The organism is Coleofasciculus sp. G1-WW12-02, from assembly GCF_040219735.1.
GTDB lineage: Bacteria > Cyanobacteriota > Cyanobacteriia > Cyanobacteriales > Coleofasciculaceae > Coleofasciculus.
The window spans coordinates 1-57,671 of record NZ_JAVJRX010000050.1 but is presented as its reverse complement, the minus strand read 5'-3'; the positions used below and the strand labels follow the sequence as shown (position 1 = coordinate 57,671).

Below are 57,671 nucleotides of genomic sequence, written 5' to 3'. Positions count from 1 at the left end.
TCCTCAAGTTCAACGGATGTGCGAAAATAGCCCTGCTCATCTTTCTCCATGGGAATTTCTTGCCAATTAGAGAAAGAGCCAATCAATGAGGCTCCTTGGTTGTAAGGAGCAAACAAAGAAAATTCAATGGGAGCAGCCATTTAATTGACCCCCTTGGGGTGAAGTAAAGATTATTTAAAGATGATGCTTATCGTAAGCGGTATTTTTCAGAGATAGCTATCTAGCGGAAGATAGATCTTGCAATCTCTTGGTCATTGTTATTGCCTCTTATCGTTTTCAATTTAACGTTGATGGGTTCTAGTGCAAGAAGGCAGAAATAACGCCAAAAGCTACTATCTCCCCCAGCTAGGAGACGTTCCATGCAACGTCTCTACAACCCTAGCTCCCCGATCGCTGCACTAGGAGTCCCCCACCTCGATACACCCGACTGGAGGATATATTTTGTTCAAGTCTTAAGTAATATAAACAAGTGAGGACAGGTTTACCCTCTTGGCTGGCGGCATCTACCTGACAGTTCTCACGATCTGAACCAGCAAGTCAACGATGGACTGTCGCGTCAAATCAGAATTTCCATCATCAAAACACAATTATGGCATCCTCCGACTCCCAAACATCTATCCCTGACCCTTCCAACCAAGCGTGGGAATCCTCGGATTCCATTATCTCTGAAGCCGACCAACCCAAGGGAAAATCGTCACCCACGCCAAAATTATGGCTGGGATTGTTATTCACCGTTTTAGTGTTTGGTGGTGGTGGTTGGGCGGCGTGGCATTTTTTACGGCAAAACAACTCACCCCCAACCGCCCAGCAACCTCAGGATGTCCCCGTGAAACTGGAACAGGTGCAACCGAGTACGCTGGAAGAAAGTTCTCAGTTTGTGGGTACTTTAGAGGCAAAACAAAAGGTTGAATTACGACCCGAAGCCGCTGGTAGAATTACCCGAATTGTGGCTGCATCAGGCGATCGCGTAGAAGCTGGCGCTTTAATTTTACAACTGAAGCCGGAACGGAGTGAAGCCGAACTCAGAAGTGCGATCGCAGATGTGAATGCCCAAACCGCTACCCTGAATAATGCACAAGCCGAAGTCAGAGCCGCCCAAGCCGACATTGCCCGTCTCAAAGCCGAAGTGGGGCGCCAAGCCGCCGAAGTGCAAAGCCGAGAAGCAGACTTAGAACTAGCGCGGGTGAACTATCAACGGGCTGAACAGTTGGTAGATCAAGGGGTTCAACCCAGACAAGAACTCGATGATAAAAAACGCGATCGCAATCAAGCCATCGCCGCCCGTGACGCCGCCGCCCAAGCCTTAGCCGCCTCTAAGGAAGCCCTGAATGTGGCACAACAACGAGTCCAAGCCGCCCAAGCCACTGAAGCCAGAGTCGCCGCTAACCTCTCCAGTGCTAGGGCGGATGTGGAAGTTAGGCAAGAGGAGTTGCAATTTAATCGCGTCGTCGCCCCGATTGATGGAGTGGTTGGGGATATTCTCGTCAAAGTGGGAGACTACGTGAATGTGGGTGATACCCTAACCACCATTACTCAAAACCAAACCTTAGACGTAGAAATCCCCATTGACGAACAGCAAAGCCAGAGGGTGCGCCAGGGACTCCCCGTTGAACTGCGAAACCAAGGTACTCCGGCAACCGAACCCCCCATTGCTACCGGGCGGATTAGCTTTATTTCACCGCAAGTGAATAGAGATTCCCAAACCCTCTTGACAAAAGCCACCTTTTCTAATCCAAATGGTCGCCTGTACGATCAGCAGAAAGTGGATGCACGAGTCATCTGGGAAAAACGTCCCGGTGTGTTAATTCCCGTCAATGCTGTATCTCGTCTAGCTGGGAAACCTTTTGTCTTTGTCGCCCAACCGCCAGAGGAAGCCAAACCGGGCGATCCTGAACTCATTGCCCAGCAAAGACCCGTGACATTGGGTAATATTCAAGGGAATCGATACCAAGTCCTTGAAGGTATTGAACCCGGAGATAGAATCGTTGTCTCAGGTATCCTCAATTTATCCGATGGCGCTCCGATTATTCCAGATTCCTAGTCATTTGTCCTTTGTCATTCGTCCTTTGTGTTTCGTAACTATTCCTTATTTTTGGGTTCTCGGGTTTGGGTGAATATATGGGAAGAAGCATTGATGTGACAGTGACAACAGATAGTCCCCCATATATTCACCCCTACAAACCTAACCACAAATGACCAATGACCAATGACACTCCCCACCGTTAACTTTAATTGTTTCTAACCATTTAAATGTTTGTCGAATTTTTTATTAAACGACCTGTCTTTACCACTGTTTGCTCCCTGATCATCTTGTTAATCGGAGCAATTAGTATTCCCACGCTACCTGTTGCCCAATATCCCGATATTAGTCCCAAACAAGTCAGTGTCCAAGCCAACTATAACGGTGCCGATGCTCAAACCGTGGAAAATGCGGTGACGACTATCTTGGAACGGGCAATTAACGGTGTCGATGGGATGCGCTACATGACATCAAGCAGTAGCAATGATGGCACGAGTTCAATCAATATCACCTTTGAAGCGAATAAGGATCAGGATATCGCGGCAGTTGATGTCCAAAATCGCGTGTCTTTAGCGGAACCCCAATTGCCAGAATCCGTACTCCAAACCGGGGTCACGGTAAATAAGGAATCTAATAACTTCCTGATGGGATTTGGTCTGTACTCAGAAAATGGCGAGTACGATAACCTCTTTTTAAGTAACTACGCTGACCTTTATCTCGTAGACGCCCTAAAACGGGTTAATGGGGTGGGTAATGTGCGAATTTTTGGCGAACGTACTTATGCAATGCGCCTTTGGCTAGACCCGCAACGCCTTGCGAGTCGTAACCTGACGGCTCAAGATGTCGTCGATGCACTGCGGGAACAGAATCTCCAGATAGGTGCAGGGCGCATCGGTCAACCCCCAGCGCCAGAGGGACAGCAATATCAAATTGACCTGCGGGCAATTAGCCGCTTGGAAACGGTGTCGGATTTTGAAGAACTGATTGTAGCCACAGATGAAGATGGCACCCTGATTAAACTTAACGACGTGGGGCGTGTGGAATTGGGGGCGCAAAATTATGGCACATTTCTGAGATTTCGAGCAAATGAAGCCGTCGGGTTAGGAATTATTACCGTTCCCGGAAGTAACGCCCTGGATGTGGCGAAAGCCGTTAAAGCAGAAATGGTGAAACTGGCGGCGGATTTCCCACCAGGAATGACCTATGATATTGGCTTTGACACCACAGATTTTGTTAACCAATCGCTCTCGGAAGTGGTGTTTACCCTGCTACAAGCGGTGGGATTGGTGGTTTTGGTTATCTTTGTTTTCTTACAGGATTGGCGCACCACTATCATTCCGGCGATTACGATTCCTGTGTCTCTCATTGGCACGTTTGCCTTTGTCAAGATTTTTGATTTTTCGATTAACAGTTTGACCCTATTTGGTTTGACCCTAGCCACGGGGATGGTGGTGGATGATGCGATTGTGGTGGTTGAAGATATCACCACAAAGATTCAACGGGGGGGGATAAAATCTCGGCAAGCGGCGATTATTTCCATGCGGGAATTGGTGGGGGCGGTCATTGCCACGTCATTGGTGTTAATGGCGGTATTTATTCCGGTGGCATTCTTTCCGGGGACAACGGGGGCATTATATCAGCAATTTGCCTTAACGATCGCGTTTTCAATTGCCGTTTCCACCTTTATGGCGCTGACGTTGACGCCAACCCTTTCTGGCTTAATCTTGCGGCAAAAGCCAGAGGCGACGGGGTTTTGGGGTCACTTTTTTGATGGATTTAATTGGTTCCTGGAGGGAATGCAGCAGCGATATCGGAGACTTCTGATTATCCTGACTCGCGTGAAAACTCTGGTGATTGTGGCGTTTATTGGCTTGTTGGCACTAACGGTGTGGGTTTACGAAAGTGTCCCGTCGGCGTTTCTCCCGGATGAAGACCAAGGCTATTTTATGACCATTGTCCAAGGACCAGAGGGTTCGTCTCTCAACTACACCCATGATGTGATTGAGCAGATTGAAGATATTATTTTACCCTTGGATGAAGTGCGAGCCACGTTTGCGGTGGGGGGTTTTGGCTTTAGTGGCAATACGGCGAATAGCGCGATCGTTTTTACCACGTTGAAACCTTGGTCAGAACGGACTGATCCGTCTCAGTCAGCAGAAGCAATTATTAATAAAGTCCGTGGTGCTTTGTTTGGGATTAAAGAAGCCAGGGTATTTGCTGTGAATCCACCCTCTATTCGGGGATTGGGTAGTTTCGGCGGGTTCCAATTTCAACTCCAAGACCGCCGAGGTAATTTTAGCTTAGATAGGTTGATTGAAAATATGGGGAAATTACTGGGTGCTGGCAATCAGAATCCCCAGTTGCAGGCGGTGTTTAGTACTTATGCAGCCAATACCCCCCAGTTACAGATTGAGGTAAACCGCAATCGGGCGAAGGCGTTGGAGGTGGATATTGATGATATCTTCGAGACGTTGCAGACCTATATGGGTTCGCGCTATGTGAATGACTTTACTCTGGAACGGCGCACCTATCGGGTTTATGTCCAAGCTGACGCCCAGTTCCGCTCGAATCCTGAGGATATTAATCAACTCTATGTGCGTTCAGAACGAGATGAGATGATTCCTTTGGGGAATTTGGTTACCGTTACCCCAACGACAGGGGCGCAAACCATTAATCACTATAACTTGTTCCGGTCAATTGAAATTAATGGTTCAGCCGCGCCGGGAGTCAGTTCTGGAGACGCGATTCAAGCTATGGAACAAGTCGCCGCTGAGGTATTACCGCCGGGATTAGGCTATGAATGGTCAGGTTTATCTCTGGAAGAAATCCAGTCGGGGGGTCAAGCGACGATTATTTTTGGCTTTGGCTTGGTCTTTGTTTTCTTAGTGTTGGCGGCTCAATACGAAAGCTATATCGACCCGATTATTATTCTATTAGCAGTTCCTTTGGCTATTCTGGGGGCGCTCATGGCTCAATCTTTGCGGGGTTTGCCTAATGATGTGTACTGTCAGATTGGGTTGGTGATGCTGATTGGTTTAGCTAGTAAGAACTCGATTCTGATTGTGGAATTTGCCAACCAGCTTCGAGAGCAAGGGATGACGCTGAGAAAAGCCGCGATTGAGGCGGCGCAGCAGCGTTTGCGACCGATTTTAATGACGGCGATTTCTACGTTGTTTGGGATTTTTCCGCTTGTGATCGCGACAGGCGCAGGATCAGGAAGCCGCCGATCTCTAGGGACGGCTGTTTTCGGTGGAATGTTTGTCGCCACGTTCCTGAGTCTGTTTGTGGTTCCTATTCTCTATATTGTGATCAAGTCGGGGAGCGATCGCTTGTTTAATTCCAATGGGAAGAACCAGAAGACGTCACAGACGAAGGAGCTTGAGCCGAAACCTGAAGTAACAATTCGGTAGTATTCATTAACGTGATGAATCAGAATTCATCAAAAAATATGAACAAATGTGAGGCAATGTTAACAAAGCCATAATTTTGTTGCAAAATTTGACTTGATAACCCCAGTTTCCCTAAGCTTTGATAAACGTAAAAGTAGAAGACACTGGGTTCCCTGGAAGACTGAAACTTAATTTTCTCATAATCTAGATCGACTGTAAAATTACTCAATTTTGGTGTTTCAGTATTTTATATCGAACCCAGATGACTACAGTTTTTGAGGTTAGGGGAAATCTATGAATATTAAGCGAATTATTTTTTCTAGCGTTATCACTGGCGTTGCTGGTGTCATATTAGGCATCGGGGTGGCTGAAATTAATCATGCAGATCAGCGACCCAATGCCATGTATCAATATGCCACTATTGGCGGTGTGATGGGATTAGCCGTTGGTGCGGGTCAACAGGCGCTGCGAGAATTAGAGCAGTTGTCAGAAGAGTCATAGAGCATCGGTTCAGTCAAATTAACCGTTACAAAAATTGCCAATTCAAGCCAGGGATTATTGAATCAAATAAATTACCATTTTTCGGCAATTTAAGTATATGAGTCGATGACTGAATGGGTGTTCTCGATAATAATTTCATTCGATAAAAAAAAGAGCGATCGCGTAATAAAAAGCGCACGTCTAATAGAGGGCGCACGTCGGTCATCCGTGTCAACTTAAGCCATAACCCTTACCCATTCTAATTTTCAGCTATGGGGTTTCTGCTCCTCCGGTTATGGGAGAAGGGCGGGTTTAGTCAAGTTATCAGTTGGGTGCTCTCATGTTATCTGTAAAACCCGCCCCTACACCCCCCGCTCTAAGAGTTCTTTACCTTAAGTTGACACCAATGCACGTCGGTGCGCTTTTCTCTACTTTGACATAGAATGAAGACCTATGCACAGAAACCAAATTCAGGTTAGCCACCCCCGTTATAACTCAGTCCGCGTAGGCGGACTTTGTTTGTGTAGAAGCGATTTTAATCGCCGTGGCAAAAGCGAAGGATCAAGTCGGGGCGGGCGCGAGTCACATCTCTTGTGCAAAGGACATGATAGTAGTGAAAAGAGCCCCGACATTCAGAAAGAATGGGTTTGAGGTAACGTTATCATAAATAGCTGGCACTTGCATCACATAAACCCGCCCCTACAAACCAGGTTTCCTGGAGCGAAGTGAAGGGTCAAGACTACTCGTGATTGGCATGAATGGTTAAAGTCAAGGGATGCATTTGGGGAAAGTCTCGCTGAATAATTCGGATAACTTTTTGTTGATTCGTTTTATCTTTAACAATAAATTGGGCAGTGCCATCGCCTTGAGAACCTACACCCTTGCCCCCTAAAATATAAGGTTGAATCGGCTCATAATTGAGCAGTTGATGCAAAACGGGAGCCGTCAATTGTTGGGAACAAGCGGGGATGAGATAGCGGTCAAATTCAGCTTGTGCCTTGGTCATCAACTGACCCAGCTTTAGCGCATCGCCGACTTGTAATGCTTCAACGGCTTCTTGAGTAATTTGATAACTAATAGTGCCAAGATAGTGCTGGACATTTTTCTGCACGTTATCAGTACCAAAGGGATAACACTGATTCAGACGACTGAGAATTTCCTGGGTATTTTTACTCGCACCGAGATCAACAATGACAAAAAACAAATCCTTGGGAACGTTTAGCTCGATAATATCTGTCGATGCACCATCGAAAATCATGGCGATTGGTTGATTTCCATAAGCGCAGGCTTGATCCATACGTCCGCAGCGAGAGGGTGTGCTTGTCTCACCCAGATAAGCGTATTCCATTTCGCCTCGCCGAGTCATCTTCAAGTCATACAAGTAATTAAAAGCGCGTGCGACTAAAACGCAAACGGCTGCACTGGAGGATAACCCTTTCTGAATGGGTAAATCGGTTTGATAGTTATCGATTTCTATGCCACCAACTTGGAAGTAGGTGAGAAAATGATAAGCAACGCCCGCCGCATAACTCCAAAACTCTCCCTTTTGTGCTTCAGCCAGGAGAACACGGCGTTCCATGGGCAACTGAATCGCGTCTGGACGAGTACCATCACTCAGGGAAGCGTGAAGAATGAAGTGGGTAGGGTGGGGCTTGACTTTGGCATAGAGTCCTTGATTGGTTCCTGTGATGATGGTGTAGCCTTTTCCAAGCTGAGGATTCAGGCGACGATACCCTCCCGCCCAATCGCTATGCTCACCAAACAGACAAAGGCGACCTGGCACAAACAGTTTCATTCATGTCCCCTATATTTATCGCGATCGCTACTAACTAGAGTACTCTGGAGGTTAACACATTGGCGCGATCGCTCTGGATCTCATGTCATTTAGAATCTCAAACTGATATGACTACCTTAGAATACCAGCCAAAAAAGCGTGGTCAATATTTTTTATTAATTAATAACTTATTGTAGAGACTTAAATTATCAGGTTTCATTCAAGTCTTAATTATCGTCAAATCAACAAGATTAGGCAAAATCAAAACGACGGTTAGCTCTCTAAGCAAAAAAAGGTCAACTCAGGATGCCAAACCTCTGACGGGTTGACCAAAGTCTTGATGGCAAAAACTCCTGGCTAGGGAGCTACCGCCATAATTTTTAAAGACCCACCGTCGAAAAAAGTATATTTTGTTACAGAACTATGGAGCCAAAAAATAGAAGATTTGAAAATTTACTAAAGATAATGAACCTAGTTATTGAGAAGAATTGAGGCTCTTGACTATCTTGCAACTTATTTGTAGGGTTTTGTCTGAAGTAGACAAGCCAACTTGCTAAACTCCCGATTCCTTAATCAGGCAGCAAACAAAAAAAAGGTACAGAGTTCTGTCATACTCAGATACTTACCCCATCTCTAAGTCGTACTTCCAATGACTTTATTTACCGCTTCTTAGCTCAATGTTAGGATGTGTTCCACTAGAAAAACAGGAAAGAGAGCGAAATGATGTCTAGACAAACGTTCGAGAAAAGTTTCGACAGAAAAAAGTCTCCCCCCAAAACTAGACAAGTTGATTTACAACGGTTTTCTCCAGGCTTTGGGGATTCTCCCTATTTTGACCCCTTGAAAACCATCGCTAAATCCTTTTCTCCCTACTGGCTAGCTTGTATTCCCCTCACAGCCATTATTGTCGTGGTTTGGAATACGGCAGCCGTTGCTCAAACTGAAGCGGTTGACGCCGATGCCATTGCCCAACTCCAGGGAACGTTAAACGCCATCTGGGTGTTGATTGCTGCCATTCTGGTGATCTTCATGAATGCCGGATTCGGTATGCTAGAAACCGGATTCTGTCGTCAGAAAAATGCGGTTAACATTCTCGCCAAAAACCTGATTGTCTTTGCCTTAGCCACCATTGCATTTTGGGCAATTGGGTTTTCATTCATGTTCGGTGCCGGAAATGGATTGATTGGTGTGGGTGGATTTTTCTTAACGAGTACCGATCCGGGTACTTATGGACTCGATCCATTTCCTGAAGGCTTACCCATCTCCTTGTTTTTCCTATTCCAAGCTGCCTTCGCTGGAACCGCCGCCACCATTGTTTCGGGTGCGGTTGCTGAACGGATTAGGTTTGTTGACTTTCTCGTTTTCAGTCTTCTGATCACCGGGATATCCTATCCCATCACCGGACACTGGGTTTGGGGTGGTGGCTGGCTATCAGAAATGGGCTTTTCCGACTTTGCTGGCTCAACCGTGGTTCACTCGGTTGGTGGTTGGGCGGCGTTGATGGGAGCTGCCTTTCTCGGACCGCGTGAAGGAAAATATAGAGATGGTCAAATCAATGCGATTCCCGGTCACAATATGAGTATTGCCACACTGGGATGCTTGATTCTGTGGATCGGCTGGTTTGGTTTCAACCCCGGCTCAGAACTGGCTGCTACTGAAAATGTGCCGTATATTGCTGTAACCACAAACCTCGCGGCTGCGGCTGGCGGTATTTCTGCCACGATTACCTCTTGGACAAAAGATGGTAAACCTGACCTTTCGATGATTATCAACGGTATCTTAGCCGGCTTAGTTGCGATTACCGCCCCCTGTAATGCTGTTTCCTATCTCTCAGCGATCATAATTGGTCTGATTGGGGGCATTATTGTGGTTTTTGCGGTTTCCTTCTTTGACAATATCCATATCGATGACCCCGTGGGTGCGACCTCTGTCCACTTAGTTAACGGGATCTGGGGTACCATTGCTGTTGGTATCTTTACCTTCGCTGAAAATGATGCGGGTCAACCACTTGGCTTGATTTATGGGGGAGGAGTCGGTCAACTGGGTATTCAACTGTTGGGTATCCTCTGTGTAGGTGGTTTCACTGTCGTATTTAGCTCCCTTGTGTGGCTAGCTCTGAAAGCGACTTTGGGACTACGAGTACATCCGGAAGAAGAAATCCATGGTTTGGATATTAGCGAACACGGGATGGAAGCCTACAGTGGATTTGTTAAGGAATCAGACGTGTTGACCAGTAGCTCTTTTGGTAGTGTCAGTGGTAGTACGGCTGACATTCCTCGCGGATCGGAAGTTTAACGGAAGTGCTTCTAGTTAGGAAAGCTGGTTAATTGCCAATAACATCCTATAGGGGCAATTCAGGAATTGCCCCTTTGTCATGGTTTTGATGATCGGCAAAAGTGGAATAGGACTACAATCTGATGAGAGAGCCGATGCTGAATCTAGACAAGTGTCCACAACCTCGAAAAGCTTTCCAATTTGGGCGGTTTTCTCCCTCGCTGTCAATGGCTTACTGGTGCTAGCGATCGCGGGGGTATTGCTGCGCCAATACCAAGGAGCGATCCCTTCTGCGGTTAGCCAATCTCTAGCCACTGATGCGACAAAAGAAGCAACCCCTACCCCTGTCCCCGAACTCGGACCGCGCCACCAGTTTAACTACCAGCAGTGGGTGGCGCTGCTGGAGCAAGAAGCTGAGGTGATGGTGGAGCAGAAGCCGGAGGATTTAGCCATACTGCTGGGGGATTCCATCAGTCTCTGGTTTCCCAATGAGATGCTACCCACTCAACGAACTTGGCTGAACCAGGGAATTTCTGGCGAAACGACAGCCGGATTGCTGAATCGCTTAGATGTGTTGGATCAAACCCAGCCAGATATCATCTTTTTGATGATTGGCATCAACGACATCATTCGAGGTGTCACAGATGAGACCATCTTAGCCAACCAACGGCTGATTATTCGCTACCTGCGGCGCACTCATCCCCAAGCCAAAATCATCGTTCAGTCGATTTTGCCCCATAGCGGGGATAAAGCCACCTGGGAAGGACGCGATCGCCTCCTGGAAATCCCCAACAGTCGTATTGTCGAGATTAACCAGCGATTGAAAGCGATCGCGGAGTCGGAAGATGTCATTTACCTGGATCTCTATCCCCTATTTGCCGATACTGAGGGCAATCTAAACATGGAATTGAGTACCGACGGCTTGCACCTAAATCCTCAAGGCTATTTAATTTGGCACTATGCCCTACAAGTCACAGATCAACTCGCGAGCGATGGCGGATTGTGACTGGGGATGGGAAGATGGGGAGATGGAGAAGATGGGCAGATGGGGAAGCTGGGGAAGCTGGGGAAGCTAACTCAAAACGCTTCCTGTTAACTGTTAACTGTTAACTGTTCACTGACCCAACCGGATTCATTTTATGATCGAAAGGAGTAAACAATTGTATACACTCATCTGCTAAACAAGCTTCATGGATACAAAAGCCTTCAAACGTTCACTCCATAGTTCAGAAAACTATCACCGTAAGGGATTTGGTCACGAGGCTGAAGTGGCGACTCAGCTTCAATCCGAATATCAAAGCAGCTTGATTCAAGAAATCCGTGATAATAACTATCAACTCAAACGGGGTGATGTGACCATTCACCTGGCAGAGGCTTATGGCTTTTGCTGGGGTGTGGAACGCGCTGTGGCTATGGCGTATGAAACTCGCCAACATTTTCCCACCGAGCGCATCTGGATGACGAATGAAATTATCCATAATCCCTCCGTCAATCAGCGCCTACAGAATATGAACGTCAACTTTGTCCCCGTTGAGGAAGGGACAAAAGACTTTTCTATCGTTGGTGCGGGTGATGTGGTAATTTTACCTGCCTTTGGTGCCAGCGTTCAGGAAATGCAACTACTCAATGATAAAAACTGTAAGATTGTCGATACTACCTGTCCTTGGGTATCCAAGGTATGGCATACGGTGGAGAAGCATAAGAAGAAAGAGTACACCTCCATCATTCACGGCAAGTATAAGCACGAAGAAACCATAGCTACCAGTTCCTTTGCTGGTAAATACCTCGTGGTGCTGAATCTACAAGAAGCCGAGTATGTCACCAACTATATTCTCAATGGTGGGAATCGGGACGAATTTATGGCAAAATTCAGCCGCGCCACTTCAGAGGGATTTGACCCGGAGCGGGATTTGGAGCATATTGGCATAGCTAACCAAACCACCATGCTCAAAAGCGAAACCGAGCAAATTGGGAAGCTGTTTGAGCGCACGATGATGAAAAAGTATGGTCCTGACCAACTGAATCAGCATTTTCAGAGTTTTAACACCATCTGCGATGCAACTCAAGAGCGACAGGATGCGATGTTGGAGTTGGTTGAGCAAAGGTTAGATTTAATAGTCGTGATTGGTGGCTTTAACTCATCCAATACGACGCAACTGCAACAAATTGCCATTGAACGGAAGATTCCCTCCTATCACATCGACAGCGCCGAGCGAATTGGTCCGGGGAATCGGATTGATCACAAGGTACTGCATCAAGATATGACGGTGACGGACAATTGGCTCCCAGACGGTGAAATTGTTGTCGGTGTAACCTCTGGAGCATCTACACCCGATAAGGTGGTTGAAGATGTGATTGAGAAGATTTTTGAGTTGAAAGCAACTCCGGTAGCTGTTTAACTTGGGTTCGGCTAGTGTGTCGATTTCGTAACCCCAGTTAGCGGTCAAAAGCAGTAAGATAGCCTGTCTTTTGTAGGTTGGGTGGAGGAACGAAACCCAACAGAATAACGATGGCGTTGAGTTTCGCTTGCGCTCTACCCAACCTACAAGAACGTTTTGTGTTTTCACGCTCCATGCTCCTACATCCATCAATATGGGTACACCACTGTTGTTTTTTTCAACTTTTATCTGCCGAGACTCTAAAACAACATGCTGTCAAGGAGCGAAAAGCACTAATTTTAGAACAAGCCTCTTTATCTGCCCTCTGCCCTCTGAATTTTGCCTTTTGCTAGATTTTGACCAAATGACTTAACTTCTATAACGACAAAAGCGAAAGCTGTTCGACTATTTGCTTTCCTCGTGGTTTGTTTCCTTGAATCAAACTGTAAAGATAATCACCAATTTCTTTTGCCAGTAAAACAGGTACAGCATTGCCAATTTGTTTGTACTTGGACGTTATTGAACCATAAAAAATCCAGTCGTCAGGAAAAGTTTGGATTCTCGCACATTCTCGTACACTTAAGGGGCGCAGTTCTACCGGGTGACACATATCTGTCGCTTTTTGCTGTGGGCTTGTAGTTACAGTTGGCGAGGGTTTATCCCAAGATAATCGCCTGTAAAAACCAACTTTACCACCCCCGGATTTATAAGCACCTCCCATTGCCTCTTCTTTCAAGTTGTCGGGTAAATATCTCCAGTTTTGTCCGGCTTTGAGCAATCTCAAATACTTTAAGCGCTTTTCAGAGTACGGTGTAAACTCTGGCTGTTGTTCAACTAAGTCTGTTAATGCATCTTTTAAAGTACGCCACTTGGGTAAATCTCTACCACCTTTACAATGGGTAGCCAAGGGAAATGTAACAGATTCACCATCTCTAGAACCAATAAACACGACACGCTCTCTATTTTGGGGAATACCATAGTTTGCAGCTTCTAAAAGATTGTAAACGAGATGATATCCAAGTTCATGCATTTCTGCCAATACCACCTTAAGGGCTGCACCCCGCATTTCCTCCGGTTCTAAAGGGGGATAATATGTTCCTCGTTGGTTAATTGGTCTGTGACGGATAGCAGCGGAAAGTAACCCTTTCACATTCTCCATAAGGAAAAATCGAGGTTGAATGTCTCGAACAACACGGACAAACTCCATAAATAAACTACCACGAGGATCTAAGACTGAAGCTCTTTTTCCTGCTGTACTAAAAGGCTGACAAGGTGGACCACCAACCACCAAATCCACCTCATTAGGACGTAAAGCTCTACCTAAATCTAAAACTCGACCACCTTCTAAGAGTAAATCTTGGGTACTGATTGTATCGATTGACCTTGGGATAGCACTTTCATGAAGATGAGGTCGGTTAAGCGCTATAGTTTTTGCCGCATCCCGCTCTTTCTCAACCACACTTACGGTATGAAATCCGGCTAGCTCTAAACCTAAATCTAAACCAAAAGCCCCTGAAAACAGAGAAATAGAAATAGTCTTGCCATCTATCACGGCTATCAGTCCCCAGCTAAATTACCCTTATTTTTGCACTCTTTTTGCTCGTTCTGGCGGCGCGGCGATTGCCGTAACTTTTGCTGGAGCGTTTTTTAACTGGGTGGGTGTGGCTGGAACCGGGGCGGTTGCTGTGGCAATTACTCGTGCTGATACTGGGGTATTGGCTGGGGTACTGGCTGGTATTTCATCAGTCGTTGTTTGTGAGGGATTGGTCAGGTTATTTCAAGGTGACATCGGGCGGGGATTGGCTCTGGGTATTGGTTCTGTGGTGGGCTTGGGGTTTGCCGCGATCGCGTTTTTTGAGGTGGTTAAAGGGATTGAAACCTCTGGGGAAAACTAATCAACTGAATGATGAATGATCAGGGAGTATTAGAAATCAGGATGCCACTCGAAGACCAGGAAGTCCCAAAAGGGATGCTCGAAAGCTTTATTGAAGCTATCGCCGACGAGCTAGAAATAGAAGTTAAGAAAGTCGGTGCATTGAGCTTGAAGCGCGAAGACTTAACCCGTTTTATCGAGCCAGATACCTGTTTCTATATTCAAAACGAATCACGAGTCCGAGGTAGACGAATCAACCTGGAAATTGACCCACCGCCCGACTTGGCTATTGAGTCAGATTATACCAGTTCCTCTATCAATAAACAATCCATTTATGCGGCGTTAGGTGTTCCTGAATTGTGGAGATATACCCGTCAAACCCTCCAGATTTATCAATTAGTTGAAGGAGAATATGAACTGAGAGAACAAAGCCTCGCATTTCCCTTTTTACCTGTAACAGAGGTTCCCAACTTTATTGAACAAAGTAATATTCAGGGACAGCGGACAGCAGTGCGGTTATTTCGCCAACGAATTCGAGAACGTTTACAAACTCAATAAGCTGATTAAATTGGGCGCACGTCAGTTTAAATTGGGTGCACGGAGCGTGCGCCCCTACGATGTCTACCCCATTCCCGCCGCCTCCTTTGCTGATTCCTTCGCCATCTCCATGAAAATCTTTTGAGCGCATTGCTCTTTCGCATCCTCCAGTTGACGTTGTATATAACGCCCATCGGGTTGTAATTCCCAAGCTTGGCGATTATCTGCCATCATAATGGCTAAAATTTCTTGCAAATCTTTGATAATTTCTGGATCTTCTACAGGTGTAATCGCCTCAACTCGCCGATCTAAATTGCGACGCATCCAGTCAGCGCTGCCAATATAAACTTCCTCATCACCCTGATTATAGAAGTAATAGATCCGCGAATGTTCTAAAAAGCGACCGATAATACTAATCACGCGAATATTATCGCTAACGCCGACAACACCGGGACGCAAGCAGCAAATTCCTCGAACAATTAAATCAATTTGTACGCCAGATTGGGAGGCTTCATAGAGAGTGGCGATAATCTTCGGATCAACCAAAGAATTCATTTTGGCAACAATCCGCCCGGTGTTTCCCTGGCGACAATGTTCGATTTCCCGCTGAATCATCGCCGTCATGCGATCGCGTAAATTCACTGGGGCGACTAATAACTTGCGATAAGAGCGCTGGCGGGAGTATCCAGTCAGAAAATTGAATAAATCGGTTAAATCTGCCCCTAAATCCTCACGACAGCTTAGGAGTCCTACATCCGTGTAAATTCTAGCGGTTTTGGGGTTATAGTTTCCTGTGCCAATGTGAACATAGCGGCGAATCCTCTTCTCGTCTTGACGCACCACCAGCACGATTTTGGTATGGGTTTTTAACTTAATAATCCCATAAACCACATGTACACCAGCTTGTTCTAACTTACGCGCCCAGAGAATATTATTCTCTTCATCAAAACGGGCTTTCAATTCCACCAAAACCGCCACCTGCTTACCATTTTCGGCAGCTTTAATCAAAGCGTTGACAATGGGGGAATCGCCAGAGGTGCGGTAGAGTGTCATTTTAATCGCCAGTACATTCGGGTCATCCGCCGCCTGGGTAATAAATCGCTGCACGGTACCACCAAAGGAATGGTAGGGATGATGGACAAATAAATCCCGTTTGCGAATAATGCTAAAGAAGTCATCCCCATCTTCCTCAGAAGAGAGCGATCGCAACTCGATGGGCATGACGGGTGTCCAGGAGGGGTCTTTTAGTTCCGGTAGGGGTAATCCCATAAACGACATCAGATCCCCTAGCCCCAATAAGCCGTCTATTTCGTAGATATCGCTTTCCTCGAGTCCCATCTCCCCCATCAGCGTTTCTCGTAAGCTTTCTGGTACAGTCGCATGGATTTCCATGCGGACGACTGAACCCCCTATACGTCGCTTCCGCAGTCCCTCTTCAATAGCCAGTAGTAGGTCATCCGCCTCATCTTCCTCGACGGCTAAGTCAGCATTGCGAGTAATCCGAAACGGATGATATTCTTGGATATTCATCCCTGGAAACAGAAACTCTAAATTATGGGCAATCACCTGTTCTAGGGGAATGCCCACCCAGATGGCAGGTTTTCCCTTTTGCCGTTCTCGCAACGGTTCGGGAAGGGTGACAAACCGAGGTAAGACTTTGGGCACTTTCACTCGGGCAAAAAATTCCTCGCCCTGATCGGGATCTTTCACCACTACGGCTAGATTCAGACTCAGGTTGGAAATATAGGGAAAGGGGTGGCTAGGGTCAACAGCTAGGGGTGTCAGAACCGGGAAAATTTGCGCTTCAAAGTAGTTTTGCAAATAAGTCCGCTGTTCGGAGTTCAACTCCATATAGTCCAGCAGGTAGACCCCCTGTTGTGCCAATAAGGGGCGCAGGATTTGTTCAAAATGTTCATGTTGTTCTTTGATCATGGGGAGTAACCGCTTGTTAATCCCATGCAATTGATCGCTAGGTGTGCGACCATCGGCAGTTAGGGATGTCACCCCCGCCTCCACCTGCTGCTTCAAACCCGCCACCCGAACCATAAAGAATTCATCCAGGTTGGAACTGAAGATTGCCAGAAACTTCAAGCGTTCCAGCAATGGGGTTCGGGAATCGAGGGCTTCATGCAAGACGCGATCATTAAATTCCAACCAACTGAGTTCCCGGTTGAAGTAGTATTTAGGGTCTCTCAGACTAACCTCGGTCGTTGTCTTCGATTTCTTAGCCATGATTATTAGGGAAACGGCGCACCATCCGTTGGCTTTTTCTGGCGCTGGTAGGATGTTTGTCAGTTTAAATACTATAACTAAACTGCCCTTTGGTTAACCTGGCGCTTCGGGAGAGGTTGCCTGTTGCCTTAGAATTCGTAAGAAGGCTAAAAAGAATACTGGGTGTAGGGTGTGGGGTGTAGGGTGTAGGGAAAATTCCAGCATTGCTCATCTTGCCTATATTTCTCATCTCCCTCATCGGGACTGTACACTAGGTGTCGCGACTCAAACTGGAAAAATCGCGATCGCGCTTCGTTTTCAGGTAAACTCGGATGTTGCGTATTCCAGCCGTTTGACCCCAATCTACGGAGAAATAACCTTGGCGATAGAATTGCGATCTTATGTCTATATAGATAGCTTACAGCCGCAGCACGCGGCTTATATGGGGACAGTTGCGCTAGGGTTCTTGCCATTACCTGGAGATACGTCGCTCTGGATTGAAATCTCACCGGGTATCGAAATTAACCGGATTACCGATGTGGCGCTAAAATCGACCTCTGTACGTCCAGCCGTGCAGATGGTGGAACGACTCTATGGGGTTCTGGAAGTTCATGCGAACAAACAAGGCGAAACCAGGGCGGCGGGGAAAGCGATTCTAGCCGCCCTAGGCGTCGGTGAACGAGAACGCCTGAAACCCCGGGTTATCTCTAGCCAGATTATTCGCAATATTGACCCTCACCAAACTCAACTGATTAATCGCACCCGACGGGGACAGATGATTTTGGCAGGGCAAACTTTGTATGTTTTAGAAGTAGCACCAGCCGCTTATGCTGCTTTAGCCGCTAATGAAGCCGAGAAAGCCGCCTCAATTAATATTCTGCAAATTTCTGCCGTTGGCAGTTTTGGACGCCTCTACTTAGGTGGTGAAGAACAGGATATTCTGGCAGGTTCGCAAGCGGCGCTGACAGCACTGGAGAACGTTCCTGGGCGAGAACATCCCGGCGCTGGGGGGAAAGAGTAGAACAGGGGTGTATGTAGGGACGTGCCATGGCACGTCTGGGGGCGGGGGTTCTTCTAATGGCATCTTTTTATTGATTCTGTTTTTTAGATTGTGGTAAAGTTTGTTGAGTATTACCAGACAATTGTACTGTCTTATTACGATTACCCCGAATTAGCTTTGTAATGTGTCCAGCAATTACACCTCGATTTTGAATTAGAGCAATGACTCCCTTGGTAACAACCGCTCCTCCAACACCAAAAACCAGGCTCAAAAGTAGCGATTGAGTCAAGGGATGGAGATGATTCGTTGAAAAAGGAGGTAATATTGGTTGTCTAGGTTCTGTGGGAATTATGTATGGAGCGACGGTAGCGCCAACGGCTGCTGTAGCTAAACCCACACCAACAATAGCTACCGTATTTTGTAAAGCGCGATCGCGTTCGGCTTGTTCTGTTTCTACGATACCTCGACTCGCTTCAATCATCTGCCCAAAAACTTGCTGACTTGGCATCAGACAAGATAAATCAACATTGATTTGTTTAATATAATTATCTTGAGTGACATTAATGAATCGCTCTAAAAAATCTAGATTATCCCGACTTTGAATGCCAATATCTTGGAGTTGCTTCAACCATAATTTATAATTTATAAGATTAGTTTCAATCGTCGTGCGATGAATATCTATATCTCGCAGATAGTTGGCGTATTCAAAAGCAAGTGTAGGAATTTCAGTTAGCCATTCTTTGAGTTGCTTTAGCTTAGGGGTTGGTTCAGATGGTAACTGACGGAAGGCTTTTGCTTTTACCTCTAATTTCCTGTAGAGAAGCCGTGCTTTTTGATTACACCACCGGGATTCTGAGTAGGCATATAAAATTTTATGGCGACAACATAATAAATTAATTAGGGGTTGATAATAATCTCCCGCAGCTTCTAATGTTGTTGTTTCCGGGTCGCAATTAAGCCAGACGAGAATATGACAATGTTCAGCCGGATGCTCTCGGTTATTGTCATACTCAAAAATGGGACTTCCTAAAAAGATGCCTTGAGTAGGTGGAGAACGTAAAAATTGTGCAACCTCTGATTTAGGCAGAATCGCCGCTAAACAACCATTGGCAAACTCCTGAATATCCTGAATTTGACCTTCTGGTTGGGCAAAGAGTACCAGGGTTTGTCCCAGAGAGGCTTTAATTTGACTAGGAAGCAGACAACCTTGAGGATTTAAACCCTCTAATTGATGAATGTCTACATTGGGATAGGGATAACGTAGGGTAAGATCAACAGCATAGGTATCATGAATTTGTAGAGGATATACTTCGCCTTGAAGTTGAGGTTTACTACCTTCAGGGATAGCAGAAAACCTTAGTGGATTTTCAGGTTGTAATAATTCCAGATATCTTGAGTTATCCTGATTGGAAGATACACCGATTTGACCGTTATTCTCTTGAAGACGCTCAATTAGGGATTCTAATCTAGGAACATGAAGTTTTTGTCCAAGTCGCTGACATTCCTCCCATAAATGATTCGCGTTATTGACGGGTTCATCTTCACCTTGAGCTAAGTTGTTTCGCAGATGAAAAGCGCAAAGAGTCAATTTTGGATTAGCAACTTTCATGAAGCAGAATTGGAGGATTGAGAATCTTTTGAAGAAGAACTTTGCTGAATGGCATTGAGGATAGCTTGTTTGTTCAGTTTGTAATTGGGAGGTTTAACATTGCCTTCTTTGCTCCCAGGTGCTTTTTCTGATGAATTGTCGGGCAGAAGTTTCAATTGCACTTCATCAATTTCAGGGTGTTGTTCACACCAACTTGAAATCGCTGCAGACAGTTCTTCAATATCATCGGGTAAAGGAGCCAATAGCTGTTCTAATTCAGCCAAGTATCCTGATGAAAATAGCGAATATTGCTCGGTCAATAATTCGATAAAAGCATCTATATTTCGCTCAGGGAATGACAAAAAGCATCGCCAAAATTTATTTACTGTTTTTTGGACAATTTCCAGAGGTAAATCTAGGGCGTGGGCAATTTGCTCTAAATCCAATCCCATTGGCAGCAGTCTGGGGATAGTTTCTAATTTCATTTCTAGGAGAGTGTCCTGATAAAATCGGGTTTGTTTGATTTCGCTTAATCCCAACATAGCGGCTATCTCCTCGCGGCTTTTTTTCGGTAATTTGTAAACGATAATGGTTTCAATCAGAGTAATGAATTCACGTTGGATTGTTTCATCAGTTAGCTGTTGCTGTGCTTGTTCGATTAACTGTCTTGCCAGTTGTCCGGCTGTCTCTTCCGGCTCAATTACAAGTTTAACAACTTCTACCCCTAATGAGCCTTCGGCGGCTTCCTCTAACTCATCCAGGTAAATTCGTCTCACCTGGTTCAGGGCTAAGAGGTTACCAAAATGTAACGTCTGTTCTCGTTCGATACGGCGGTTGGGATAAATGACGACAATTTGCCAAGGATGGGGTGGCTGGTATTGCCTTAAAAAGATGAAGAGTTCGGCAAATATGCGGTAGTATAAGCCAGCATCTGGCTGGAACTGAACTTCAACCAGGTATAAAGGTTTGTCAGGTTCGCTGGTTTTGGGTAAAAATAAACCGTCTAAGCGAAAGGATAATTGTTTGACTTCGCGGGAGGTGAATTCATAGCTATCGGCTTCTTCGGGAGGACGGTTAATCAGCTCAAAGAAGATGCCGGGAAATGCCAGAAATAGGTTGTAGAAGATACTGTCAGTTTTCACGGGTTATTGACCGATGGCACAGAAGGCTGCCCAGTGGTAGGGAGACTCGAAGGGTTTGCTATTAGGGGGTTTGTGATTGAGGAACGCTCTCAATTGCATTCTATGATTAGGATTAGACAGTTGCTTGACCCACTGCTGTAACTCTTCTTTTGTAGCATCCCGGAGCCAGGTTTGGGCTTGGTTGAGGGCAATAGGGACGGTTAAGCCTGATTTAAGATTCTGATAGAACCGGATGATTAACAGGGCTGTCGATATATCGTTTACTGTCCACAGAGAACAGACAATGCTGGCAGTACCTGCAACCAAAAATCCATAGTTTAAGCCAATGTACTCATCCGTGGCGGATGGAAAGCCGATTAATCCTGTTTCGCAAGCAGATAGAGTGACGAGCCGACATTGACTGAGGTCAAAGGTAAATAGCTCTAACACAGTAAGGTATTTACTGAAAGCAGTGGCTGGGTCATTTTTTGGGGAAATGTGGCAATCAGCCAGATGTAGTTTAGAAAGCAGAGGGCGTTCAAAGTCGAAGTCGCCGTGACAGGAAAAGTGGATACAGTGGGCAGTTTGGAGTTGCTGGTTATCAATAGCTGATTTTTTGGCATCGCCTTTGACAAGGATGTGACTGCTATGGAAATACTGCTTAATGGCTTGGACTTCTATATCGCTGTAGTCAAGGTCTTTTGTCGGGTTTTGAATGGCAAAAAGGTGGGTAAAATCAGGGCGTTGTCGGCTTTGAGCTAGTTGTAGCACTTGACAACTGGGAGCATAATGCACACCTCTAGGAAATTTGTCTAAAAGGCACTTACCTTTCTCGTGGAGTAAAGGCAAAGCGTGAAGAGGAAGTACGTGTAAGGACTGATGGGGAATCAGAATTATCCTATCGCAGGTATCTGGTACATGGGTGAGGATCTCATCTAGGTGCAGAATCTCAGCGAGGCGACTGAGATAGGATTCCAGATGATCTCGCCAAGCTTGTTTAGAAGATTTACCATAGTCCTGGAAATACTCATTGCCCCATAATTTAAAAGCTTCTATATCTTGTGGATCAGATTTCCAAACAGTAATGCCAGGGCTTTGATGAGTAATGATGAAAGTAACAAAGATATCATCCAGAATGTACCACTCAATAAGGGCGGTTTGATTATCGGGTAGTAACGCCTGAATCTCCTCAAAGAGGATACCTTTTACCTGTTGCGTAAGGTTGAAACTGGGGTCGTGGGGTTGGATTTTCTCAACAATCAAGGAATCGAGCTGTTCTTTCAACTTGTTGATTTCTTCCTGAAATTGATTAAGCTGGGTGCGATGGCTCTCATCTGATTCCCTATTTTGCACATCTCGCATATCTAGTAGATTTTGTCTTTTAGAGATTTCTTGGCGGAGGCGCTTACATTGATTACGGATATCTTCTGAGACACCTTTGGGTTCGAGGTTCTCTGAGGCGAGGAATTTGACCAAATTACGGGCTTTATTGCGCTCAACATATTCAATAGCTTTGGTTAGTTGACCATCATTGATACAGGCTTTAACCATGCCGCAGGAAAGATCAATTCCTGACTGCTGAGTCTTTTGGCGCTGAGCATCTGTTGTAGCCCAAATGTTAATTTGCTGCTCAAGCGCTTCAATAGCAATACCATATCCCTCGATAGCTTCCTGCCAACGGCGATTGCCAAGAGCCACATATCCAAGACTACGTCCTATGTTGCGGCAATCTTCAGGATATGCAGTGGGTGTGAAGATTTTTAGCGCTAACCGAAAACAATCAATTGCCTGGTCAATGTTTCTTTCTTCGCTGTAGGTAAGACCTAGACCATGTTGAGTCTGCGCCCACTCATAAGTTTTCTCGGGAAAGACTTCTAGAGCTTGCTTATAGCAAATAATTGCATCCGCAGTCTTTCCCATTTTGCCATAGACATCACATATATTATATTTAGTCCCTGCCCAATCATCGGGAGATTCATCTTTGGGAGTGCCTTGCAACGCCTTCTCATAAGCAGCGAGCGCTAAATTCAAATTCCGGAGTTTTTCTTCTGGACTTTCTTGACTCTGGCTACGACTCCAGTAAGCATTTCCCAGACGATTTTGGAGCATTGTCCACTCATCACGAAACCTTGTAAAAAATACTTCTGGAGGGTATATTTTTAAAGCGGATTCCAAAGTAGCGATCGCTTCATCAATCCGTCCTTGGTTACGATAAGCAATTCCCAGAAGGTTTTGGCTCATTAACCAATTCGTTAGAGATGCTTCGGGAGTAAACACGGTGGTCGCTACTTGGCAACCCGTGATAACAATTTCCCACTTGATTTCTGGTTTTATCAGTGGAAATTGCGCTATGTAAGTGCAGAAATCATGAATAGGTCCGGCAATTGTTTGGGCTTCCTCTGGTTCCACGGTTAATAGCTCGGCTTTTGCCCAACTTCGCAACATTTGAGAAAACTTATCATCCAGTTTGTCTAAATTAGATTTCAATAGTTTTTCCCCTTGTCGTCGCTGCTCCTTGATGTCTTTGTCTTTTATGCGTCTGATTGTCGGCAATGCTTCATTCAAGAACTCGTAATAAGCGTTACGGTTTGGTTGTCTAGGGTTAAATCCTTTTTTCATTTTTATCGGTTAATTTTCTAATGACAGTAAAACAGTATTGTTTGATCAAATAAATTTTACCTGATTTCCCTAAAGAGAGTTATTTAACTCTCTTGCAGCACACTTGCCAATCGCTGATCGCATCAACGTGGATTAGGTAAACTCCTGATTCAGTAACAATTTTTACCGCATAAACGTAGGGGCGTCCTTTGCCGAGGTGCGCCGTTACACAGGGGCGGGTTTAGTCCCATCTGGGTGCAAAAGAAACGATAATCGTGAAACCCGCCCCTACATATAGGCATGAGAATACCGCCGAAAAGGAGTGATCGCTCTGATTTTGGTATTCATTTTGCCATCGTTTCCTGTTCCCTGGATAGCAATCAAACCTGAACCCTGAACCATCAACATTCAATAGCGAATACGGGGGTCAATTAAGGCATTAATAATATCAATGGCAATGCTTGCTATCACCACAATAGCCCCAAAAAACACCATAATACCCTGCACTGTCGGGTAATCTCGTAACTGAATCGCTTCATATAATCGATTGGCTAATCCGGGCCAGGAAAAGGTAACTTCAGTTAACACCGCACCCCCTAGCAAGGAAGCAAACGTGAGTCCCATTACTGTAATCACCGGAATCAAAGCATTTTTTAACCCATGATGCAACAGAATCGTCCGTTCCTGAATCCCTCTAGCGCGTGCGGCTTCCACATAATCAGCGTTCAGAGTTTGCTTAAGATTCACCCGCACAATACGCTCAAAAATTCCACTTAGGAGAATTCCTAATGTTAGTGATGGTAGGGTTAAATAGTATAAGGCAGTAAAAAATTGGTTGAAGTTACCGTTCAAGAGACTATCAACAGTATAAAGTCCTGTGAGTCTTGTGGGCGGAATTACTGATGCGGGAAATCGCCCACCCAGGGGAAACCATCCTAACTGTACAGCAAAGATTAACTGGACAATCATTCCTGCCCAAAATATCGGTAAGGCATAAGTAATAATCCCAAATAACCGTCCACCTAAATCAAAGACTGTACCGGGACGAGAGGCGGAAAAAATACCCACACCAACTCCTACAGTTATCGCGACTATCATACTACATACCGCTACTTCTGCCGTCGCCGGAAAATACTGCTGAATTACTTGCCAAACATCTCGTCCTTGGTCACTAATTGAACTACCTAAATCGAGGCGGAGTAAACTGAGTAAATAGTTTACATACTGTAACGGTAGCGGTTGATTTAATCCCAACCTTTCCCGAAACTCAGCCTTCACATCTTCAGGCGCACGATTACCAATTACCGCATCAATGGGATCTCCTGGCGTAGCGCGGAGGAGTAAAAATACGATAGTTACAATCGTAAACATCATTAACGGTGCAAGGAGCAACCGAGTGATGACGTAGTAGAGTAAGGCACGAGAACGAGACATGGGAATTCAAATTAGTTTGTAGTTATGATGCGAGCGCCATTCCAATAGTACGAAAGATAGAATTTTGTTCTATCCAGATTGTAGAGACGTTGCATGCAACGTCTCTACAGGGTTGTTGGTTTAAGCGCTTTTATCAACTTGCCAAAACGATACACCAATAATTGGGTTTATTTCCACGTTCTGTAAGGATTTTTGAGCAAAAGCAAATTCTTTTTTCTGCAACAAGGGAACCAGAGGAACATCTTGAGCAATTAGCTCTTGAATTTGCCCAAATAGTTCTTGTCGCGCCTGGGGATCTTGTTCCTTCCGTTGAGCGTCAAGGAGTTGGTTCATTTTCTCGCTGTAATAGAAGAAGCCTTGACTTTGACTGGCACCTTCCTGACATCCAGTTTCGGCTGTTCCTTTCGTACAACTGAAAAAGGGACTGACGTAATTATCCGCATCGCCAAAGTCAGGGAACCAAGCCACTAAATAGCTGGGATAAATGCCTTTGGGAATATTAGCAAAGAGAGTAGTCGATTCAACGGGTTGCGGTTTGACTTGCATCAAACCATCCATTTTTTGCTCGGTGTATTCTTTGAGTAGGGTAACAATTTGTTGGCGCTGGGGGCTATCGGAACTGTACCAAATTTCAAATTCAAACGGATTTTCGGCAGAAAAACCAGCTTGGGTGAGAAGTTCTTTTGCCTTTTCTACATTGCCATCCCCATAAGGTTCCTTGAATACAGGTTTGCTGGTGGCAAAGGTTTTGGGTATAATACTGTAAGCTGGTTCAGCTTGACCCCGATAAACGCGATCAATGATTAAAGCACGATCCACTAACGCCGCGATCGCTTGTCGGACTTCTACCTGGTCTAAAGGTTTTTGCTTGACGTTTAGAACCATGTAATCTAGGCGACTGCTGGGCTTTTCTAAGACTTGATAGCCCTTGGCTTCAGCATCCTCTTTGAGGCTGAGAATTTGATCGGCATCTAAGTCACGATAGGCAATATCAACCGCACCTGTGGTAAAGGAATTGTACAAGTTAGCGGGACTGCTGAGAAACTGAAAGTCAATGCCTTGATTGGGCGGTTTTTCTCCCCAATAGTCGTCAAAAACATCCACTTTAACTAAATTGGGATCAAAGGAAACTAGCTTATAAGGACCCGTTCCCACAAACTCATTGGGTTTAAATTTGCCTTGCCCAATTTCATAAGCTTGAGGCGAAACAGCACTTAATCCGGGAAAAGCTAACAGGTAAGGGAAGGGAGCAAAGGCGTTTTTTAGTTTAATCGTGAGTTCGTATTCCCCCGTGGCTTCAACGGATTCCATGATGTTAGAAAGTAAAGCTGAGGGTTTACCCCCATTTTCACTAAACCGCTTCAAAGAAAAAGCCATGGCTTCTGCATTAAAGGGTGTCCCATCATGGAAGGTAACTCCCTGACGCAGAGGAATCGTGTAGGTTAAACCATCGTCACTGACTTGCGGGAGTTCTGTCGCCAGTTGGGGGAGCAGCTTATCAGTATCCCCCGCGTAGGTATAGAGGCGATCGCCTAAGCTGGTAATAATATCGCTAATCGCTACTTCATACCCATCAGCGGGGTCAAGGGTTCGAGGTTTGGCGACAGAACCCACCGCGATACGTTCAGCGCTAGTGACTGAACTCGCAGAATTATCAGTGGGTGTCGAGGTGTTCAACTCACCACAACTAATAATTAGGACGCAACAGCAGCAGAATAAACCGAAAAATTGAATAATTTGCCGTTTCTGACGAGACAAGGGAAATTTCATGACGTACAGTGAGATAGTTGATTTGAGAGTAGGGGTTTGGTAACCAAACCCCTACTGATGCGTCGAATAATTTTTGTTTTATCTTAATCATTCAACATTGCCATCTGTTCGATAATTAAGTCAGGATCACAATTATATGTAATGGAAGGGTTTAAGCTGATGACCATTTCTGCTGATACAGTATTTTCAAATTTACAGAAAATTGACCAAGTTGATCCGGTAACCAGTGCTATCTACCGAGAACAAGCCCAAGAGGTATTGGCTACGCCATCAATCGCTCTGAAACTTCGAGCTGCGATCGCGGATCGACTCAACCGAGCGAATAACGATCTAGCGCTGTACACCGTAGGGAGTGAAGATAGTTACTAGTGTAGTTGAGATTTAACCATTTAGGGTGAGCCAAACTGCCTGAGCCACGGCTCACCTGAACTTGAGCTACAGTAGAAAAAAGGGAACTATATAGCCAATGGCAATCAGGGGACTACTCATGTTAATTTTGATTGCTCATCCTAAATGTGGCAAAAGCTCAGGCAGTATATTTCTAAATGGCGAGGGGTACTGATAAGTGCGCCAACTGTCGCCGGATTGGTGATAGCTACAGCCGGGACGGGTTCGTTTCAGCTTCTCGAATGGGCAACACTAGACCGATTTTTTCAGCTACGTCCCCGAGAATCGGTTGACCCCCGCATTGTAGTAGTGACGATTGATGAGTCTGATATTACCCAAATCGGGACGTGGCCCATTCCCGATCAAGTCTTAGCGCAGTTACTTGAGAAAATAAACGCCCAACAACCGAGGGCGATTGGTTTGGATTTGTATCGTGATTTACCAGTCGAACCAGGTCATCAGGAATTAGTCGAGGTGTTTAAATCCACACCGAACCTGATTGGTGTGGAAAAAGTGGTGGGCGAAATGGTAGCACCATCGCCCATTTTAAAACAACTGGATCAAGTGGGGATGGCTGATTTAGTCTTGGATGCGGATGGCAAAGTTCGTCGCGGATTGCTGTCTGTGCAATTAGACGATGAGTCCACCCACTTGGGATTAGGGGTAAAGTTGGCGTTAATGTATCTGGAAGCCGAAGGGATGACCCTGCAAATGAGGGATGAGGGAAAGAGTCATTTGCAGTTAGGTAAGGCTATCTTTGTGCCATTGACGGGGAATGAGGGTGGCTATGTGAATGCTGATGTGGGTGGTTATCAGATCCTATTAAACTATCGCGGTCCTGCTGAGAACTTCCAAACCGTATCCATTGCGGATGTTTTAGAGAACCGGATATCACCGGATTTGATGCGCGATCGCATTGTTCTCATTGGCGCTACGGGACAAAGTGCCAATGACTTATTCTTTACACCCTATAGTCAAAATACCATCGGTTCTCGCCAGCAAACACCGGGCGTTATTATTCATGCTAATATCGCCAGTCAAATCATTAGTGGGGCGATGGCGGGACGCCCTTTGATCAAAGCTATTGATGGACGCTCTTTAATTCCCTTCATTGATCAGATCAACGGACATTCTTGGTTGACCATTTGGGTCGATCCAGTGGAGTGGTTATGGATTGTACTCTGGTCTTTTATTGGTGCTGGAGGAAGTTGGAAACTTCAGCAAGCTAACCAATTCCCTGACATGATTTTTCCCCGATGGACGGTTGTCATTTTAGGCACATTCCTCATGGGTAGTATCCTGGTGGTTGGTAGTTTTGTGGCATTTATCGCCTACTGGTGGTTACCCGTGGTTTCGCCGCTAGTGGCGTTGATCGGATCAGCGATGGTTATCGCGCTTTACCAAACCTGGGAGTTGCAGCGCTACAATGCTGACTTAGAGATTTTACTCGAAACCACGACGGCTCATTCCGATGCGATTGAAGAAGAGTTACATCAACAAGCCGAAGAAGCCGCGCGGGAAAGTGAACGCCGATTAGCCCAATTTCTGGAAGCGGTTCCGGTTGGGGTAGCGGTATTAGATGCAACCGGAAAAACCTATTACCTGAATCAACGAGCACAACAGTTGATGGGAAAAGGCGTTGTTCCTCATACCTTTGCTGAACAATTCGCTGAAGTCTATCAATTTTATATTGCTGGGACTGAACAACTCTACCCGGCGGAATTATTGCCCGTGGTTCAGGCTTTAATGGGAGAAAGTGCCACCGCTGATGACATTGAAATTTGCCGGGGCGATCAGATTATTCCTATTGAAGCATGGGGTATCCCAATTTTTGACGAAGGGGGCAAGGTGACGTTTGCGATCGCGGCGTTTCAAGACATTACCGAACGTAAAAAGGCTGAAGCTGAACGCAAGGATTTCACGGCTCAACTCCTGCAACTGAATCGAGCTTATGAACGTTTTGTCCCGGAAAATTTTCTGCAATTACTTGATAAAAAAAGTATTGTCGATGTCGAACTCGGCGAGGCGGTGCAGAAAAACATGTCAATTTTATTTTCTGACATTCGTTCTTTCACTACCCTATCGGAACGGATGAGCTTGGACGATAATTTTAAATTTATCAACGCCTATCTTTCGCGCATGGAACCAGCCATTGTTGAAAATTGTGGCTTTATTGATAAATATATCGGTGATGCGATTATGGCGCTCTTTAGTGGTAGTGCGGATGACGCCGTTCGCGCCGGAATTGATATGTTAAATCGGTTGACTGAGTATAATAAAACGCGGCAACGCCCGGATCGTCCCCCGATTCAGATTGGGATTGGGATTAACACAGGTTCGCTGATGCTGGGAACCGTTGGCGGACACAACCGCATGGATGGCACAGTGATTAGTGATGCGGTCAATTTAGCCGCTCGCTTAGAACAGCTTACGAAAGAGTATGGGGTATCATTATTAATTTCTCACCACACGTTTTTACAGTTAAATCATCCGATAGAATATGCCTTCCGGATTATCGGTCAAGTTCAGGTTAAGGGGAAAAGCGAAATGGTCTCTGTTTTTGAAGTATTTGAGGCAGATCCACCAGAACTTCGCTCGGTAAAGTTAATGACGAAGCCAGATTTTGAAAAAGGTTTATTTCTATATACTAATCGTTCATTTGCAGAAGCAGCCCAACTTTTTAAAGACTGTTTACAGATTAATCCCGTTGATCAAGTCGCTCACCTTTATTTAGACGCCTGTCAGAAGCAGTGTGAGGATTGAAATCCTCATCGTGGTTAGTCTAAGCTGTTGAGTATAGAATGTGCTGTAGCCACTTGGGTTAATCAGGCAACTCTGAACCCGATGATCAACAGGGTCAAAAATTGGAGGGCTTAAGTTTGATGAATTTCTTTTTTCCGGTGCTTGGACTTGTGCTGGGACTCCTCGCGATCGCGACTATACTCTATCTCATTACAGGTCGCCGCTATCAATCCTCTGAATCTGTTGTCAATTCTTATGACCAATGGACAGAAGATGGTATTTTGGAGTTTTACTGGGGCGAACATATTCACTTAGGGTATTATGGCTCACCGCCTCAACGAAAGGATTTTTTAGCCGCAAAATCGGATTTTGTGCATGAAATGGTGCGTTGGGGGGGGTTAGACAAATTACCCCCAGGGACTACTGTTTTAGATGTAGGTTGTGGTATTGGCGGAAGCAGTCGTATTTTGGCACGGGATTACGGGTTTGCCGTCACCGGAATTACCATCAGTCCCCAACAAGTAAAACGCGCTCAGGAGTTAACTCCCAAAGACTTAGATGTGAAGTTTTTGGTGGATGATGCGATGGCAATGTCTTTCCCAGATGCCAGTTTTGATGTGGTTTGGTCGATTGAAGCGGGTCCTCATATTCCCGATAAAGCTATTTTTGCCAAAGAATTGATCCGGGTACTCAAGCCAGGTGGGATTCTGGTTGTTGCTGACTGGAATCAACGGGATGAGAGCCAGAAACCGCTCAATTTTTGGGAGCGTCCGGTCATGCGGCAACTCCTAGATCAGTGGTCTCATCCGGCGTTTTCAAGTATTGAAGGCTTTTCTGAACTTTTGCAGGAAACAGGACGGGTTGAGGGCAGTGTCACAACGGCAGATTGGACGGAACAAACGCTTCCTTCTTGGCTTGATTCTATCTGGCAGGGAGTGGCTCGACCCAAGGGACTGGTGCAGTTTGGTCTATCGGGTTTCATGAAGTCTTTGCGAGAAGTGCCGACAATTCTGTTGATGCGGCTAGCCTTTGGCACAGGTCTTTGTCGATTTGGAATGTTTCGCGCTATTCGAGCCAATTCTTCAGCCAATTTAACCGAAACCGTCTCGACTCAAGCTGTGGCGACACAACGGTAACAAAATGGGTGGATTGGAGGGTTAAGACTAACTCCGGATTAGCTACCCCCGTTATAACCTAGTCCGCGCAGGCGGACTTTGTTTGTGTAGCAGCGATTTCAATCGCCTCCTCTTGCTTAAATTGTTTCTCGAAGTTTTCCCGCCGTTAACGCATCTAATGGCACTTGAAATAAATACCCTTGAGCATAGTCACAATGGAGCGTCAGTAGTTGAGTCAATTGCTCCTTTGTTTCTACCCCTTCGGCAATGACTTGCATTCCCAGACTATCTGCCAACATGATAATCGTGCGGACGATTTGCAGGGGTAAGCCTTTGGTGCGATCGCTCATACCGGATTGAGTATTCCCTCCTTTATCTATGCCAATATTACTAATCAAAGACTGATCAATCTTAATCGTATCAATAGGAAATCGATGTAAATGACTTAAGGAAGAATAACCCGTGCCAAAATCATCAATACATAAACCAATCTGGCGATCGCGCAATTGTTTGAGCCGCTCTTCTGCTGTCTGTGGATCTGCCAGTAAGCAGCTTTCAGTAATTTCCAACTTTAAATGACGCGGATGCAGATGCGTCTGGTGCAGAATTTCGTCGAGGTGTTCTAGGAGTTCGGGTTGTAAGAACTGTTTGCTGGAAAGATTGACATAAATCGTCAATTGATGATTAACGTCTCCAGTTTGAAAACTATCCTCAACCCCCTCATGCCAACATTCTAACTGGCGACAGGCTTGGCGCAACATCCACCAGCCTAGGGGAATAATCAATCCCGTTTCCTCTGCCATGGGGATAAATTCACTGGGGTTGACTAATCCTCGCGTGGGATGATGCCAGCGCAATAGTGCCTCAAACCCAGCAATCTGATGAGTCGAGAGAGATACTATCGGCTGATAGTAAACCTCAAATTCCTGATTTTCCACCGCCCGCCGCAACTCAGTTTCCAACTGTAAGACGCTGAGGGCATTTTGGTGCATGGTGAGGTCAAATACCTCATAGCGCGATCGCCCCAATGCTTTTGCCCGATAAAGTGCCGTGTCAGCATCCCGCAATAAATCTTCTGGGCGATCATAGTGGGTGATATCCCCCTCCTGTCGGATCTCCCGACTTAAGACTATCCCTACACTCGCCCCCGTAAAGACTTCATGTCCATCTAAATTAAACGGGGCTGACAATTCTTGCTGAATTCGTTCTGCCACCCGGGTAGCATGGTGAATGTCTTCAATATCCTCTAGCATTATAGTAAACTCATCCCCACCCAACCGAGCCACTGTATCCTCTGTCCGCAAACAGGATTCTAAGCGACGGGCAATGCCAATCAGCAGTTGATCCCCAATCAAATGCCCTAAACTATCATTGACCACTTTAAAGCGATCTAAATCCAAAAATAGTAGGGCAAATCGATAGGTAGGATGCCGTTTGGCTCGCTCTACAGTATGACTTAAGCGATCCATAAATAAAGCACGATTAGGCAATCCTGTCAACGTATCGTAAAATGCCCGGGCTTGCAGTTGGTCTTTTGCCAATTTGTGTTCAGTGATATCTTCGACGGTGCCTTCGTAATACAGCAATTCCCCTGTCGTCGTATCGCGAACAGCACGGGCATTTTCGGCAATCCAGATCACACTGCCATCTTTGCGATAGACTTGGGACTCAAAATCAGCCACCGCATCATTTTCTTGCAACAGCCGACTAAACTCAGTCCGTCGCTGGGGATCAACATAAAGCTGATGTTCAATATCCGTCAGTCGCGCCATCAATTCATCGGGAGAGGAATAGCCATATAAACGGGCAAGTGCTGGATTGGCGCTAATATAATGCCCATCAGCCGTGGATTGGAAAATTCCTTCCAAGGCATTCTCAAAAATGCTGCGATATTTAGCCTCTGCCTGTTGTAACGCCTGTTCTGCCTGTTTGCGTTCGGTAATATCCCGTGCTACCCAAACCACTGAGTCTGCCAACGTGGGGGAAATCGTCGCCGCAAACCAAAGGTCGCGATCGCCCACGGGTAAACTATACTCAATATTCACACGCGAACAAGTCGCGATCGCTTCCTGAATATACACCAAGAACTGATCGGCTTGAGCCGGGGCAAAGAGTTGATGCAAGGTTTTGCCAACCAATTCATAAGCATTCTTAGGCAACAGTACAGGCTCAGGATTCGTCGGGGCAATCTTCAGGAAACATCCCATTTCATCCAAGACAAAAATAGAATCCGTCATCGCCGCCAATAATGCCCGCAACTCCGCCTCAGAGGAACGCAGCGCCACTTCCGCCTTTTTGCGCTCAATCGCTACCCCTAATTGGGCGGCTACTGTAGAAATCAAGTCTACCAATCGCTGATCCGTTTGCCGTGATTCAAGCCGGAAAAACGTCAACACCGCCAGAACCTCGTCATCAGCCATAATTGGCACCGCCAAGCCAGCCCCTAAACCACAGGATTTTGCCAAAGATGAGCGCACAAACACCGAATGATTCGCACGGGAAACATCGGGAATCCATTCTGGGTGACGGGATGCCCAAACTCGTCCCGGTAGTCCACAGCCTAAAGCGAAGGTAAAGGTGGGACTATATTGGCAAAAGTCTGCCAAGGTTGATGTATCAGACGCCAAGCTAGGGGGATAGGGGGACATTGCCACTCTATCTGTGCCAGTGGAGTTGCGATCACATCCTTGTCGCCGGTTATCATTTCCTTTTACCTTTCCACCTTGCTCCTTCCTTGGGAGCCTCTGATTTGTGCCTTGTGCCTTCCGAGGCATCTCCTCCCTTCTACGCCAAATCGTGGAACATTCTAAAACCTTACCATCACCACGTTTGACCCAAGCTTCGCCCAAATCCCAATGGGTGGCTTCCCCCACTTTACTCAAAGTGACATACAAGGCTGACTGAAAATCTGGGGCTTCGCCAATCGCCTGAGTCATAGTTTGCAAAAGTTCCAGGGCGTCTGTTGCCCACTTGCGCTCGGTGATATCGGTAATAAAGCCCTCTAAAGCCTGCAACTCTCCGTGGCGAGAAAAAATGCCGCAACCTTGTTCCCAAACCCACTTCTGAATTCCGGTTGCTGTGGTAATCCGATACTCTATTTGATAGGGTCGTTTTTCGGTAACGGCGGCTTTTACATCTTGCTTCACCCGTTCTCGATCTTCTGGATGAATGACGTCGCTGAACACTAATGCCCGATTTTCGATTAAATCACGGGGATTGTAGTGGAGTAGGTTAAAACAGCCCTCACTGACAAACTCCATCGTCCATTGACTATCTGCCCGACAGCGATACGCCATCCCGGGGAAATTGCTCATCAGCGTGGCTAGGGTGCGTTGACTTTCTTGCCAAGCGGCTTCGGCTTGTTTGTAATTGCTGATATCAAAGGCACTTAACAGTAGGGCGGGTTTCCCTTGAAATTCAATGATCCGGGTACTCATCTCCAGCCAGCGTTTATCACCGGTTTTGGTCAGGATTTGCACCTCATAGCGACGTTGTGATTCCCTCTCGTTCCATTCACTCAGGGATTTTTTGGGCATGAAGGCGTGGCTACTCGGATGCAGCAAGTCCCATAAATCCATGGTTAACAATTCAGATTGGCTGTATCCTGTAATTTCACAGACTAGGGAATTCACATAGACCAACTGATTGCTTTGGTAGATTAAGGCAGCGGCGGAAATGGTTTCGGCTAAGGTACAAAATTTGACCTCTTGTTCACACACGGCATTGGCAATTAACTGGCGGCGTGTTGGTTGAGGTGATGTAGCTGTTTGCGGATGTGATGCAGATAAGGGGGGGAGGGATTCGGGGCGATAGGGGTAGTCTGTAATCGGCTGGAAAATTGCCACAAAGGCTGAGTCTCCTTTAAATGTTAACCGTTGTAGCGAAACTAGGCTCCAAATCGGCTTGCCCTCGCGACTCGGCATTTTGACGGTGTAATCCCGCAAATAGCCTTGGCTAACTAAAATCTGTAATATTATTTGTCGTTGGGTGGGATCGTGATAGAAGGATAGGGTTTGGCGATCGCAAATGGGTTCATTGACGCTGGAACTCTTCTTGCGGCGGCGATCAAAGGTTGAGCTGTAAGGGTCATTTGCATACAGAATCACACCATCCTTTAACCGGGCAATCACCAAGGGTAGGGGAATGGCTTGCACTAGCGTTTGCCAGGATAGGGTGTCGCTGTCTCCTCTGCATGGATGTGTCGGGACACTCAGAAGCTCCAGTACGTTTGTCTCTGGCTCTCGTGGTGTATCTTTTTCCAATAAATGGCTGTAGCTTACCTCTAAATGTTTCACGGCTGCATATAACTCCAATGTCTTGTCCTGGGAAATTCCCTCTTCAGGATGAGGAATGAAATAGTTCTGATGTTGATGATAGATAGCACCGTGAAAAATACAGCGATTGAACCTAAGCGTGCTGTATGCGATCGCATCGCTTACTGCAAACGTTTGTGTCAGCAACCTCCCATCTAGGACAAATGGCACAGACATCAAGGATTGAGACAAAGGTTTACACTGAGACTTTCCTAGACGAGAAAACCTACACCTGCTCACCCACACCGCCCGATCAACTAAGGGCGTATTGGATTATGGGAGGTAAATAATAAGATTACACTAAGGTTAAGAATAGGAAACTGTTAACTAGGCTACCGTATAATGCTAATCCTTTCTTTTTCCTTAATAATTTAAGAATCAGCGCACGTTGGCAATGGGTGTCAACTTAAGCGCTAAAAGCAGGGGAAGCAGGGGTTGTAGAGACGTTCCGGTGGAACGTCTGGGAGCAGGGGGAATTAGGTGTGCCATGCCACTACTGAAAACTGTATTTTATGAGTTATGACTTTTTTTAAATTAAAGGATTCGATTGTCATCCCGCCCAAGTTAACCCCGTACCTGTTTTTGCTCCCGGCTCTGGTCATCTTGGCGATAACAGTATTTTTGCCCGCTTGTCAAGCCTTTTACTTAAGTTTTACTCAATACGACTATGATTTGACCCAAACTCCTGAATGGGTAGGCTTGAAGAATCTGCAACGCTTGGGGAAAGATCGAGTATTTTGGCAAACGGTGGGGAATACGTTGTTATATCTGATTGGCGTCGTGCCAATTTTAGTCACACTCCCCTTAGGACTAGCCATTTTAGTCAATCAGAAACTGCGTGGAATAAGTTGGTTTCGGGCGGCGTATTATACACCCGTGGTGATTTCTATGGTGGTGGCGGGAATTGCTTGGCGGTGGCTTTATGCAGAAAATGGTTTATTTAATCAGATACTCACTTTGGTGGGATTCAAAGAGGGAATTCCCTGGTTGACAAGTCCAGATTGGGCAATTTTTAGTGTCATGGCAGTAACCGTGTGGAAGGGGTTAGGCTACTATATGGTGATTTATCTGGCAGGTTTGCAATCGATCCCCAACCAACTCTATGAAGCGGCGGCGTTGGATGGTTCGGATGGGTACGGGAAACATTGGGATATTACAGTTCCTTTAATGCGCCCCTATTTGGCGTTAGTTGCGGTAATTTCGGCTATTTCGGCGACTAAGGTCTTTGAAGAAGTTTATATCATGACCCAAGGCGGACCTCGCAATAGTTCCAAAACGGTGGTCTATTATTTGTATGAGCAAGCCTTTTCGGATTTGGAAATTGGTTATGCTTGCGCGATGGGATTAGTGCTGTTCCTGGTTATTCTCGGGTTGTCTTTGGTTAACCTGAAGTTATCTCAAGGACGCGATCGCATTAGTTCATAAATTGTATGATGGGTGCAATATATTGGATTTATTTTACTCTCTCTTTGAATCATTAGCCGTTAACACAAATGGAAAATTATCGCTCTATTTTGACGCGGGTCGGTATTGTTTTAATCGGCGTTGGGATTTTAGAGTTCGTGTATTTTTGGTGGTCTACGCTTGATGATCCAGTATGTATATTATCATCACATCCAAATCCAAGTCCCACCCCTTACACATCAGGCTCCACACTCTTAGTGGCATTAGGTGTATTCTTCCTTCGGGGCAACCTGCAACTCGTTCCCATCGCTACGTGGTATGCTGCCTTTACTGTTCCTTACTTGCTCAGTAACCTGATACGGCTTCCCTTTTTGTTTCCAACAGAACTTTTGGGAATTGCATTTCGCGTTCATCCGGTTGACAATTTTATGCCGATCCTCGTTAAGATTATGGGGGCTGCTGTTGCTTTCTGGGTCTACACACAACTGCGTGCAGCACCTGTAGTGTCAGCATTGGTTAGAGCGGGTCATTCTCATTCTGCCTTCTGGGTGAGGCTTGCATTCATCCTGGGGATATCACTCGCCGTGGGACCTCTTATCATCAGGTATTTCTACTTTACACCCGATACGGCGGTTGAAGCCAAAGCAGTGGAGATAGCCCGAACAGAGTATGGAGAGGACTATAAGTATCACATCCTAGGCATACGTCAGTCAAGTGGACATATACGGGCTTGCCTCAACGCATACAATGAACAGGAGATCAAAGTTGTTCCAGTAGAGTGGGAGCAGTAGTTGACTTGCTATAATTCCCTTGATTTTGAACTGCCTTACAAGATAGCGAAGGTGAAAGACCTCGTCCTACTCTAGAAGAACCATATAAACTATTGATTTAAGGTATAATGATAACCTTTCCAATATCATCTACCATCTCAAGATATGGCAAACCAGGAATTATGGCATAGACCATGGGGGTTAAGCCTGATTATAGCGGGATGGGGCGCGATCGCATCCGTCGCCTCACCTACCTTGGCGCAGATTCAACCCGATACTACCTTAGGTGTTGAACAGTCTATCGTGACACCGAATGTGGAGATAAAAGGCTTACCCGCCGATTTGATTGAAGGGGGGGCGATTCGCGACACGAATTTGTTCCACAGTTTTGGGGAATTTAATATCACAGAAGGCGGGCGCGTCTATTTTGCCAATCCCTTGGGGATTGAAACGATTTTCAGCCGAGTGACGGGAAATGATATATCGGATATTCTGGGAACATTGGGTGTAAACGGAGCTGCGTCTTTATATTTACTCAATCCCAATGGGATTATCTTTGGTGAACAGGCGCGTCTGGATGTAGCGGGTTCCTTTGTGGCAAGCACAGCCGATGCGGTGATATTTGAGAATGGCTGGACTTTTAGCGCTAGCAATCCCCAAGCTCCACCAATGCTCACTATTAATGTAACGCCGGGATTGCAATATGGGGAAAATCAGGCAAAGGCTTCTATTGTTAATTTTGGGAACTTAGAGGTTGGGCAAGATTTAACCTTAACCGCTAATAATCTCTCTTTACAAGGTCAACTTTCTGCCCAAAGAGATTTAACCCTAATCGCAAAAGATACCGTGCGAATGCAGGATACAATTAGCAATCCGTTTATCGCGGTGGCGGGAAATCAGTTAGAGGTGGAAGGTGGGAATAGTATCAATATTTCGGCGTTGAATCATCCTAATAGTGGACTATTTTCAGGTGCGGATTTAGTCTTGCGTTCAGCTAATCCAGTTAAGGGAAATGCACACTATACAACCGGGGGCAGTTTTCGCATAGAAGATTTGCAGGGAAATCTGGGAAGGTTAGAAAGTCCAGAAGACCCAATTATTCGCGCCAGTGGAGATGTAATTTTAGGCGGGTATCAAGGCGCGTCACTGCATATTCTGGCGGGAGGGAGTGTGACGATTCCAGGGGGAATTGTGATTGTGTCGGCTGACCCAATCAATGGTATGGTGGAAACCATTACTCTTTCAGATGGCACAACTGTAGCTATTAATGGCAAAACCCAACCCACGTTAGATATTCGGGCGGGGACAACAGCGTTCAATAACCCCGATATTCAGGGTATCCCAGCCACGGGAATTATTGTTCCACCTTTACCCAATCCCTTGGGAATTCCCACAAGTGCCGATATTACGATTGGCGGTATTTTTGTTGATGCACCGGATGGGGTTGTCTTTGTCAGCAATCAATACCAACCAAATTTATCCTTAAGAGGTGGAGAAATTACGATTAATGGTGTTTCGGGAGCGGCGATAAGTCCGAATCCAATTAATCCAACGGCGACTATCGGTTCAGTCACGATTGACTCCAGAGACGGTATTACACTCAATGGCACAGTGAACGCAAGTTCTCTAATGGGGATTGGTGGCGATATTAGCCTGATTGGGGAGGGAGATATTATCACTTCAGATATCTTTTCTCTAGGGGCATTAGGAGGAACAATTAAACTAAGTAGTCAAGGTGCGATCGCGCTGAATGGTTTACTCAATCCCTCTGGCTTAACCCGAAGCGGCGATATCTTCCTAGAGGCGAATGATAACATTACCACCTCTCAAATCCTGTCGGTGGGCGGGTTAGCTGGTACGATTAACCTGAGGAGCAATGGGACGATATCGGTCAATGATAATCTGATTAGCAGTATCAGTATCACTCCAGAACCCGGTACAAGCGGCGGTGACATTATTATCGATGCCAAATCCCTATCCTTAAATAATAGCGCTCGCATTGTTACCGCCACATTGGGCGCCGCGAATGGGGGAGACTTGCAAGTGACAACCGCCGATTCGGTAGAATTTCAGGGACTATCGAATAATCCAGTCAACCAAGATGTGTTTAGAGCGTTATTGGCAGGACTTGATCGTCTCCCGGAGAACATTGTATCAGCACCCACTTTAGCTGCCGCGTTAAACTCTATCGAAAACCCCGCATTAGCGCAAATTTCCGGGAGTGGTTTGTATGCGCTAACAGCTATCGGCACAGGAAATGCTGGAAATATCGACATTGAAACGGGACGATTATTCAGTCAAGAATTAGGTCGAGTCACCACCAATACCATCGGTCAGGGTGACAGTGGAAATTTAACCATAAATGCTGATTTAGTGGAACTGATTGGCAGTTCATCCCCCGATAATGCGGGTGGTTTATTCTCGCAAACCAACGGATTGGGAGATGCTGGTAATTTAACCATAAATACAGACAAACTGATTATTCGCAATGGTGGATTAGTCTCAGCCTCAACAATTTTGGCAAGCGGTGATGGGGGAGTTGTGATTGTAAATGCGGCAGAATCGATCGATATTATTGGCACAACACCAGAGGGCAACTTTCCTAGTGCCATTGGTAATATCGCCAGAGGCACCGGTGATGCTGGAAATATCTTTGTGAATACACAACGGTTGATGATTCGAGATGGCGGTGCGATTGGTACAACCACCTTTAGCCAAGGAGATGGTGGCGATTTAACCGTGAACGCTTCGGAATCGATAGATATTATTGGTAAAGCCGCCGTCGGTGAGATTCCCAGCGCAATTTCAGTCGATACCTTTTCCCTATCGCCTGATGCGGGAGACGCGGGTAACTTATTGGTGAATACCCGACAGTTACGGATAGAAGATGGTGCCTTTATATCCGCATCCACCTTTGGTGCAGGTCAAGGGGGAAATTTGCAGGTTAATGCTACTGAATCAATAAATTTGAGTAGTCGTTCAATCAATGGGTTTCCTAGTGGTTTATATGCTCAAGGATTTGGTACAGGAAATGCGGGAGATTTAGAGGTCAAAACTGAGCAATTGAGGGTTGAGGATGGAGCAAGGATAACGGTAGCTACGGGAACGATAGCGGATGATACGCAGCTTATAGCTAATTCCTTGAGTTTTGGGTTGGGGCTAGAGGTTGAGTTTAGTGATCAAGCCACCGGAAATGCGGGTACGATGTGGATTGACGCTAATTCCATCCAGCTTGATCATCAAGGTTCTCTCATTGCCAAGACGGTTTCCGGTGAGGGGGGTAATATTAATCTTCAGGCAAAAGATTTCATCGAAATGCGTCGCAATAGTCTGATTTCAGCAGAAGCATTTGGGGGTCAGGGAAATGGGGGAAATATTACGATTGACACCGAATTCATTGTTGGGGTGGAAGATGAAAATAGCGACATTGTTGCTGATGCCTTTGGGGGTGATGGCGGAAATATCAATATCACCGCGCAAAGTATTTTTGGGTTAGAATTCCGTCCCGAACGGACACCGAAAAGTGATATTACAGCCAGTTCTCGATTTGGGTTAGACGGTAATGTGGTGCTGAATACCCCAGATGTTGATCCCAGTCGGGACTTAAATCAATTACCCACTCAACCCATAGATATAGAAGGATTAGTGGGTCAGGTTTGTCAAGCAGATGCGGGACTCAATCAAAGTAGTTTTGTAGTAACGGGGCGCGGCGGTTTACCTCCTAAACCCAATGAGTTATTGCGTGGGGAAGCGGTATTGGCAGATTGGATTTCCTTAGAGTCATCAGAAAACAATAGCGATAACGATAATACTACAGCAACCCTGTCCGATGGCTCCTCTCAACCGCGCCAGATTGTAGAAGCTAAGGGATGGATTAGAGATGAGCAAGGGAATGTTATCCTTACGGCGGAAGCGACTAACCCAACCGTTGTGAGTCCCCGACTCAATCCTTCTATGTGTAAGTAAATAGAGAGGGAACAGGGAATGGGAAAGTTATACCGAGTTGCGCTCAAACATAGTAGATAGGAAAAGCAGGGGAGGCAGGGGAAGCAGGGGAGGCAGGGGAAGCAGGGGAAGCAGGGGAAGCAGGGGGAGAGAAAGGTATATCTTTGAATGCAACTTGGTATTAAACAAGACTCCAAGGGATAGAAGGAAAAATTAGCCAAGTTTAAAAGGGGATGATTTCATCGGATTCGGTATTAGACGGACATGATATAAGGGCACGGCATTGTCGTGCCCCTACAATGCAATCTTGTTGGGATGAAATAGTATGAGAAACAAATGGCATCTGCCTGTTCGTAGTAAGCGCTTTAGCGCCAGGGTTCGTAGTCAGCGCTTTAGCGCCAAAAAATGGGGTATCTCATGGCTACTATTAGGAATCCTCACCGCCATTTTATGTATTGTCATTTCCCCTGTATCAGCAACAGGAATAGGACAAAAAGAACCCCAAACAGCCGCAATCGAGACAACAACCGTTAATCCTTCCCCCGCAGATTGGGTGAAACAAGGCAGAACTTTTTACGAAACAGGACAATATACTGATGCTGTAGAATTTCTCCAAAAAGCTGCCCAAGCTTATCAAACCCAAGGCGAAACAATTAAGCAAGCCACAGTCCTGAGTAATCTCTCCTTAGCCTATCAGCAACTTGGATTATGGTCCCAGGCAAACGACGCCATTTCCCAGAGTTTAACCCTGCTGCAAACTAAAGCAAACCGCGACGTTTCTACCCATCACCTAAACGTACTAGCCCAAAGCCTCAATATTCAGGGGCGTTTACAACTGCATCAGGGACAAGCCGAACAAGCCTTAGCCACCTGGAAGCAAGCTACCGCCCTGTACAATCAGTTAGGGGATAAAACAGGTAAAATAAAAAGCCAAATTAACCAGGCGCAAGCGATGCAAGTTCTAGGATTGCATCGACGGGCATTAGCCTTACTCAAGCAAGTTAGACAAACCCTCGACAATCAGCCCGATTCACTCACCAAAGCCATCGGCTTGCGATCGCTCGGTGAGGTGTTACAATTTGTAGACGACTTGCCTCAAGCCCGTCAGGTACTAGCAGAAAGTTTACAAATTGCCCGCCAGTTAGAATCCCCCCCCGATATTAGCGCCGCCCTGCTTAGCCTTGCCAATACCGCCCGTCAACAGCAGCAAATTGAAGCCGCCCTCGATTTCTATCAACAAGCGATAACCCAAGCCCCTTCTCCCCTTATCGAATTAGGGGCAAAACTCAATCAACTCAGCTTACTTATCGAAACCGGAAATCGCCAACAAGCGCAAACCTTAATCCCCCAAATCCAAAGCCAACTCAACCGCTTACCCATTTCAGAGCAAGGGATTACATTTCAGATTAACTTTGGCGAAAGTCTGATTAAATTAGCAACGTCTCTACACCCAGAAATCGCCCAAATCCTCACCACCGCTATCCAGCAGGCGGAAACCCTGGGAAGTCAACGCCTCCACGCTTATGCATTGGGAACTCTGGGACATCTGTACGAACAAACCAATCAACTGCAACAAGCCCAAGATTTAACCCAACAAGCCTTAATTAAAACCCAAGCCATTGAAGCCTGGGATAGTCTGTATCCTTGGCAATGGCAACTAGGGCGCTTACTCAAACAGCAGGGCGATATCCAAGGGGCAATTGCGGCGTACCAAGGGGCGGTGGATACCCTTCAATCCCTGCGTAGTGATTTAGTCGCCGTTAATTCTAATGTTCAGTATTCCTTTCGTGAACAGGTTGAACCCATCTACCGGGAGTTAGTCGAACTGCTACTACCCGAAGATAATACGCAAATTAGTTCAGAACGACTCGAACAAGCCCGTCAGGTGATTGAATTACTCCAAATCGCGGAATTGGATAACTTCTTTCAAGCCGATTGTATCACTGCCCAGCCTGTACAAATTGATACGATTGACCAACAAGCTGCCGTACTTTACCCGATTATCCTCTCCAATCGCTTGGAAACAATTGTCCATTTGCCCAATCAACCCTTGCACCGATATACCACCTTCGTGTCCCAAACTGAATTAGAAAGCACATTAGAGGATTTACGTCAAGCATTACCTGAGCGTACCAGTTTAAGATTTCTCCCCCTCGCCCGAAAAGTCTATGACTGGATTATTCAACCCGCCGCTGCTGATTTAGCCACAAGTGAGGTAAAAACCTTAGTCTTTGTGTTGAATGGTACCCTGCGGAATATCCCCATGGGGGCGCTGCACGACGGTGATAACTACTTACTGCAAAATTATGCGATCGCGCTGACTCCAGGGTTAGAGTTGTTAGAGTCCACACCCCTTACCGAACAACGGCTTGAAGTTTTAACTGCTGGACTCTCCGAATCCCGCCAAGACTTTAGTGCCCTTCCTAATGTCAAAACCGAACTCCAGCAAATTCAATCGTTGATGTCAGGGAAATTGTTACTCAATCAGGAGTTTACCAAATCCACGTTGAAAGATGCGATCGCGAATGTCTCATTTCCCGTCGTTCATCTCGCCACCCACGGTCAATTTAGTTCAGAGGCTGAGGGAACCTTTATTATTACCTGGGATGATCGGCTAAATGTGAATGAATTGAGTTCTTTACTCAAAACTACAGATCTGCGTCAAACCAATCCCATTGAATTACTCGTACTTAGTGCGTGCGAAACCGCCAAAGGCGATGATCGAGCCGCGTTAGGATTAGCGGGTGTCGCCGTGAGGGCGGGGGCTCGCAGTACCATCGCGACGTTATGGTTAGTGGATGATGAGACGACAGCGGATCTGATGGTGAAATTTTACCAGGTACTCACCCAGGATAAAGTGAGTAAAGCTGAAGCCCTGCGTCGCGCTCAACTCTTGATTTTACAAGATCCAAAATATCGCAAGCATCCCTATTTCTGGACGCCTTTTGTGTTAGTTGGCAATTGGGTTTAACTCAGGCGGATTCCATTCCTATCTTTTGTTTTGCATCCATAAGTAACTAAACCCGCCATAAGCAAACGCCTGTGTAGGGGCGGGTTTCACTCCTATCTTTTCTTTTGCACCCATAAGTAACTAAACCCGCCCCGACCTTAAGAGAATTTTCATATTATGTCTGTCTAAACAGTTATCATTACCAATGACATCTACTTAACGGCTGATTTTGTTAAAATTGGAATACCAATTCTCCATGATGTTGCGCCAGATCAGACCGAACTGTAGTCCCCCCTTGATCAGGGGGTATATTCGTTGCACGATTGAAGAGAAACAGTATAAGCCCTAAATCCGTCTATTAATTAATTATGTCGCAGAAGAACGAAACGGGAACACTCATTGCTGCTCTTGTAATTACAGTTTTAATATTAGCGGGTGGTTTTTGGTGGTTTACCCGTCAATCTGGCACAAATCTAGGTGTATTGACAGGAGGTGAAAATAACCCAGCTCAAAATCCATCCCCACCCACTCAACCTGCCAATCCTGGAACTCCAACCGCAGATCCCAACAGTGCTTTTGCACCACCTCAAACTGTTCCCACTGGCACAACTGTCAGGATAGCGGGTTCTACCAGTATGGTGCAAATTAATCAAGCCTTGAAACAAAGTTTTGAACAGCAGTTTCCTGGGACAGTTGTGGAAACCAAAGCCGAGGGTTCAGATAAGGGAATTCTGGCGATTTTAACCGCAAGTGCAGATATCGCAGCAATTTCTCGTCCCTTGACACCCCAAGAACAGTCCCAAGGCTTAATGGCTGTACCTGTAACGAAGGATGCGATCGCGATCGTGATAGGTGAGCAAAATCTTTTTCAACGAGGCTTAACTCAGGCGCAAGTTCAGCAAATTTTTCAAGGACAGATTACCAATTGGTCACAAGTCGGTGGTGATTCAGAGCAAATTCGCGTGATTAATCGCCCGACTGTTAGCGGAACTCGTCAGGCGTTTCAAGAACTGGTACTTAACGGTGGAGGATTTGGTCAAACGTCTAACATTGTCACAATGCAACGGGATGCAACCACTCCTATTTTGCGAGACTTGGGTAGCAATGGAATTAGTTATGCCACATATAGCCAGGTTGCGGATCAACAAACGGTGCAAATTGTACCCGTCGATGGGTTAACCCCCCAAGCGGCGAATTATCCCTATCAACGAGAACTTTACTACGTCTACAAACAGCCTGCAACTCCTCAGGTGCAAGCCTTTCTGGGTTATGTCGCCTCACCCCAAGGACAAGGCGCGATCGCGGCGACTAACCAGTAAGTTGGGCTCTCCCGTACTTGTGGTGGAAAAGCCTATATTAGTGATAGCTTCCCTAAAAACATTGTTTTGAAAGTCTTGCCCCACAAAGTTTCCAAGAATAATCAGGTTTGCTTATCACCCTAGGTACGGGAGAGCCATTTGAATACTGCCACTGATTAGAAATTATCTTTGACTGCGCCGACTTTCTCAGATATCTCATTTGGATGGATCAAAGTTATAGGCGTTTCCGATTTCTAGATATTCAGTAATCAACTCCTGTTGGCGATTTATGTCGCTAGTTGAGTGAATTAATCGCTGTAGTTCCAGAAATCGTTCCCATTTTTGTAGTCCTTGTTTTCCGTAGATGCTGCGTACATGAAAATCTTTAATTAACAAATCATTGGGGTCATCTCCAATCGGAGTAACGCCCGGTGTCGCCCTGACAAACCCTTGCTCATCAAAATCCAGGTGGATTCGCTCATAAGGTTCAAACTGAGCGGCGATAATTGGATTATGGGTAGCGACAAAGAACTGTGTGTTTTGGATAATTGAGAGATATTGCTCAATTAGGTCATAAAGCAGATCCGGATATAAACTATTTTCGGGTTCATCAACCAATAGAAAACCTCGCTCTATCTGACGTTGGAAGTACAATGTTTTAATATGCCCTAACTTGAAGATGTAGTTACGAATCCCACTACTGAGGCTGTTGTAGGGTAAGGGTTGCCCGGAACTCTTAACTTTCACATACGCCTGAAGATTTTCGTTGAGTTGTACAGGAATTCCTGCTTCTTCAATATCGAATTTTAGTCCTGGCTTGTCTAGTATTCGATTCCATAAGTTGCCAATTTCTTGGAGAATCTCTGGATTATTTTTTTTAAATTCCGCCTCAACCTCTTCAATCGTTTTCTTTCTATTTTTAGGTTGCTTTAAATGATCTAGGTAATCACTTTCCCGTTTTTTAACCAGATAAATTAATAGTTTCCAAAACTCTCCGGCATTTTCCATAGATATAAAGTGATAAACTGGAAAATTTTGGAATAGCTTTAAAGCTTCGTCAAGTGTTGTTACAGGTAAATCTCCTTTCTGTAAAAGCAATGACCGATCGGCTGGTACATGAATAATTAAATCTTTCTTGTTGGTAAGCGAGGGAACGGGCTGACTGGAAATGTAGTGTTGTATGCAGAAGTCCGGTGGTACGACTTTTTGGGTTGGATCAGTGACAAACCGATGCCATTCGTCAGTCTGTTCGACGTCAGCATTATAGTAGACTATTGGAGCACCATAACTATCAGAACCGCTATAGGGAGGATGACAAGCAAAAAAATCTCCAGACGAGGCAGAAAATTTTACAGCGAATAATGGCAGGTTTTTCAGTTGCTTTGGCTGATTTCCATAACCATTAGACTCATTTAATAAGTGGATTATTTTCTCCAAAATCGTTGTTTTTCCCGTTCCATTTGTACCAATCAAGCATATTTTATCTAGTGGTTTACCTGTCTTGGGGTTTACCAAATCTAACTGGAAATTATTGAACTGTTGAAAGCCCTTGACAATTATTTTACTTATTTTCATGGACTGGTTCTCAGGTTTAGGTTTGCAGGAATGAAGACAGCGCAACTACAAACTTTATGCAAACAACTCATCAACGGCTATGCTAAAGCCGGTTAGAACAACCTGCGTACTCACCACATCACCGGAACGAAATGCTAATGTTTGATTCTGAGTGATCACCAAAATCCAACGAGTCTCAGGAAACACTAACCAAACTTCTTGACAACCTGACTCTAAATACTCCGTCGCCTTGGCAAATAAGTCCTCGGCTGTATCTGTGGGTGAGGCAATTTCGGCAATCAGAGGGGGGCTTTGGGGTAATACAGCCACATCTCCATACTGATCTAACAATTGGGACGTTAAATAAGAAACATCTGGACGACGCCCCTGATGCAATGTGCGACAAGGAAGTTCTACGAGTGGTTCACCGCCTTGTCCCGACTCGCTGATGTAATTTCTCCAGTAACCATCCAACCTCGATTGAATTCGACTATGTTTTATCGTCATTCCCGTTGTCTCAATCAATTGTCCATCCACCCACTCTGTATGATCGGGAGGATTAGCCATAAAGTCATCTAGAGAAATATTATCAGTTACATTCGCTGCTATGACCATCACTCTATCCTCAACTATCTAGGTTTGATATGATAACAAATAACCGATTAGCTTGATTTTGAACTATCGTTATTAAAATCAACAGATTGCATGGGTAAGCAAATTAAATTATCCCCGTAGGTGCTAATCAGTCCCTTTTTGCGTAACCTTCCCATTAAGCGAGTCACGGTGACACGAGTTGAACCAATTGCACTGCTAATTTGGGCGTGAGTTAAAGGAAATGGCAGACAATAGCCATCGGGTGTCGGTTCGCCAAATTCTTCAATCATCAGAGTCAGTAATCCGAAAAGGCGATCAATGGTTTTGCGTTGTCCCAAGATACTCAACCATAGGAGTTTACGCTGATGTTGATAGCGGAACGCATTCAACACCTCACGCCGGAAGTGGGGCCAATTGTCTAGATCATGCCAATACATCCAGAGGACTGAGGTTTGCTCAACATGGGAGTAGGCGGACAGGGTAAAGGGTGATTGTGCCACAATTTCAAAAGGCTGACCTGCACCGACAAATCCTAAAAAGGCTTCTTGTTGGATGTGGGACAATGATTCATCTGTGGAGTGACTTGTGCTGATTTGAGTTGTACCCACTAAACGTACTGCTCCTCGCTGCACGAGATACAGCAATCCCGAACGAGTCGGGATTAGCTCATCTTTGCTAAACGTTCGATCGCGGTAGTGTTCCTGTGCCCAATCCAGAATACGTTGCCAGGTTAAGAACGAGCGAGATGCTTCTGATGTGGAGGGTGGTAAATTCATAGCTCCGTCAAGATGGAGACCAAGTTATTGTTAATTTTACAGTAGTTAAAAATACATCTAACTATAGAGTTTTCATGGTGAAAGCATTTAGTAACAATATGAGTATTAAATCTCAGTTGCAACAACAGCTTTGGCAGGCAATTGGCAGAGTAGGCACTTTATCCACTGATGCTGAGTTAACGCCCCAAACCATACCCTTATACCGTTTCTCTACTCCTAATTATGTATGCTATCGGTCTGCGATCGCACTCAAGTTATCTTCACCTTGGCAACAGACTCCCTTAGACATTGCCCGTCAGCTCACCGTCGCCTTGCTAACGCTTTCTCAAGAGTCTGGTGACGCGATTGCTATAGATTTTACGGTTGAAGTATTGCCTCCTGGCTGGATTCTTTTCCGACTCAGCGATCGCGCCTTAGCCACCTACTTACAAGAGTGGTTTAAAATACCCCCCTTTCCTTCTGTTCCCAGACATTATTTAAAACAGAAATTTCAGGAAAAAGGGGGAGCCGGGGATAGAGAAAAACTCGGACAAAATCAGCCGGATTCTGACAAGATTTTTCCCATTCAATATGTTCACGCCCGTTGCTGTTCGCTTTTGCAGTTGGCTGACGAGCAGGGGTTAATTCAGGTAAAAGATCATGTAGAGACGTACCATGGCACGTTCGTAGGGGCGAAGCATTCGCGCCCAGATATATCGGTTGTCTGCCAAATTCCCAACGCGAATGCTTCGCCCAATCCCCCGCCAATCGCCCCAGATATATCGGTTGTCTGCCAAATTCCCAACGCGAATGCTTCGCCCAATCCCCCGCCAATCGCCCCAGATATATCGGTTGTCTGCCAAATTCCCAACGCGAATGCTTCGCCCAATCCCCCGCCAATCGCCCGTCAATTGCCAATGGTGATCATTTCCCCAAATCCAATTCCTTGGCTCCAAGATGCAGGAGAGTCAGATAGAGAGTCGGTACACCTACGCTTAACCCATCCCGCCGAATGGGATTTGATTGTCCAGCTTTTAGATCTGTTAGATGTGATGAGTACTTCAGATAGTCAGCGTTGGGTTAAACAAGGATTGACTGTAAGTCAGGGATTTGAGCAATTTTACAAATCCTGCCGAATTTGGGGAGATGTGAAAAATTACAACTTGCCCCTAGCTCAGGCGAGATTAGGGTTAATCGGGGTTACGCAGGTGGTGTTGCGATCGCTCCTAGAGAAACTGGGTGTATCTGCCCCTAGAGCGTTGTAGGCGCTGCACAATCCAGATGGGGGAGCTGAGGGAGATTATTAACATTTCAGTTTAGCATTCTGCGATTGGGTCGGGTTGAAAGGTAAGGTTTTTTTTATCTTAGGAGCGTAGAAAAACAACTTTTTTTACAAGGCGTGACAATTCCCACTCATTCCGGTATGATTCTGAATGTGTGAGGAGCGAACCAGCGGGGGAACCGAGACGAAACACGGACAGTCGTCGGTTCCCTTTCTGATCAAAATGACTGGGGATTAGGGACTAAAGAATTAACGTTTCAATGGCTGTAGCTACGCCGTCTTGTTCAACAGAGGGAGCTACCCACTGCGCGATCGCCTGGACTTCTAGAGGCGCATTGCTCATGGCGATGCCAAACCCCGCATATTCCAACATTTCGATATCGTTAAAGTTATCGCCAATTGCCATAACATTTTGAGCGGATAGTCCCAGCACGTCTTCTGCTAAGTAGCGCAGGGCTTCTCCTTTGTTGACGAGGGGATTGGTGGCTTCAAAGAAGGTGGCTACTGATTTGGTGAGGTAAAGTTCGGCGGGAGTGTATTGCTGGCGCAATCGGCTAAATAATTGGTCGATAACGGTTGTATCCTGACACAGGGCTAATACCTTAGTGGGTTCGTTGGTAAGTACCTGACGCAAGTCACCCACGGATAGGGGTTGAATATCTGCCCGTTGAGCATAGCGCTGGGTTTCGGGAGTGATTTCCCGGACATACAATTGGTCATTGATATAGAAATGCACCGAAAGCTGCGATCGCAGCATGTCACTCTCAAAATAATCTAACAATTGTTCAGCCCTAGCACGGGAGACAGATAAATGACGGTGAATTGTCTCCGTGGCGGGATCTTGAATCCATGCGCCTTGATACGCCAAGATGGGTAGGGTAGAACCAACCTCCCGATGGAAGCGTAAGGCAGAACAGTACATGCGCCCCGTTGCGATCGCGACTTGAATTCCCTTTGCCTGTATCTTCCGAATGGCTTGCTTTACAGGTTCTGTAATGGTGTTGGATTCACCCGCGATTGTGCCATCAATATCCAGAACGAGTAATTGAATATTCAGGGTATCTCGCTCTTGAGGCTCTAAGGATTTAGGCATGTGTTTTAAATCTGTCATTTATACGGGGCGATACCGGGGGAAACTCGGTAACTCAATTGATGCCAATGATTTAATCTTTTTCGGACGCCGTAGCGGATAAACTACAGGTGAGGGCCAATTGGGTTGAGGGAGACTCACCTCATTTTCATCATCCCATTCATCCTCAGCCAGCTCAGCCTCTGATGTCTCTTTTGAAGATACTCCGGATTCATCAACTGTTTCTGGATCAGTTCCAGCTTCTAGCAGCCAATGGCTTTGCTCCTGAACTAAATCGTATGCCAATTCTGATAACCCTGACGCTTGCGCCAGAGAGTTCATTTCAGCCAGAAGCTGTCTCTCTGCTTCTAATTCCGCCGCCGTACTCTCTGGAATCGGGGTGATTGTCGAGTCAATTGGACTTGTCGATGGGTGATACTCCCTGGGTTCAGTAAATTCCTCGGTATCTGAAGCGGAGGTAACTAATAATGAGTCGAGCTGGAGTGGACGATTCCAAAGTGGATCGGTATTAGTATAAGATTGCTCTTCTAAGAAATCCTGTTGAGCTGACCAAGGTTGGATGGGTTGGGCTTTCGGGACAACACCGCTTGTATCCCGTTTCGGACGGATGGGTTGGGGTTCGCCTAACTGACGGTTCGGCATTTCCAGGCATTTTTCTAGGGCAACCTTAAATTGTAAGGTTTGCTGTTGCTGTCGGTGTAAGCGGGTTTTCAGTTCTCGACAGGTATTAGCCGATTGCAGCAATTGATGAGACTGTTCGTTATAACGTTGCTGGGTGAGAGCACATTCCCGTTCCAGTTGTGCCACTCGTTCTTGAGAGCTTTGTAATTGATCTGATAAGGTTTCAATCAGGATTTGCTGACGTTGGGCGGCTTGATGGGATGATTCTAGGGTATGGAACAGACGAGTTAATTGCTCTTGCAGCGTGTTAAGTTCCTCCCCTTGGCGGACAATGAGACTATCCTGCTCTTGCGATCGCAGCATCTCGGCGTTTAAGGCGTCCTGTTTTTCTGTCAGGGCGTTCTGAAGCTGAGCAATTTGTTCGAGCAAGCGGCGATTGCGTTGGCGCATTTTTTGGGCAAGGGCAAACCAATCAGCGTCTTTGTTACGAGATTCTGCCAGGGTGGGGAGTGATTCGGGATGGCGATTTTCTGCCTCAATGTTTATCGTGGAGTCTGACTCGACAGTTTGGTCAATTTCAACGTCTGGCTGTGGTTCACCCTCATTCCTATCGGATATCTGAAAGAGGTTGATCAGCGTTTGAGATTCAGGATTCTCTTGCTCATCGGGGTTATGTTCAGCACTCTCATCTCTCCATTGACTGGACTCCGGTAGAGGCTCTTTGTTACGAGATTCTGCCAGGGTAGGGAGTGATTCGGGATTGCGATTTTCTGCCTCAATGTTTATCGTGGAGTCTGACTCGACAGTTTGGTCAATTTCGACGTCCGGCTGTGGTTCATCCTCCTTCCTATCGGATATCCGAAAGAGGTTGAGCAGCGTCTGAGATTCAGGATTCTCTTGCTCATCGGGGTTATGTTCAGCACTCTCATCTGTCCATTGACTGGACTCCGGGAGAGGCTCTTTATTTGGGGTGTCAGAATCACTCATGGCTCTTCATCCAGAGGGTCACAAATCAACCAAAGTATGAATTATGGATTATGAATTTTAAGGGGTTATTTATATAAACCAGTATCTTGTGTTTTAAGCTGCCGGATGGCTCGGAGCCAGGGTTAGTTAGGATTTCCTCGTTTGTGACTCCTCCCCAAAGTAAGGCACAAAACTTGCCAGATTACAAATTGTGGGATCTTCGGTACTTCGGGTGAAAACCCTAGTTGATGGGGAACTTTTAGCAGAAAATGCCTTACTCAGCAAGCCTTTGACTGAATTCAATAATAACGTTTCCTGATCACCATAAATAGGGCATAGCCATCCCTTGTGCCTTATGCCTTCTGCCTTGTGCCTTTGTTCGATCAATTTCAGGACTCCTTGACGAGAATGTCTACCAACAAATCTTGATGCATTAATGCCCGATCCACTAAGGATTGGATTTGATCGCGGCTCTTGGGATTACCATTGGCATAGTAATCGATCCAGGTATGAGCGATCGCATTCGGATCATCGGGTATTTCCGTTAACTTCCATCCTGGCAAGTCGAGTTCTGCCATGAGGGAGTCAACCTTGGGGTCATAGCTTAGGGCAAAACAGCGACAGTCTTGGGCTGCTGCCATAATTAGACTGTGGTAGCGCATCCCAATTGCCATTTCTACCCCGCGAAACAATCCTTTTAATTGTTTGGGTTCCTCGAGGTGGAAAATCTGATGGGTATCCGGAAGCTGGGAGGCAATGGATTGGGCGATGCTCAGATCTTGAGATGCCTGAAATGGCACAAGTAGTATACAGGTTTTAGTTGCCCCTTGGAAGTGTATCAGAGCTTGGGTAAGGTTGGCGAGACGCTCAGGGGTGAGATTTGGGTGCGATCGCAAGGTGACGGCGACTCTGGGTGCCGGTAAATCCCACAATCCGGGTACTGGGGTTGAGTCTAATGCCCACACTGGATCAGGGGCAACCCGAAACGGCACCTGCCAATCGGCTAGGAGGGCGGCTGAGGTGCGATCGCGTACACTGACGCCAGTACACCCCTGAAAACATTGTCGTGCCATCCAGCGCGTCAGAGGACGCTGCAACGGACCAATTCCCTGCGCCCAAGCCAGGGTTTTTAACCCCCTTTGTTGGGCGAATCCCATTAACCCACTGTAGTAAACTGGACTCATGGCACTGGTGGCGTCTTGGATTAAACTCCCACCCCCCCAGATAAAACTATCGGCTTGGTTAAAGGCTTCTAGGACACGAAACGCTGAGGTGCGATCGCAAGTTTGTACTCCATAGCGTTTACTTGTCTGGTTAGGATTACCCGAAAGCACCAGTGGTGTTATTGATTTGGGCAGCATTTGTAGCAACGACGCCAGTAACGCCTCATCACCCCCATTGCCCTTGCCATAATACCCGCATACTATCGCCCGTTTCTGCCCCATGGACTGATTCGTCTTCTGTGTTTGCTATCAGTTTAGGACAGTCCGCGATTCCTGTGTCAATTGTTTCCCCTGACGTTTGAGTAGTATAATTAATACAGATATAATACAATTACGGAGAGCAACGATCTGTTTCTCGCGATCGCACTGCAAATTCACTGAATGAATCCTAACTTAATCCTGCCCGTCGGTACGCAAATTGTCAGTCGTGTTGAGGTAAAAAATTCTGCCAATGAACCGTTATGTGTACGGGGTGCTGTTGGTGTTATCGTCAAATCGCCAACCGATAATTCCCATGCTTATCGCATCCGTTTGCCTAATGACGTTGAAATCACCCTGAATCGACAGGAATTTAGTATCCGTAAGCATTTTCAAAGCGAAGGATTACAGCAAGCCGCCGATAGCCTGAGTGATTTCCAATTATACGAGTATGTCATCTATCGCTGTATTGTGGGATCTAGGGCTTTTGGTTTAGATCAGGAAACCTCAGATATTGACCGTCGGGGGATTTACTTACCCCCTGCTGATATTCACTGGTCACTTTATGGTATTCCAGAACAGTTAGAAAACTCAGAAAATCAGGAATGTTATTGGGAATTGCAAAAGTTTTTAATCTTGGCACTTAAAGCCAATCCCAATGTTTTAGAATGCTTGTATACTCCCTTAATCGAGACAGCAACACCCTTAGCCGAAGACTTGCTAGAGAAGCGAGAAATGTTTCTCTCTCAATTAGTCTATCAGACCTATAACGGTTATGTTATGTCCCAATTCAAAAAAATGGAGCAAGATCTCCGCACAAAAGGACAGGTTCGTTTAAAACACGCCATGCATCTGATCCGTTTATTGTTATCGGGGATTACTATCCTCCAAGAAGGCTTTGTTCCCGTTAAAGTCGATGACTATCGACAGCAGTTGCTAGCGATTCGTCAGGGAGAAATGGATTGGGAAGAGGTAAATGCTTGGCGGTTAGCATTACATCATCAATTTGATGAAGCATTGAGGAAAACATCATTACCCGAACGCCCAGATTATGAAAAAGCCAACGCCTTCTTAATTCAAGCAAGGCGGAGTCGTTCGTAGTTGCGCTGTCTTCGCCCTAAACATTCCCATTCCTTCCTATAATGAATAATGAAATATCAAAATATTTGCCACATATCATAACCTTGTATAGACGTAGCAGGCTACGTCTATACACCATTAAATCCCTTATTCCATTCACCACCTGTTTCTAAATTCAAATTGATAAATCCTATGTGTGATACATTTGTTGCCTTACCCAACTCAACAATCAACGGTAACGTTATTTTCGGGAAAAATAGCGATCGCCCCCAAGGTGAAATTCAAGATGTTGTCGTTATTGCCGCCAAAAAATACAACTCAGACACGACAGTTCAATGCACCTATATCTCAATTCCACAAGTTGAAAAAACATTAGCCGTAATCCTCTCTAAACCCCGATGGATGTGGGGCGCAGAAATGGGGGCAAATGAATGTGGCGTTGTGATTGGCAATGAAGCCGTTGGGACAGTTGAACCCTATAAAACCAAAGGTTTGTTAGGTATGGATTTAGTCCGGTTAGGATTAGAAAGAGGTAAAACAGCTTTAGATGCGCTTCATATCATCACTTCGTTGCTAAATAAATATGGACAAGGGGGAAATTGTGCCGAAAACTTTGCCATGAATTATCATAATTCGTTTATTCTGGCAGATTTCCAAGAAGCCTGGGTATTAGAAACCGCAGGTGAGTATTGGGTGGCTGAACGAGTGCAGCAAGGAACTCGCTCAATTTCTAATAATCTCAGTATCCGAAATTCGGGTGATCTGCGCCATCCAAAGGTAATTCAATATGCGGTGAATCGGGGATGGTGTACTGGAGACGATGATTTTGATTTTGCCAGCATTTTTTCTGAAGGGGGATTTTCTGAATCGCTATCCATTGATTCCAGAGAAGGGCGAGTCAGACATTTATGTCAAGTGAATGAAGGCAAGTTTTCCATAGAAACAGCACAATCAATTTTACGAGAACACAAGGGTAATATTTGTATGCATGGCGCTTATGAAAGTGCGGGAAGTCAAGTTTCGTCTCTGTCGCCAGATGGGTGTCAACACTGGTTTATTGAGCAACCCTTTCCTTGTCAGCAACCCTATAAACAAAAGAGTTGTTTAGTGGATTCAGTGTCAATACATTAAGATTAGGTAGAATAACTAAAACTCATCCGAGTTCCCTCCCCTTGGCAAGGGGAGGTTTAGTGAGGGGTCAATACTGCTCGGATAAGCCTGTCTTCTCTTCTTACTTTTGGTCGGGATCTGGAAAACCTCTCTCCTGCTCTTGAGAAGGCTTTGAATTCTCCCCCGTGCAAAAAAAGCGAAGCATCCTCTGGTCTCCCCCTTTTTAAGCTATGCATTACTCACATCTTTCTTAACATAAATTCCCTTGACTTTAGCCGTGTTGTTGGGGGAAAGTAAAAGCCATGTCTGGGCAATGTCATGGAGTCGTCGTAGACCTTGCCAAATAGTTTTAACTCCCGGTTCGCCATCATGAGAGCGGGCTAAGAACCCGCCAAGTTGGGCAATCCAACGCACGGCATCTCTTAAATTGGGAGGAGAGTCAGGAGGGTTAGAGTGATGATGAATCGTGCAATAAAGAGCCTGCCACTGATATGCTTCTAAAACAGTGTCGGCAGGCAGATCGGGATGGTAACGGGCTAGATAGGTGATCCATAATAATCGCCAAGCGACAATCGTGTAGGTAGCCAAAGCTCGATGAATGCGATCGGCACTTTCCAATTGCAGTTGTTCGAGGCGACAACCACTCTTGAGAACATAATGATAACGTTCAATCAACCAACGATAAGAATACCAACGTAAACATTGCACCAAATCCTCAAAGCAAGTGATGGCTAAGGTGGTTAGAAGTAACCAATTAACGGGTTCCACACCTGGGGGTGGGTCAACTTCAAGTGCTTGAATTACCTGTACACAGACAGGTTGAAGGTGTTGACGTTGTGGATGAGTATTGGGGGGGTGTAATTCTACGGTGGTAGTCCGCAGTGTGATAGTGGCGATTCGGGGTTGACGTTCTGGATGTCGTCTCTTTTTCCTTGGTAAGCTGGCCCATTGGTGGCGCTTTCTCAATGGCTTGCTGCAAGCGCTGCACTTGTGGGTCGGGCTGTGTGGACTTGACACAACGATTGTGGTTAGCCCGGATGATCAACTCACTGTTTGGGCGGCGGGGCAATGCCAACAAGTCATAGATATCAGCTTCTCGGTCAGCAACTGTTACCACTGTTGTTTCCGGTGGGATTAGGGTTTGAGTCCCATGCAGATTTACTATTGTCTAGATAACCCATACCTTTCTTGCTGGCTTTTAACACCAACAGTCAATCAAAAAAGTGAAACAAAAATTCACAGGGTTAACCAATTGATCGATCGCGCGGAGCGCAGTGCCGGAGGCAATCGCGCTGTTTTACACCAACCACCCAAAACAGGGGAAGGCGGAGAGTGTCATAGCTCAACTGGATTTGTTGCGATCGCGTCGCCTTTAATCCACCGCTCAAAACATGGGAACCGGACCAGTTACATCGGTTAAGCCAAGTTGCTGACTGAAGTCCCATGGATGCAAGGGAAGGCTGCTACTGTACCACACTCTGTTGTCAGCCTGCCGTATTCCGACGTTGACGATAGACCAGGGACTACCGATGAGTATATTAATAAATGTAACGTCATTAGATTGAAACCTATATATGTCCAGCCTTCTGAATTTTTAAGAAAGATGTGAGTAATGCATAGCTTGAGAAGGGGGACGGAAGGGGGATCTAAAGCTAACTTTTCACGGGAAGTCTAGAAACCTGAGTCGGGGCGGGCGCGAGTCACATCCCTTGTGCAACCAAAAAGTTGTAGAGACGTTGCATGCAACGTCTCTACTAACGTTGCGCCACATAACGTGAATCCCTAACTTGTAATGTAGTATGGTTTTGTAGTATAGGCTCAATTCAA

37 protein-coding genes (1 of these 37 running past the window's edge) are annotated in these 57,671 nt (G+C 45.8%); 20 read left to right on the top strand and 17 right to left on the bottom strand.

Annotated elements, in window-relative coordinates; translation table 11 throughout:
• Nucleotides 1-140, bottom strand: partial view of an alpha-amylase family glycosyl hydrolase gene (locus RID09_RS08940; protein WP_446335595.1) — the start only. The gene continues 1,513 nt to the left of window position 1, outside the view; only the first 140 of its 1,653 coding nucleotides appear in the window; the start codon lies at nt 138-140; its stop codon lies off the left edge, out of view.
• A 449-nt stretch (nt 141-589) separates the two neighbouring features.
• Between RID09_RS08940 and RID09_RS08935 the strand changes: the two genes are divergently transcribed.
• The 3 genes from RID09_RS08935 to RID09_RS08925 all read left to right on the top strand — a co-directional run bounded on the left by RID09_RS08935 (nt 590) and on the right by RID09_RS08925 (nt 5,910).
• Nucleotides 590-2,041: an efflux RND transporter periplasmic adaptor subunit gene (locus RID09_RS08935; RefSeq protein ID WP_446335594.1), complete on the top strand. Its 1,452-nt coding sequence runs from the start codon at nt 590-592 to the stop codon at nt 2,039-2,041.
• Nucleotides 2,042-2,250: 209 nt separating this feature from the next.
• Nucleotides 2,251-5,430 carry an efflux RND transporter permease subunit gene (locus RID09_RS08930; protein ID WP_446335593.1) on the top strand — a complete coding sequence of 1,060 codons (3,180 nt, stop codon included), beginning with the start codon at nt 2,251-2,253 and terminating at the stop codon, nt 5,428-5,430.
• Between the two features lie 273 nt (nt 5,431-5,703).
• On the top strand, nt 5,704-5,910 hold the full coding sequence (locus tag RID09_RS08925) for a hypothetical protein (protein ID WP_446335592.1): 207 nt from the start codon (nt 5,704-5,706) through the stop codon (nt 5,908-5,910).
• 718 nt (nt 5,911-6,628) lie between these two features.
• Here RID09_RS08925 and RID09_RS08920 read toward each other — a convergent pair.
• Complete coding sequence (locus RID09_RS08920; protein WP_446335591.1) at nt 6,629-7,684, bottom strand: mevalonate kinase family protein; 1,056 nt, start codon at nt 7,682-7,684, stop codon at nt 6,629-6,631.
• 699 nt (nt 7,685-8,383) lie between these two features.
• On the opposite strand from RID09_RS08920, the gene RID09_RS08915 reads away from it, so the two are divergent.
• The 3 genes from RID09_RS08915 to RID09_RS08905 all read left to right on the top strand — a co-directional run bounded on the left by RID09_RS08915 (nt 8,384) and on the right by RID09_RS08905 (nt 12,336).
• Entirely contained in the window at nt 8,384-9,958 is a 1,575-nt protein-coding gene (locus tag RID09_RS08915; protein WP_446335590.1) for an ammonium transporter, read from the top strand.
• 151 nt (nt 9,959-10,109) lie between these two features.
• On the top strand, nt 10,110-10,943 hold the full coding sequence (locus RID09_RS08910) for an SGNH/GDSL hydrolase family protein (protein ID WP_446335651.1): 834 nt from the start codon (nt 10,110-10,112) through the stop codon (nt 10,941-10,943).
• A 184-nt stretch (nt 10,944-11,127) separates the two neighbouring features.
• Entirely contained in the window at nt 11,128-12,336 is a 1,209-nt protein-coding gene (locus tag RID09_RS08905) for a 4-hydroxy-3-methylbut-2-enyl diphosphate reductase (RefSeq protein ID WP_446335589.1), read from the top strand.
• A gap of 355 nt (nt 12,337-12,691) precedes the next feature.
• Here RID09_RS08905 and RID09_RS08900 read toward each other — a convergent pair whose 3' ends face one another.
• Nucleotides 12,692-13,867, bottom strand: coding sequence for a DNA cytosine methyltransferase (locus tag RID09_RS08900; RefSeq protein WP_446335588.1), 1,176 nt, complete (start codon nt 13,865-13,867; stop codon nt 12,692-12,694).
• Here RID09_RS08900 and RID09_RS08895 point away from each other — a divergent pair.
• Nucleotides 13,854-14,210 (top strand): hypothetical protein, encoded by a 357-nt coding sequence (locus RID09_RS08895; RefSeq protein ID WP_446335587.1) that lies wholly within the window; start codon nt 13,854-13,856, stop codon nt 14,208-14,210. The two genes, RID09_RS08900 and RID09_RS08895, sit on opposite strands and share 14 nt — an antisense overlap.
• An 8-nt stretch (nt 14,211-14,218) precedes the next feature.
• Nucleotides 14,219-14,746 carry a Uma2 family endonuclease gene (locus tag RID09_RS08890; RefSeq protein WP_446335586.1) on the top strand — a complete coding sequence of 176 codons (528 nt, stop codon included), beginning with the start codon at nt 14,219-14,221 and terminating at the stop codon, nt 14,744-14,746.
• 63 nt (nt 14,747-14,809) lie between these two features.
• On the opposite strand, the gene ppk1 is transcribed toward RID09_RS08890, so the two are convergent.
• Nucleotides 14,810-16,957, bottom strand: a complete 2,148-nt coding sequence (gene ppk1 / locus RID09_RS08885) for a polyphosphate kinase 1 (protein ID WP_446335585.1) — start codon at nt 16,955-16,957, stop codon at nt 14,810-14,812.
• A 358-nt stretch (nt 16,958-17,315) separates the two neighbouring features.
• On the opposite strand from ppk1, the gene RID09_RS08880 reads away from it, so the two are divergent.
• Complete coding sequence (locus tag RID09_RS08880) at nt 17,316-17,957, top strand: hypothetical protein (protein WP_446335584.1); 642 nt, start codon at nt 17,316-17,318, stop codon at nt 17,955-17,957.
• A gap of 67 nt (nt 17,958-18,024) precedes the next feature.
• Here RID09_RS08880 and RID09_RS08875 read toward each other — a convergent pair whose 3' ends face one another.
• The 5 genes from RID09_RS08875 to RID09_RS08855 all read right to left on the bottom strand — a co-directional run bounded on the left by RID09_RS08875 (nt 18,025) and on the right by RID09_RS08855 (nt 26,447).
• Complete coding sequence (locus RID09_RS08875) at nt 18,025-19,545, bottom strand: hypothetical protein (protein ID WP_446335583.1); 1,521 nt, start codon at nt 19,543-19,545, stop codon at nt 18,025-18,027.
• Nucleotides 19,542-20,666 (bottom strand): Rpn family recombination-promoting nuclease/putative transposase, encoded by a 1,125-nt coding sequence (locus tag RID09_RS08870; protein WP_446335582.1) that lies wholly within the window; start codon nt 20,664-20,666, stop codon nt 19,542-19,544. Before RID09_RS08870 ends, RID09_RS08875 begins: the two co-directional genes overlap by 4 nt.
• A gap of 3 nt (nt 20,667-20,669) precedes the next feature.
• Entirely contained in the window at nt 20,670-23,264 is a 2,595-nt protein-coding gene (locus RID09_RS08865; protein WP_446335581.1) for a CHAT domain-containing protein, read from the bottom strand.
• Nucleotides 23,265-23,651: 387 nt separating this feature from the next.
• Nucleotides 23,652-24,677, bottom strand: coding sequence for an ABC transporter permease (locus RID09_RS08860; protein ID WP_446335580.1), 1,026 nt, complete (start codon nt 24,675-24,677; stop codon nt 23,652-23,654).
• 120 nt (nt 24,678-24,797) lie between these two features.
• Entirely contained in the window at nt 24,798-26,447 is a 1,650-nt protein-coding gene (locus RID09_RS08855) for an ABC transporter substrate-binding protein (RefSeq protein WP_446335579.1), read from the bottom strand.
• Between the two features lie 159 nt (nt 26,448-26,606).
• Between RID09_RS08855 and RID09_RS08850 the strand changes: the two genes are divergently transcribed.
• From RID09_RS08850 to RID09_RS08840, 3 genes are all read left to right on the top strand, one after another.
• Nucleotides 26,607-26,816, top strand: a complete 210-nt coding sequence (locus tag RID09_RS08850) for a hypothetical protein (RefSeq protein WP_446335578.1) — start codon at nt 26,607-26,609, stop codon at nt 26,814-26,816.
• Between the two features lie 144 nt (nt 26,817-26,960).
• On the top strand, nt 26,961-29,597 hold the full coding sequence (locus RID09_RS08845) for a CHASE2 domain-containing protein (protein ID WP_446335577.1): 2,637 nt from the start codon (nt 26,961-26,963) through the stop codon (nt 29,595-29,597).
• A gap of 119 nt (nt 29,598-29,716) precedes the next feature.
• Entirely contained in the window at nt 29,717-30,712 is a 996-nt protein-coding gene (locus RID09_RS08840) for a methyltransferase domain-containing protein (RefSeq protein WP_446335650.1), read from the top strand.
• A 116-nt stretch (nt 30,713-30,828) separates the two neighbouring features.
• Here the strand turns inward: RID09_RS08840 and RID09_RS08835 are convergent, their stop codons facing one another.
• Nucleotides 30,829-35,196, bottom strand: a complete 4,368-nt coding sequence (locus tag RID09_RS08835) for an EAL domain-containing protein (RefSeq protein WP_446335576.1) — start codon at nt 35,194-35,196, stop codon at nt 30,829-30,831.
• A 327-nt stretch (nt 35,197-35,523) separates the two neighbouring features.
• Here RID09_RS08835 and RID09_RS08830 point away from each other — a divergent pair, with 327 nt between their 5' ends.
• The 5 genes from RID09_RS08830 (at nt 35,524) to RID09_RS08810 (ending at nt 45,392) form a co-directional block, all read left to right on the top strand.
• Nucleotides 35,524-36,429 (top strand): carbohydrate ABC transporter permease, encoded by a 906-nt coding sequence (locus tag RID09_RS08830; RefSeq protein WP_446335575.1) that lies wholly within the window; start codon nt 35,524-35,526, stop codon nt 36,427-36,429.
• 68 nt (nt 36,430-36,497) lie between these two features.
• Nucleotides 36,498-37,199, top strand: a complete 702-nt coding sequence (locus RID09_RS08825; RefSeq protein ID WP_446335574.1) for a hypothetical protein — start codon at nt 36,498-36,500, stop codon at nt 37,197-37,199.
• A 144-nt stretch (nt 37,200-37,343) separates the two neighbouring features.
• The gene (locus RID09_RS08820) at nt 37,344-41,144 is read left to right on the top strand and encodes a two-partner secretion domain-containing protein (RefSeq protein WP_446335572.1); all 3,801 of its coding nucleotides are present in this window, start codon (nt 37,344-37,346) and stop codon (nt 41,142-41,144) included.
• Between the two features lie 304 nt (nt 41,145-41,448).
• Complete coding sequence (locus RID09_RS08815) at nt 41,449-44,094, top strand: CHAT domain-containing protein (protein ID WP_446335571.1); 2,646 nt, start codon at nt 41,449-41,451, stop codon at nt 44,092-44,094.
• 347 nt (nt 44,095-44,441) lie between these two features.
• Nucleotides 44,442-45,392 carry a phosphate ABC transporter substrate-binding protein gene (locus tag RID09_RS08810; RefSeq protein WP_446335570.1) on the top strand — a complete coding sequence of 317 codons (951 nt, stop codon included), beginning with the start codon at nt 44,442-44,444 and terminating at the stop codon, nt 45,390-45,392.
• 195 nt (nt 45,393-45,587) lie between these two features.
• Here RID09_RS08810 and RID09_RS08805 read toward each other — a convergent pair whose 3' ends face one another.
• Genes RID09_RS08805 through RID09_RS08795 form a run of 3 tightly spaced genes read right to left on the bottom strand, consistent with a single transcriptional unit; the run spans nt 45,588 to nt 48,295 of the window.
• Nucleotides 45,588-46,946 carry an AAA family ATPase gene (locus RID09_RS08805; RefSeq protein WP_446335569.1) on the bottom strand — a complete coding sequence of 453 codons (1,359 nt, stop codon included), beginning with the start codon at nt 46,944-46,946 and terminating at the stop codon, nt 45,588-45,590.
• Nucleotides 46,947-47,000: 54 nt separating this feature from the next.
• Nucleotides 47,001-47,540, bottom strand: coding sequence for a Uma2 family endonuclease (locus RID09_RS08800; RefSeq protein WP_446335568.1), 540 nt, complete (start codon nt 47,538-47,540; stop codon nt 47,001-47,003).
• A gap of 47 nt (nt 47,541-47,587) precedes the next feature.
• Entirely contained in the window at nt 47,588-48,295 is a 708-nt protein-coding gene (locus tag RID09_RS08795) for a Crp/Fnr family transcriptional regulator (RefSeq protein ID WP_446335567.1), read from the bottom strand.
• A gap of 98 nt (nt 48,296-48,393) precedes the next feature.
• On the opposite strand from RID09_RS08795, the gene RID09_RS08790 reads away from it, so the two are divergent.
• Nucleotides 48,394-49,539 carry a DALR anticodon-binding domain-containing protein gene (locus RID09_RS08790; RefSeq protein ID WP_446335566.1) on the top strand — a complete coding sequence of 382 codons (1,146 nt, stop codon included), beginning with the start codon at nt 48,394-48,396 and terminating at the stop codon, nt 49,537-49,539.
• A gap of 258 nt (nt 49,540-49,797) precedes the next feature.
• On the opposite strand, the gene RID09_RS08785 is transcribed toward RID09_RS08790, so the two are convergent.
• The 3 genes from RID09_RS08785 to csaB all read right to left on the bottom strand — a co-directional run bounded on the left by RID09_RS08785 (nt 49,798) and on the right by csaB (nt 53,678).
• Entirely contained in the window at nt 49,798-50,667 is an 870-nt protein-coding gene (locus RID09_RS08785) for a Cof-type HAD-IIB family hydrolase (RefSeq protein ID WP_446335565.1), read from the bottom strand.
• Nucleotides 50,668-52,254 (bottom strand): hypothetical protein, encoded by a 1,587-nt coding sequence (locus RID09_RS08780; protein ID WP_446335564.1) that lies wholly within the window; start codon nt 52,252-52,254, stop codon nt 50,668-50,670. It lies immediately after the preceding gene.
• Between the two features lie 368 nt (nt 52,255-52,622).
• The gene (csaB, locus tag RID09_RS08775) at nt 52,623-53,678 is read right to left on the bottom strand and encodes a polysaccharide pyruvyl transferase CsaB (RefSeq protein WP_446335563.1); all 1,056 of its coding nucleotides are present in this window, start codon (nt 53,676-53,678) and stop codon (nt 52,623-52,625) included.
• A gap of 159 nt (nt 53,679-53,837) precedes the next feature.
• Here csaB and RID09_RS08770 point away from each other — a divergent pair, with 159 nt between their 5' ends.
• Both RID09_RS08770 and RID09_RS08765 read left to right on the top strand, forming a co-directional pair.
• On the top strand, nt 53,838-54,755 hold the full coding sequence (locus RID09_RS08770) for a nucleotidyltransferase domain-containing protein (RefSeq protein ID WP_446335562.1): 918 nt from the start codon (nt 53,838-53,840) through the stop codon (nt 54,753-54,755).
• A gap of 171 nt (nt 54,756-54,926) precedes the next feature.
• On the top strand, nt 54,927-55,865 hold the full coding sequence (locus RID09_RS08765) for a C69 family dipeptidase (RefSeq protein WP_446335560.1): 939 nt from the start codon (nt 54,927-54,929) through the stop codon (nt 55,863-55,865).
• 207 nt (nt 55,866-56,072) lie between these two features.
• Here the strand turns inward: RID09_RS08765 and RID09_RS08760 are convergent, their stop codons facing one another.
• Nucleotides 56,073-56,861 (bottom strand): IS4 family transposase, encoded by a 789-nt coding sequence (locus RID09_RS08760; RefSeq protein ID WP_446335559.1) that lies wholly within the window; start codon nt 56,859-56,861, stop codon nt 56,073-56,075.
• Nucleotides 56,862-57,671 lie beyond the last annotated feature (810 nt).

What these genes read in the sequence shown, in the direction of transcription:
- RID09_RS08935 (WP_446335594.1), top strand. Translation starts at nt 590, where the DNA reads ATGGCATCCTCCGACTCCCAAACATCTATCCCTGACCCTTCCAACCAA.
- RID09_RS08930 (WP_446335593.1), top strand. Translation starts at nt 2,251, where the DNA reads ATGTTTGTCGAATTTTTTATTAAACGACCTGTCTTTACCACTGTTTGC.
- RID09_RS08925 (WP_446335592.1), top strand. Translation starts at nt 5,704, where the DNA reads ATGAATATTAAGCGAATTATTTTTTCTAGCGTTATCACTGGCGTTGCT.
- RID09_RS08920 (WP_446335591.1), bottom strand. Translation starts at nt 7,684, where the DNA reads ATGAAACTGTTTGTGCCAGGTCGCCTTTGTCTGTTTGGTGAGCATAGC.
- RID09_RS08915 (WP_446335590.1), top strand. Translation starts at nt 8,384, where the DNA reads ATGATGTCTAGACAAACGTTCGAGAAAAGTTTCGACAGAAAAAAGTCT.
- RID09_RS08905 (WP_446335589.1), top strand. Translation starts at nt 11,128, where the DNA reads ATGGATACAAAAGCCTTCAAACGTTCACTCCATAGTTCAGAAAACTAT.
- RID09_RS08890 (WP_446335586.1), top strand. Translation starts at nt 14,219, where the DNA reads ATGATGAATGATCAGGGAGTATTAGAAATCAGGATGCCACTCGAAGAC.
- ppk1 (WP_446335585.1), bottom strand. Translation starts at nt 16,957, where the DNA reads ATGGCTAAGAAATCGAAGACAACGACCGAGGTTAGTCTGAGAGACCCT.
- RID09_RS08875 (WP_446335583.1), bottom strand. Translation starts at nt 19,545, where the DNA reads ATGAAAGTTGCTAATCCAAAATTGACTCTTTGCGCTTTTCATCTGCGA.
- RID09_RS08865 (WP_446335581.1), bottom strand. Translation starts at nt 23,264, where the DNA reads ATGAAAAAAGGATTTAACCCTAGACAACCAAACCGTAACGCTTATTAC.
- RID09_RS08860 (WP_446335580.1), bottom strand. Translation starts at nt 24,677, where the DNA reads ATGTCTCGTTCTCGTGCCTTACTCTACTACGTCATCACTCGGTTGCTC.
- RID09_RS08855 (WP_446335579.1), bottom strand. Translation starts at nt 26,447, where the DNA reads ATGAAATTTCCCTTGTCTCGTCAGAAACGGCAAATTATTCAATTTTTC.
- RID09_RS08850 (WP_446335578.1), top strand. Translation starts at nt 26,607, where the DNA reads ATGACCATTTCTGCTGATACAGTATTTTCAAATTTACAGAAAATTGAC.
- RID09_RS08845 (WP_446335577.1), top strand. Translation starts at nt 26,961, where the DNA reads ATGTGGCAAAAGCTCAGGCAGTATATTTCTAAATGGCGAGGGGTACTG.
- RID09_RS08840 (WP_446335650.1), top strand. Translation starts at nt 29,717, where the DNA reads ATGAATTTCTTTTTTCCGGTGCTTGGACTTGTGCTGGGACTCCTCGCG.
- RID09_RS08830 (WP_446335575.1), top strand. Translation starts at nt 35,524, where the DNA reads ATGACTTTTTTTAAATTAAAGGATTCGATTGTCATCCCGCCCAAGTTA.
- RID09_RS08825 (WP_446335574.1), top strand. Translation starts at nt 36,498, where the DNA reads ATGGAAAATTATCGCTCTATTTTGACGCGGGTCGGTATTGTTTTAATC.
- RID09_RS08820 (WP_446335572.1), top strand. Translation starts at nt 37,344, where the DNA reads ATGGCAAACCAGGAATTATGGCATAGACCATGGGGGTTAAGCCTGATT.
- RID09_RS08815 (WP_446335571.1), top strand. Translation starts at nt 41,449, where the DNA reads ATGAGAAACAAATGGCATCTGCCTGTTCGTAGTAAGCGCTTTAGCGCC.
- RID09_RS08810 (WP_446335570.1), top strand. Translation starts at nt 44,442, where the DNA reads ATGTCGCAGAAGAACGAAACGGGAACACTCATTGCTGCTCTTGTAATT.
- RID09_RS08805 (WP_446335569.1), bottom strand. Translation starts at nt 46,946, where the DNA reads ATGAAAATAAGTAAAATAATTGTCAAGGGCTTTCAACAGTTCAATAAT.
- RID09_RS08800 (WP_446335568.1), bottom strand. Translation starts at nt 47,540, where the DNA reads ATGGTCATAGCAGCGAATGTAACTGATAATATTTCTCTAGATGACTTT.
- RID09_RS08795 (WP_446335567.1), bottom strand. Translation starts at nt 48,295, where the DNA reads ATGAATTTACCACCCTCCACATCAGAAGCATCTCGCTCGTTCTTAACC.
- RID09_RS08790 (WP_446335566.1), top strand. Translation starts at nt 48,394, where the DNA reads ATGAGTATTAAATCTCAGTTGCAACAACAGCTTTGGCAGGCAATTGGC.
- RID09_RS08785 (WP_446335565.1), bottom strand. Translation starts at nt 50,667, where the DNA reads ATGACAGATTTAAAACACATGCCTAAATCCTTAGAGCCTCAAGAGCGA.
- RID09_RS08780 (WP_446335564.1), bottom strand. Translation starts at nt 52,254, where the DNA reads ATGAGTGATTCTGACACCCCAAATAAAGAGCCTCTCCCGGAGTCCAGT.
- csaB (WP_446335563.1), bottom strand. Translation starts at nt 53,678, where the DNA reads ATGGGGCAGAAACGGGCGATAGTATGCGGGTATTATGGCAAGGGCAAT.
- RID09_RS08770 (WP_446335562.1), top strand. Translation starts at nt 53,838, where the DNA reads ATGAATCCTAACTTAATCCTGCCCGTCGGTACGCAAATTGTCAGTCGT.
- RID09_RS08765 (WP_446335560.1), top strand. Translation starts at nt 54,927, where the DNA reads ATGTGTGATACATTTGTTGCCTTACCCAACTCAACAATCAACGGTAAC.